Annotated in this window: 62 protein-coding genes and 1 tRNA gene (2 of these 63 cut by a window edge); 39 read left to right on the top strand and 24 right to left on the bottom strand. The window is 55.8% G+C overall.

From position 1 onward, the window contains the following. From AC2TEM_RS01980 to AC2TEM_RS01965, 4 genes are all read right to left on the bottom strand, one after another. Nucleotides 1-12, bottom strand: partial view of a branched-chain amino acid ABC transporter permease gene (locus AC2TEM_RS01980; RefSeq protein ID WP_480855969.1) — the start only. It extends 1086 nt beyond the left edge of the window; the window shows 12 of its 1098 coding nt (coding positions 1-12); its start codon is at nucleotides 10-12; its stop codon lies beyond the left edge, outside the window. A gap of 4 nt (nucleotides 13-16) precedes the next feature. Beyond that, nucleotides 17-892, bottom strand: a complete 876-nt coding sequence (locus AC2TEM_RS01975) for a branched-chain amino acid ABC transporter permease (RefSeq protein ID WP_170393104.1) — start codon at nucleotides 890-892, stop codon at nucleotides 17-19. Between the two features lie 42 nt (nucleotides 893-934). After that, a complete protein-coding gene (locus tag AC2TEM_RS01970; protein ID WP_170421569.1) occupies nucleotides 935-1963 on the bottom strand; it encodes an alcohol dehydrogenase catalytic domain-containing protein in 1029 nt (342 codons plus the stop codon). A gap of 210 nt (nucleotides 1964-2173) precedes the next feature. Further along, the gene (locus tag AC2TEM_RS01965) at nucleotides 2174-2728 is read right to left on the bottom strand and encodes a hypothetical protein (RefSeq protein WP_170421572.1); all 555 of its coding nucleotides are present in this window, start codon (nucleotides 2726-2728) and stop codon (nucleotides 2174-2176) included. Nucleotides 2729-2910: 182 nt separating this feature from the next. On the opposite strand from AC2TEM_RS01965, the gene AC2TEM_RS01960 reads away from it, so the two are divergent. The 14 genes from AC2TEM_RS01960 to AC2TEM_RS01895 all read left to right on the top strand — a co-directional run bounded on the left by AC2TEM_RS01960 (nucleotide 2911) and on the right by AC2TEM_RS01895 (nucleotide 14920). Further along, the gene (locus AC2TEM_RS01960; RefSeq protein ID WP_170608866.1) at nucleotides 2911-3069 is read left to right on the top strand and encodes a hypothetical protein; all 159 of its coding nucleotides are present in this window, start codon (nucleotides 2911-2913) and stop codon (nucleotides 3067-3069) included. A 362-nt stretch (nucleotides 3070-3431) separates the two neighbouring features. Beyond that, complete coding sequence (locus tag AC2TEM_RS01955; RefSeq protein ID WP_170608868.1) at nucleotides 3432-3611, top strand: hypothetical protein; 180 nt, start codon at nucleotides 3432-3434, stop codon at nucleotides 3609-3611. A gap of 226 nt (nucleotides 3612-3837) precedes the next feature. Next, on the top strand, nucleotides 3838-4419 hold the full coding sequence (locus AC2TEM_RS01950; protein WP_170421575.1) for a L,D-transpeptidase: 582 nt from the start codon (nucleotides 3838-3840) through the stop codon (nucleotides 4417-4419). A 69-nt stretch (nucleotides 4420-4488) separates the two neighbouring features. Then, entirely contained in the window at nucleotides 4489-4938 is a 450-nt protein-coding gene (locus AC2TEM_RS01945; RefSeq protein ID WP_170392477.1) for a c-type cytochrome, read from the top strand. Nucleotides 4939-5334: 396 nt separating this feature from the next. Continuing rightward, nucleotides 5335-5940, top strand: a complete 606-nt coding sequence (locus AC2TEM_RS01940) for a c-type cytochrome (protein ID WP_480855968.1) — start codon at nucleotides 5335-5337, stop codon at nucleotides 5938-5940. 9 nt (nucleotides 5941-5949) lie between these two features. Further along, on the top strand, nucleotides 5950-6849 hold the full coding sequence (locus AC2TEM_RS01935; protein WP_170421581.1) for a c-type cytochrome: 900 nt from the start codon (nucleotides 5950-5952) through the stop codon (nucleotides 6847-6849). Nucleotides 6850-6888: 39 nt separating this feature from the next. Next, a complete protein-coding gene (locus AC2TEM_RS01930; protein ID WP_170421583.1) occupies nucleotides 6889-8259 on the top strand; it encodes a multicopper oxidase family protein in 1371 nt (456 codons plus the stop codon). Continuing rightward, a complete protein-coding gene (locus tag AC2TEM_RS01925) occupies nucleotides 8259-8732 on the top strand; it encodes a c-type cytochrome (protein ID WP_170392473.1) in 474 nt (157 codons plus the stop codon). The genes AC2TEM_RS01930 and AC2TEM_RS01925 overlap by 1 nt, the downstream gene beginning before the upstream one ends. 1 nt (nucleotide 8733) lies before the next feature. Beyond that, nucleotides 8734-9462 carry a DsbA family protein gene (locus AC2TEM_RS01920; RefSeq protein WP_480790388.1) on the top strand — a complete coding sequence of 243 codons (729 nt, stop codon included), beginning with the start codon at nucleotides 8734-8736 and terminating at the stop codon, nucleotides 9460-9462. 325 nt (nucleotides 9463-9787) lie between these two features. Beyond that, nucleotides 9788-12298 (top strand): heavy metal translocating P-type ATPase, encoded by a 2511-nt coding sequence (locus AC2TEM_RS01915; protein ID WP_170421587.1) that lies wholly within the window; start codon nucleotides 9788-9790, stop codon nucleotides 12296-12298. A gap of 15 nt (nucleotides 12299-12313) precedes the next feature. Next, nucleotides 12314-12700 (top strand): Cu(I)-responsive transcriptional regulator, encoded by a 387-nt coding sequence (cueR, locus tag AC2TEM_RS01910; RefSeq protein ID WP_170392471.1) that lies wholly within the window; start codon nucleotides 12314-12316, stop codon nucleotides 12698-12700. A 152-nt stretch (nucleotides 12701-12852) separates the two neighbouring features. Next, nucleotides 12853-13242 carry a hypothetical protein gene (locus tag AC2TEM_RS01905; protein ID WP_170421590.1) on the top strand — a complete coding sequence of 130 codons (390 nt, stop codon included), beginning with the start codon at nucleotides 12853-12855 and terminating at the stop codon, nucleotides 13240-13242. A 283-nt stretch (nucleotides 13243-13525) separates the two neighbouring features. Next, entirely contained in the window at nucleotides 13526-14002 is a 477-nt protein-coding gene (locus AC2TEM_RS01900; protein ID WP_170421593.1) for a DUF411 domain-containing protein, read from the top strand. A gap of 297 nt (nucleotides 14003-14299) precedes the next feature. After that, the gene (locus AC2TEM_RS01895; RefSeq protein ID WP_170421596.1) at nucleotides 14300-14920 is read left to right on the top strand and encodes a class I SAM-dependent methyltransferase; all 621 of its coding nucleotides are present in this window, start codon (nucleotides 14300-14302) and stop codon (nucleotides 14918-14920) included. A gap of 363 nt (nucleotides 14921-15283) precedes the next feature. Here AC2TEM_RS01895 and AC2TEM_RS01890 read toward each other — a convergent pair. Next, nucleotides 15284-15373 (bottom strand) — tRNA-Ser (locus tag AC2TEM_RS01890). Between the two features lie 123 nt (nucleotides 15374-15496). Here AC2TEM_RS01890 and AC2TEM_RS01885 point away from each other — a divergent pair. From AC2TEM_RS01885 to AC2TEM_RS01845, 9 genes are all read left to right on the top strand, one after another. After that, nucleotides 15497-16339, top strand: coding sequence for a DUF2059 domain-containing protein (locus AC2TEM_RS01885; RefSeq protein WP_170421599.1), 843 nt, complete (start codon nucleotides 15497-15499; stop codon nucleotides 16337-16339). After that, nucleotides 16339-17145 (top strand): DUF2059 domain-containing protein, encoded by an 807-nt coding sequence (locus AC2TEM_RS01880; RefSeq protein ID WP_170608870.1) that lies wholly within the window; start codon nucleotides 16339-16341, stop codon nucleotides 17143-17145. The genes AC2TEM_RS01885 and AC2TEM_RS01880 overlap by 1 nt, the downstream gene beginning before the upstream one ends. Before the next feature lie 210 nt (nucleotides 17146-17355). Then, a complete protein-coding gene (locus AC2TEM_RS01875; RefSeq protein WP_170421606.1) occupies nucleotides 17356-17973 on the top strand; it encodes a 50S ribosomal protein L21 in 618 nt (205 codons plus the stop codon). Nucleotides 17974-17984: 11 nt separating this feature from the next. After that, on the top strand, nucleotides 17985-18254 hold the full coding sequence (gene rpmA, locus AC2TEM_RS01870) for a 50S ribosomal protein L27 (protein ID WP_010440093.1): 270 nt from the start codon (nucleotides 17985-17987) through the stop codon (nucleotides 18252-18254). Nucleotides 18255-18349: 95 nt separating this feature from the next. Beyond that, a complete protein-coding gene (locus tag AC2TEM_RS01865; RefSeq protein ID WP_170803245.1) occupies nucleotides 18350-18958 on the top strand; it encodes a LysE family translocator in 609 nt (202 codons plus the stop codon). Then, entirely contained in the window at nucleotides 18955-19491 is a 537-nt protein-coding gene (locus tag AC2TEM_RS01860; protein WP_170393085.1) for a GNAT family N-acetyltransferase, read from the top strand. Before AC2TEM_RS01865 ends, AC2TEM_RS01860 begins: the two co-directional genes overlap by 4 nt. A 37-nt stretch (nucleotides 19492-19528) precedes the next feature. Beyond that, complete coding sequence (gene obgE, locus AC2TEM_RS01855) at nucleotides 19529-20563, top strand: GTPase ObgE (protein ID WP_170393084.1); 1035 nt, start codon at nucleotides 19529-19531, stop codon at nucleotides 20561-20563. Next, nucleotides 20551-21657, top strand: a complete 1107-nt coding sequence (gene proB / locus AC2TEM_RS01850) for a glutamate 5-kinase (protein ID WP_170393083.1) — start codon at nucleotides 20551-20553, stop codon at nucleotides 21655-21657. Before obgE ends, proB begins: the two co-directional genes overlap by 13 nt. A 39-nt stretch (nucleotides 21658-21696) precedes the next feature. Continuing rightward, a complete protein-coding gene (locus tag AC2TEM_RS01845) occupies nucleotides 21697-22959 on the top strand; it encodes a glutamate-5-semialdehyde dehydrogenase (RefSeq protein ID WP_170421613.1) in 1263 nt (420 codons plus the stop codon). Here the strand turns inward: AC2TEM_RS01845 and AC2TEM_RS01840 are convergent. Beyond that, nucleotides 22956-23552, bottom strand: coding sequence for a histidine phosphotransferase family protein (locus AC2TEM_RS01840; RefSeq protein ID WP_170421616.1), 597 nt, complete (start codon nucleotides 23550-23552; stop codon nucleotides 22956-22958). The genes AC2TEM_RS01845 and AC2TEM_RS01840 overlap by 4 nt on opposite strands. Nucleotides 23553-23594: 42 nt before the next feature. Between AC2TEM_RS01840 and AC2TEM_RS01835 the strand changes: the two genes are divergently transcribed. The 5 genes from AC2TEM_RS01835 (at nucleotide 23595) to tsf (ending at nucleotide 27400) form a co-directional block, all read left to right on the top strand. Further along, nucleotides 23595-23777, top strand: coding sequence for a DUF3553 domain-containing protein (locus AC2TEM_RS01835; protein ID WP_170393080.1), 183 nt, complete (start codon nucleotides 23595-23597; stop codon nucleotides 23775-23777). Between the two features lie 105 nt (nucleotides 23778-23882). After that, the gene (gene olsB / locus AC2TEM_RS01830) at nucleotides 23883-24638 is read left to right on the top strand and encodes an L-ornithine N(alpha)-acyltransferase (protein WP_170421619.1); all 756 of its coding nucleotides are present in this window, start codon (nucleotides 23883-23885) and stop codon (nucleotides 24636-24638) included. Next, the gene (gene olsA, locus AC2TEM_RS01825; protein ID WP_170422440.1) at nucleotides 24625-25479 is read left to right on the top strand and encodes a lyso-ornithine lipid O-acyltransferase; all 855 of its coding nucleotides are present in this window, start codon (nucleotides 24625-24627) and stop codon (nucleotides 25477-25479) included. The genes olsB and olsA overlap by 14 nt, the downstream gene beginning before the upstream one ends. Before the next feature lie 168 nt (nucleotides 25480-25647). Then, nucleotides 25648-26448 carry a 30S ribosomal protein S2 gene (gene rpsB / locus AC2TEM_RS01820; protein ID WP_170393078.1) on the top strand — a complete coding sequence of 267 codons (801 nt, stop codon included), beginning with the start codon at nucleotides 25648-25650 and terminating at the stop codon, nucleotides 26446-26448. Between the two features lie 76 nt (nucleotides 26449-26524). Next, entirely contained in the window at nucleotides 26525-27400 is an 876-nt protein-coding gene (gene tsf / locus AC2TEM_RS01815) for a translation elongation factor Ts (RefSeq protein ID WP_170393077.1), read from the top strand. Nucleotides 27401-27763: 363 nt separating this feature from the next. On the opposite strand, the gene AC2TEM_RS01810 is transcribed toward tsf, so the two are convergent. From AC2TEM_RS01810 to AC2TEM_RS01800, 3 genes are all read right to left on the bottom strand, one after another. Then, nucleotides 27764-28516: an autoinducer binding domain-containing protein gene (locus AC2TEM_RS01810; RefSeq protein WP_170393076.1), complete on the bottom strand. Its 753-nt coding sequence runs from the start codon at nucleotides 28514-28516 to the stop codon at nucleotides 27764-27766. Beyond that, entirely contained in the window at nucleotides 28513-28962 is a 450-nt protein-coding gene (aroQ, locus tag AC2TEM_RS01805; RefSeq protein ID WP_170405767.1) for a type II 3-dehydroquinate dehydratase, read from the bottom strand. Before aroQ ends, AC2TEM_RS01810 begins: the two co-directional genes overlap by 4 nt. A 129-nt stretch (nucleotides 28963-29091) precedes the next feature. After that, nucleotides 29092-30093 (bottom strand): NADPH:quinone oxidoreductase family protein, encoded by a 1002-nt coding sequence (locus AC2TEM_RS01800; RefSeq protein ID WP_170406443.1) that lies wholly within the window; start codon nucleotides 30091-30093, stop codon nucleotides 29092-29094. Nucleotides 30094-30201: 108 nt separating this feature from the next. Between AC2TEM_RS01800 and AC2TEM_RS01795 the strand changes: the two genes are divergently transcribed. The 4 genes from AC2TEM_RS01795 to AC2TEM_RS01780 all read left to right on the top strand — a co-directional run bounded on the left by AC2TEM_RS01795 (nucleotide 30202) and on the right by AC2TEM_RS01780 (nucleotide 34320). Further along, complete coding sequence (locus tag AC2TEM_RS01795; RefSeq protein ID WP_170421622.1) at nucleotides 30202-31020, top strand: SDR family NAD(P)-dependent oxidoreductase; 819 nt, start codon at nucleotides 30202-30204, stop codon at nucleotides 31018-31020. A gap of 27 nt (nucleotides 31021-31047) precedes the next feature. Beyond that, nucleotides 31048-32079: a phosphotransferase family protein gene (locus tag AC2TEM_RS01790; RefSeq protein ID WP_170421625.1), complete on the top strand. Its 1032-nt coding sequence runs from the start codon at nucleotides 31048-31050 to the stop codon at nucleotides 32077-32079. A 107-nt stretch (nucleotides 32080-32186) separates the two neighbouring features. Further along, complete coding sequence (locus tag AC2TEM_RS01785; protein ID WP_480855967.1) at nucleotides 32187-33404, top strand: serine hydrolase domain-containing protein; 1218 nt, start codon at nucleotides 32187-32189, stop codon at nucleotides 33402-33404. Nucleotides 33405-33453: 49 nt separating this feature from the next. Next, nucleotides 33454-34320 (top strand): acyl-CoA thioesterase, encoded by an 867-nt coding sequence (locus AC2TEM_RS01780; protein ID WP_480855966.1) that lies wholly within the window; start codon nucleotides 33454-33456, stop codon nucleotides 34318-34320. Here AC2TEM_RS01780 and AC2TEM_RS01775 read toward each other — a convergent pair. Together AC2TEM_RS01775 and AC2TEM_RS01770 are read right to left on the bottom strand one after the other, a co-directional pair. Beyond that, nucleotides 34317-35084: an SDR family oxidoreductase gene (locus AC2TEM_RS01775; protein ID WP_480855965.1), complete on the bottom strand. Its 768-nt coding sequence runs from the start codon at nucleotides 35082-35084 to the stop codon at nucleotides 34317-34319. The genes AC2TEM_RS01780 and AC2TEM_RS01775 overlap by 4 nt on opposite strands. A gap of 133 nt (nucleotides 35085-35217) precedes the next feature. Further along, nucleotides 35218-36447, bottom strand: coding sequence for an acyl-CoA dehydrogenase (locus tag AC2TEM_RS01770; protein ID WP_170421637.1), 1230 nt, complete (start codon nucleotides 36445-36447; stop codon nucleotides 35218-35220). A gap of 98 nt (nucleotides 36448-36545) precedes the next feature. Between AC2TEM_RS01770 and AC2TEM_RS01765 the strand changes: the two genes are divergently transcribed. Continuing rightward, nucleotides 36546-37457, top strand: coding sequence for a LysR family transcriptional regulator (locus AC2TEM_RS01765; protein WP_170421640.1), 912 nt, complete (start codon nucleotides 36546-36548; stop codon nucleotides 37455-37457). Here AC2TEM_RS01765 and phoB read toward each other — a convergent pair. The 10 genes from phoB to AC2TEM_RS01715 form a co-directional block, all read right to left on the bottom strand. Beyond that, entirely contained in the window at nucleotides 37454-38143 is a 690-nt protein-coding gene (phoB, locus tag AC2TEM_RS01760; RefSeq protein WP_039535547.1) for a phosphate regulon transcriptional regulator PhoB, read from the bottom strand. The genes AC2TEM_RS01765 and phoB overlap by 4 nt on opposite strands. 12 nt (nucleotides 38144-38155) lie before the next feature. Further along, nucleotides 38156-38857 carry a phosphate signaling complex protein PhoU gene (phoU, locus tag AC2TEM_RS01755; protein ID WP_170393065.1) on the bottom strand — a complete coding sequence of 234 codons (702 nt, stop codon included), beginning with the start codon at nucleotides 38855-38857 and terminating at the stop codon, nucleotides 38156-38158. Nucleotides 38858-38873: 16 nt separating this feature from the next. Further along, nucleotides 38874-39671, bottom strand: a complete 798-nt coding sequence (pstB, locus tag AC2TEM_RS01750; protein WP_170393064.1) for a phosphate ABC transporter ATP-binding protein PstB — start codon at nucleotides 39669-39671, stop codon at nucleotides 38874-38876. Between the two features lie 12 nt (nucleotides 39672-39683). Then, nucleotides 39684-41000 (bottom strand): phosphate ABC transporter permease PstA, encoded by a 1317-nt coding sequence (gene pstA / locus AC2TEM_RS01745; protein ID WP_170393063.1) that lies wholly within the window; start codon nucleotides 40998-41000, stop codon nucleotides 39684-39686. Next, nucleotides 40997-42469, bottom strand: coding sequence for a phosphate ABC transporter permease subunit PstC (gene pstC / locus AC2TEM_RS01740; RefSeq protein ID WP_170421643.1), 1473 nt, complete (start codon nucleotides 42467-42469; stop codon nucleotides 40997-40999). Before pstC ends, pstA begins: the two co-directional genes overlap by 4 nt. Nucleotides 42470-42557: 88 nt before the next feature. Then, complete coding sequence (locus tag AC2TEM_RS01735; protein ID WP_170393061.1) at nucleotides 42558-43598, bottom strand: substrate-binding domain-containing protein; 1041 nt, start codon at nucleotides 43596-43598, stop codon at nucleotides 42558-42560. A gap of 181 nt (nucleotides 43599-43779) precedes the next feature. Then, complete coding sequence (locus AC2TEM_RS01730; protein WP_170421648.1) at nucleotides 43780-44811, bottom strand: ATP-binding protein; 1032 nt, start codon at nucleotides 44809-44811, stop codon at nucleotides 43780-43782. A 6-nt stretch (nucleotides 44812-44817) separates the two neighbouring features. Continuing rightward, nucleotides 44818-45339: a gamma carbonic anhydrase family protein gene (locus AC2TEM_RS01725; protein ID WP_170421651.1), complete on the bottom strand. Its 522-nt coding sequence runs from the start codon at nucleotides 45337-45339 to the stop codon at nucleotides 44818-44820. Beyond that, nucleotides 45336-45977, bottom strand: a complete 642-nt coding sequence (gene gmk, locus AC2TEM_RS01720; protein ID WP_170421654.1) for a guanylate kinase — start codon at nucleotides 45975-45977, stop codon at nucleotides 45336-45338. The genes AC2TEM_RS01725 and gmk overlap by 4 nt, the downstream gene beginning before the upstream one ends. Before the next feature lie 15 nt (nucleotides 45978-45992). Beyond that, a complete protein-coding gene (locus tag AC2TEM_RS01715) occupies nucleotides 45993-46883 on the bottom strand; it encodes a YicC/YloC family endoribonuclease (protein WP_170393692.1) in 891 nt (296 codons plus the stop codon). 232 nt (nucleotides 46884-47115) lie between these two features. Between AC2TEM_RS01715 and AC2TEM_RS01710 the strand changes: the two genes are divergently transcribed. Further along, entirely contained in the window at nucleotides 47116-47787 is a 672-nt protein-coding gene (locus AC2TEM_RS01710; RefSeq protein WP_170421657.1) for a PAS domain-containing protein, read from the top strand. Nucleotides 47788-47842: 55 nt separating this feature from the next. On the opposite strand, the gene AC2TEM_RS01705 is transcribed toward AC2TEM_RS01710, so the two are convergent. Next, nucleotides 47843-49213, bottom strand: coding sequence for a class II 3-deoxy-7-phosphoheptulonate synthase (locus AC2TEM_RS01705; RefSeq protein ID WP_170421660.1), 1371 nt, complete (start codon nucleotides 49211-49213; stop codon nucleotides 47843-47845). 169 nt (nucleotides 49214-49382) lie between these two features. Here AC2TEM_RS01705 and AC2TEM_RS01700 point away from each other — a divergent pair, with 169 nt between their 5' ends. After that, complete coding sequence (locus tag AC2TEM_RS01700; RefSeq protein ID WP_170421663.1) at nucleotides 49383-50387, top strand: GlxA family transcriptional regulator; 1005 nt, start codon at nucleotides 49383-49385, stop codon at nucleotides 50385-50387. Nucleotides 50388-50407: 20 nt separating this feature from the next. On the opposite strand, the gene AC2TEM_RS01695 is transcribed toward AC2TEM_RS01700, so the two are convergent. Together AC2TEM_RS01695 and AC2TEM_RS01690 are read right to left on the bottom strand one after the other, a co-directional pair. Next, nucleotides 50408-50935: a GNAT family N-acetyltransferase gene (locus tag AC2TEM_RS01695; RefSeq protein ID WP_170421666.1), complete on the bottom strand. Its 528-nt coding sequence runs from the start codon at nucleotides 50933-50935 to the stop codon at nucleotides 50408-50410. A gap of 88 nt (nucleotides 50936-51023) precedes the next feature. Continuing rightward, on the bottom strand, nucleotides 51024-52118 hold the full coding sequence (locus AC2TEM_RS01690; protein WP_170421669.1) for a PQQ-dependent sugar dehydrogenase: 1095 nt from the start codon (nucleotides 52116-52118) through the stop codon (nucleotides 51024-51026). Between the two features lie 170 nt (nucleotides 52119-52288). Here AC2TEM_RS01690 and AC2TEM_RS01685 point away from each other — a divergent pair, with 170 nt between their 5' ends. From AC2TEM_RS01685 to AC2TEM_RS01670, 4 genes are all read left to right on the top strand, one after another. Next, complete coding sequence (locus AC2TEM_RS01685; protein ID WP_170393052.1) at nucleotides 52289-53470, top strand: ABC transporter substrate-binding protein; 1182 nt, start codon at nucleotides 52289-52291, stop codon at nucleotides 53468-53470. Nucleotides 53471-53595: 125 nt separating this feature from the next. Beyond that, the gene (locus AC2TEM_RS01680; RefSeq protein WP_170421672.1) at nucleotides 53596-54384 is read left to right on the top strand and encodes an ABC transporter ATP-binding protein; all 789 of its coding nucleotides are present in this window, start codon (nucleotides 53596-53598) and stop codon (nucleotides 54382-54384) included. Beyond that, on the top strand, nucleotides 54381-55211 hold the full coding sequence (locus AC2TEM_RS01675) for an ABC transporter ATP-binding protein (RefSeq protein ID WP_170421675.1): 831 nt from the start codon (nucleotides 54381-54383) through the stop codon (nucleotides 55209-55211). The genes AC2TEM_RS01680 and AC2TEM_RS01675 overlap by 4 nt, the downstream gene beginning before the upstream one ends. 85 nt (nucleotides 55212-55296) lie before the next feature. Beyond that, nucleotides 55297-55630: the 5' end (the start) of a branched-chain amino acid ABC transporter permease gene (locus AC2TEM_RS01670; RefSeq protein ID WP_170393049.1), read on the top strand. Its footprint extends 677 nt past the window's final position; 334 of the gene's 1011 nt are visible here — the first part of the coding sequence; its start codon is at nucleotides 55297-55299; its stop codon lies beyond the right edge, outside the window.

The following is a 55630-nucleotide window of genomic DNA, read 5'->3' as shown; positions in this document are numbered from 1 at the left end:
AACAATCCGCATGCGATCAGACCTTCTTGACCCGCACCTGGCTGAACAGCCCATGCGGTCGAAAGATCAGAACTGCCAGCAACAGCGCATAAGGCGCGATCTGACTGTACCCGGCTGCGATATAGCGGCTGGCAAAGGGCTCGATTACGCCGACGATTAGCCCGCCGGCCAAAGCGCCGGGCAGGCTGCCGAATCCGCCTATCACAGCTGCTGCAAATGCCTTGATTCCCAGAAGCCCAGTTGTGGGATCGACCGAGCCTTTGGCCGCGAACAAAATTCCGGCAATCCCAGCGACAACTCCGGCCAATGCCCAGATTAAGCCCTGAACCCGCTTGACCGGGATCCCCATGTAATAGGCCGCCAACTGGTTTTGAGACGCACCTTGCATGGCAAGCCCCAGCTTGGTCTTGCTGAAGAACACATAAAGACCCCAGGTCAGTAGGACGGTGACAACAATCACGGCCACGTCCTCCATCCCCAGCACAAGACCACCGAACCGGATTTCCTTACCAGCCAATGGGTTCTGCAGTGTTTGCGGCTCGTGCCCCCAGATCAGACCAGCTGCAAACCTGATCACAAAGCCCAAGGCGATGGTTAGGATCACGACGGCAGTCTGACTTTCGCCAAAGACGCGGCGGATGATCAGCCGATCGATCAGATACCCAAGTGCGCCCATAATCCCCAGTGAAATCGGTAGCGCCAGCCAGAAGGGCAGCCCCATATATTCCGTATTCGTAAGGCCAATAGTGACAAACGCACCCAGCATCATGAAATCGCCCTGCGCAAAATTCACTGCCTCGGTGGCTTTGTAAATCAGTACAAAGCCAAGGGCGATCAGGCCGTAGACACAACCATTCGCCAGCCCGCTAATCAGCAGCTGTGCGTTATCCAATCTCACCCTCCCTAAGCCGGTTAAGTCCGGCGCTTTGTTCTACTATGGAGTGATTATCACCTTCCCGTCACTCTTTTTCAGAGCATCCGCCAGATTTGGCAGCACTTCTCGTAGCGAAAGCCGTGCGGAAACATCTGTGCGCCAGCGCCCATCTGCAAATCGCGCCTGCACTTCGCTGACAACTCGCATTTGATCAGCCGGGGGTGTGTCCATCATCCAGCGGGTCAGCCAGAAGCCCTCGATTCGTTTGCTCATGAAGATCAACTGGCCCATCTGAGTCAACTTCGGCATTTCCGTACTGAGTTTTCCATAGCAAACCCACCGCGCGCCATTGGGCATCGCGCAGAACACCTGCTCTGACAGTTGGTCGGCAACCGCGTCGAGAAAAACATGAGGTTTCAGATCTGCACTGATCGTGGCAAACCGCGTCGGCGCATCCGTATCGCTGGTCACGACCACCTCTGCCGCACCCAGGCCTTTTAACATCTCGACCGTTTCGGCGCGCCGCACCAGAGCGATCGGTTTCAACCCAAGATCCCGTCCAAGGCTGCACATCAACTTACCAAGCTGGCTGGTTGCGGCAGAGACTACAAAAGCCTCGCCCTCAGCCCGTGCGATATCCAACATCGCCATTGCGGTTAGCGGGTTTACGATCTGCGCCGCCCCGTCTTCATCCGAGATTTCGGGGCGCAAGGGGATACACATCTGGGCCTGCGTCACAACATACTCGGCCCAGGCACCAGAGCCTGCTGCCACAAAGGCCACGCGCTGATCCAGCAGGGCGTCAGCCCCGGTACCGGTGGCAACAACATCTCCGCACCCCTCGAACCCTGCTGCGGCGCCTTTGACCCGCGGTTGACCATATTCTCCTTTGATAAAATGGATATCTGAAGGATTCACCGAGGCAGTGCGCACTTTGATCAACACTTGTCCCGCCTTTGGGACAGATACAGGCAGTTTAGCCTCCGCTAACCAGTCCGAGGCATTCTCCAGCGTCGGTCCCGTGGCTGTGCCGGAATATCCGTCCTGCGTCTGAACAACGGCAAACATGGTGTCGGGCAGGGTGGTCATCGTTCGATCCTTCTTTGATGCGAGTTCAGCACGAGGCCTTCATCGTCACAATGTAACACACTGACAAAAGGTTTTATTTTTACAAAACAATCTCAAGAAAGCAATCAAACACGGTGAGCTATGTCAATTGGGTAATGCCGTAAAGTGACGCAAATTAAGTCGCATCCCGACCGGGTGAACCAGCCCTCTTGGGGCTGGTTCTAGAATTGATCACTGCTGCGTCATCAGATTGCGCAGATCCTGTATCTTCGCGACAACCAGCTCAGGCGACGCTTTGATCTCGTCGAGGATCTTCATAACCTGTGTTTTGATGTCCTGAGACAAGGCGCTTTCCTGAACTGACGTGACGATTGCGTCATAGTCGAAATTCTGCGCGGTCAGCATGCCGTCCTGAACCCACGAGTTGAACAGTTCCTGTCCCTGACCGGCAAGCGCTGCGACCTGATCGCCAGCTGCTGAGGCTGCATCATTGGCCTGCTCGGTCAAAGATGTAGCAGCGTCGCTGGCCTGTTCCGATACCGAAGATGCAGCTTCCGAGGCCTGATCCGCAATCGAGGACGCAGCCTCGGATGCTTGTTCAGTCGCCGCCTCAACGGCATTAGCAGCGCCCTCTTGTATTGCCGAGGCTGCTTCACCAACCGCCTCTGAGGCATCTTCAGCCGCCGATTGCAACTGCTCGGCAGGGGTTGGTTCAGGTTTTGTGGCGAAATAGTAAGCGCCTCCGCCGATAACGGCGATGGCTACGATAAGTAAAAGACGCGACATTGGATGTCTCCTTCAAATGATGTGTCGCTCAGATGGGGTTAAGGTACGTTAAAGCAAAGGGGAAAACACGTGAGTTTGCAGCATATTGCGGGTTTGAGCCACACTGCGCTGATTGACACTGCAGGCAGTGGCAACATCATGCCATCCATTGCAGGAATCGCAATACAAGCAAAGAAACAGCCTTGAAGGATGAATTGATTTATGGCGGAGAGACAGAGATTCGAACCCTGGGTGGGCTTGCACCCACAACGGTTTTCGAGACCGTGTTCTACATCAAAACAGAAGTCCTTGCATTAAGAAACAAGGGCTTTGTGGCGGCAAGATGGGCAGGTTCGGCATAGAAAGCGGGCAGGGGTGTCATAAGAAAGCATTAAAGTGATTTATGGTGAGTGACCTATGTCAGCGGTTGCCGAACGCCCATTGAAGATCCTTAGTGCGGAACCGGAATTTTTTGGAACCACTCCGCGTGACTTTCTAACACCAAATCTTTTTCGCTCGAAACAGTAGGCTAGGAAAGTAAAGCATTCCAGACGGCACACGTTTCTTGTGTCATTTCAATCAAATGTTCCGCGAAGAACCTCGCGATCAACTTAATGGTGAGTACGGTAACAGTATTCCGCTCCGAGGCTAATCCAGTCAACGAGGTGGTGCCTGCCCGTGCATCCAGACAAAGCTATTATGGCGACCGTTACGCGAGAGTATAGTGTCCAGTGAATCTGGGCCGCGTGCCAACGACCATACAGGTTATTGGGAAATCGATGCCATGACACAGGTCAAAGCTCTCGCAGGTGTTGCGCTCTTTACCGTTATTGGACCGACAACGGGCAGCAATCTGAACAAAGGCGATAGAAGCTCGGGAAAACGCTCCATGCTTGCGATCTAACTGTATTGACGTTGTTTTGGTGTGAGTACACAAAAATAGTTTCTTCTTCACAATGGCTTGACGATCTGAAGCCACCTTTGAAACCGCCCCATGTGCCCACGGCGGCGGCATTCCAGATGAAATATCCCTTACGCATAACCTGTTGTTTGTTGACCTTCCAGCGCGGGAACCGGGCATACAGCCCAAATGAGTCGTAAAGCAAGAATACACGTTTGGGGTGGCAGGCATGAAACCGAACAGGGATAGAAAGGCTGTTACGCGACGCGGAGTGATTGCCGCGTTTGCTGCGACAACTCTTTTTCCAGCACCGGCCGTTTGGGCCCAATCGATGACAACCCAAGGGACGCGCCGCAATGTTTCTTCATTCCGCGTTGCTAAATGGCAGGATCACTTTGATACGCTTAAGAATGGTGTGATCCTGTCCGATACACAGTCCAAGGTCCTGCAATATTGGTCAGAAGACGAGAGCGTCTATCGGATGTATCCAACCAGCGTGCCGCTGACGGAAGACCTTACAAGGCTGGGCTACACCACAGTAACTCGCAAGGTTGAGGGGCCATCTTGGCGACCGACACCAGCAATGAAAAAGCGCAACCCCGCTTGGCCCGACTATGTGGGCCCGGGTCCGGAGAATCCTCTGGGGACACATGCACTATATTTGAGCTGGCAATACTACCGGATCCACGGCACCAACGACACACGCAAGATCGGAAGAAGATCCTCCAATGGCTGCATCGGCTTGTACAATGAGCAGATCGCGGACTTGTTCGAACTGGCCACCGTGGGCACGCAGGTAAAACTGATCTGACCATGGTCAAGTCGGCTTTTCTGGACAGGCGCTTAAGCTCGGTAACTGACAACGACGTGAAATAGTAAAATGGATAAACTTACACTCATGATAGGCGGTGTGGCGATCGCAGGTGCCGTCGCAATCGTCTACAATCTAAATCAGCAACCAGCTGGCCATTCGATGACGACACCTGATACGTCGACGCTGGCGTCAGGAGACCCAATCCAAAACGTCAATCTACCGGACCAGCTAAGCGAATTTGCGGCCGTCGGCAAAGTGGCATTCGACGCAAAATGCTCGGCGTGCCATGGCGGGAATGCAACTGGTCTGGAGGGCCTTGCACCACCATTGGTGCATAAAATCTATGAACCAAGCCACCATTCGGACGAGGCATTTTACGTGGCCGTCCAGAATGGTGTTCGGGCACACCATTGGAAGTTCGGTAACATGCCGCCGGTCGATGGTTTGACCCGCGCGGATGTGAAGGGCATCGTGGCGTACATAAGAGAGTTGCAGCAAGAAAACGGGATTTTCTGAAGGTGACGAGTCGAGTGGGCACAGCAATTCGTTACTTCATCCTGTCAATTGCGCTGGCTATTGGCGGGCTACTTGTGACGGCCGATTCTGCTCATGCACATGGCGGTGATTCACAGCATGTGATTGACCAAACCGACTCTGCGGACGTCGAACATGTCAAGCAGGGTCATCCCGGGCATTGTCATGGCGGAGCGATCTGCAACGCTGTTGGACTATTTTTGATGGGTCCAACACCGCCTGGTCCCCAAGGCACGGAACGAAGATACTCGATCCCTCGAGCTCAATACCGGGTTCTTAGTATTAACGCGTTTGACCCACCACCGCCGCGTGTCCTGATCTGACGAGTCGAATTGCGCCCAAGATGGGCGCGTCGAAGCAGACAAAAAGGACAAAGAAATGAACATTCTAAAAATGACTACAAGCGTGGCCCTGGTTTCACTATTTGCGGCGGCCGCCCTGGCGCATGGTGGCGCAACCGGCATCGTCAAAGAACGCATGGACGGCATGTCCGCGATGAAGGACAGCATGAAGGTCCTTACACCGATGATGCAGGGGAAAACGCCCTACAATGCGCAAACGGTAAGAAGCGAAGCCAAGAAAATCGGAAGCCACGCCGGTGAAAGCATGACAAAGCTGTTTCCAGAGGGATCTGATGGCAAACCCTCGGAGGCCAAATCGCAAATCTGGCAGGATTGGGGTTCCTTTACAGAAATAGCCAGACAGTTGGAAATCTACTCAGAAGGCCTTGCGCTTTCGGCAGACAACGGGCTGATGGCGTCCGGATCGGGTCATGGTTCCGGCATGATGGGCGGCAAATCCATGATGGGAGGTGGTTCCATGATGGGAGGTGGTTCCATGATGGGAGGTGGTTCCATGATGGGCAGCGGGATGATGGCTGGCAGTCCAAACTTAGCACAGCTGTCTGAAATGCCGGCAGATGGTGTGTTCATGATGCTGAGCCAGACATGCTCGGCGTGTCACACGCGATTTCGGTCGGAATAGGAATGCATCATGAAGCCGATAATACGGTTGGGTCTTGCTACCGCCGTTACGGCGTCAGCAGGGTTTGTTGCTGTGATGGCTTGGCCGATTGGCCAGCCCTTACAAGCTCTCGACATTCAAGGTGACGTTAACCGCGGGGCGTATCTGGCAAGGGCAAGCGGCTGTATCGCCTGCCACACAGACTTTGCCAAAGGAGGTGCGCCCTTGGCCGGTGGGGTGGAGTTGGATTCCCCGTTCGGCACGCTCTTTTCGCCGAACCTGACCACAGATCCCGATCACGGGATCGGTGATTGGACCATCGAGGAATTTGCCCGCGCTGTGCGTCAGGGTGTGTCGCCCGACGGACAACCCTACTACCCGGCCTTTCCTTATCCGTTCTATGCCAACTTCACGGATCAGGACATCGCCGATCTTTGGGCCGCCTGGCAAACGGTTCCGCCAGTAGCGGAACCGTCAAAAGAGCAGGAAATGGTGTTCCCCTTCAATCAGAGATGGGGCCTGAAGCTGTGGCGGGCGGCATTTTTGGAACCGCCGCGGACCGATCCCGTGCCGGGCAATGATGATGTATGGAACCGGGGCCGGTTACTCGTTGAAGGTGCCACGCATTGTGCCGCCTGTCACACCGGGAGAAACCTGGCTGGCGCAAGAAATTCTGACACGGAACACTTCAAGGGAAGTGACTCACTGCCGGGCGGTGACAAGGCACCGGCCATCGACTTTGAGACCCTGCAAATGCGTGGGTGGACAGTTGATGATCTGGCCTACGCGTTGCGCACCGGCGTCATGCCTGATGGCGATGTCTTCGGCGGCGCCATGGGAGAGGTCGTAAACTATGGCACCAGCTTTCTGACAGACGAAGACCTGAAGGCAATGGCGACCTATCTGCTGGATGTGCACGACGGGGGATAATCCAGTGCGAGATCAAGTATTCTTTGGAAGGAAGTCCTAATGAAGCTCAATCGCAGGCAATTCGTTGCAGGCACGTCGGCACTAATCGCAGTGCCGACTATTGGGAGGTCGGCTACCGCCCCCCGAATAATCGAGGCGCGTTCAGGATTGGCGCGTGTTGCCCCCAACAACTATCCGGAAACCGAGATATGGGGATATGATGGCGGTGTTCCAGGCCCTGAAATTCGTGCCCGGCAAGGCGAAACGGTTCGCCGGACACTCCTGAACTCGCTACCTCAGCCTACAGCAATCCATTGGCACGGATTGCGGGTTCCGAACAATATGGACGGGGTGCCGGGCCTTACGCAGGAGGCTGTACCAACCGGCGGCAAATTTCAGTATGACTTGCCTCTAAAGGACGCGGGGACCTTCTGGTATCACTCTCACAACCAGTCAACGGAACAAGTGGCCAGGGGCCTTTACGGCGCGTTCATCGTCGACGAAACGGACCCGCCGGACACGGACCATGACATCACGATCCTTCTGGATGATTGGCGGTTGGGTAAGGACGCTCAAATAGTAGATGATTTTGGTGCAATGCATGATTGGACCCATGCAGGTCGGATGGGAAACTACGTTCACGCGCGCATATCGCCAATGACCGAAGTTTTGACGAACCAGCGATTGCGAATTCGAATGGTCAACGTGGCAACTGATCGGATCATGTATGTGTCAGTAGTTGGCGCAAACGGGAAACTGGTCGCTTATGATGGCATGCCTGCAAGGCAGCCAGAAGATTTCGAAACACTTGTTTTCGGACCTGCACAGCGAGCAGACTTGATCGTCGACGTCACAGCGGAATCGAACGAAGCCGTTCAAATAACTCTTCACGAACGCGATGAATCATTTGTTATCGCTGAGATCCCGGTTTCGGGAAGCGGTACATCTGCCAGCCGCGGTGAGATTGAAGCTCTGCCACCCAACCCTGTTTCTTTTCTTGAAGATGTTTCTGACGCCTTAAAGGTTCCATTGGTGATGGAAGGCGGGGCGATGGGCGGACTGCGTCAAGGTACTTACAACGGCCAAGTCATGAGCGCTAATGAGTTGGTTCAGGAAGGACAGATCTGGACATTCAACGGAGTCGCAGGTTTACCCGAAAACCCGCTCGCTTCCGTTTCGCGTGGCGACATAGTCCGTATTCAGATGCAGAACGACACTGTCTTTGCGCACGCCATGCACTTGCACGGGACGCACTTTCAGGAAGTTCTGCCGAACGGGAGCCTGGGACCGCTGCGAGACACAATACTGGTTGACCGGATGGAAACGCGGGAGATTGCGTTCGTTGCGGATATCCCGGGGGACTGGCTGTTTCATTGCCACATGCTGTCGCATCAGGCCGCTGGAATGAAGACCTGGCTGAGCGTGGCGTGATGAATAAGAGCGCGGCGAAATGGGTGTCACTAGCTGCTGTGGTGATCATTGTCGCGGTCGCTGGCTGGGGCCTGAGCGGGCGCGCACAAAACGGTGCATCAGCGGATTCGGCACGTGGTGCAGTTTTGTACGCCGAAAACTGCGCGTCATGCCACGGGGCAGATTTGGAGGGTCAACCAGATTGGCAGACACCTGATCCAGATGGCGTCTTGCGAGCTCCCCCGCATGACCGAACAGGGCACACCTGGCATCACGGCGACAAGCTGTTGTTCGATTATACAAAGCTTGGCGGGTACCAAACACTAAAACAGATGGGCGTCGCTGATGTCAAAAGCGGTATGCCAGGTTTCGAGGACACTCTGTCGGATCAGGAAATCTGGGACATCCTTGCCTTCATCAAGGAGAGTTGGCCGGATCGGGAACGCAAGCTGCAAGAGCAGCGCACCGAGGCAGAACAAACGGAAGGAAACTGACGTGAAACGATTTTTTGCAGGCTTAATTGCCATCACTATGTCGATTGGTGCTGCTATGGCGAGTGCTGACGAATTGTCTGACGCCGATGTAAAACGGCTTGCTCTGGAAGCCATTATGGAAAACCCTGAAATCATCATGCAGGCGATTCAATTGCTTCAACAGCACGAAGATCAGGCAAAAGCCGAAGCCATTGGAAACGTCTTGGAAAATCAGCGTGAATTGCTGGAACAGGATCCGAATGCGCCTGTCATCGGAAACCCGGAAGGTGATGTAACCGTAGTCGAGTTTTTTGACTATAACTGCCCATATTGCAAACGCGCGGCCCCGGTCTTGAAAAACGTAATCGCAGGCGATTCCGAAGTCCGAGTTGTTTACCGAGAATGGCCCATACTCGGAGAAGGTTCCGACTTCGCGGCTCGCGCCGCGCTTGCCTCACGTAATCAGGGAAAATATGAAGAATTTCATTGGGCGCTTATGGCTCTGAACGGTCGTGCCACTGAGGCCAGTGTCCTGAAAGTTGTTCGGGAACTTGGCCTGGACGAGGATCAATTGCGCGCAGACATGGAGGCGCTGGAAGTCGACGCGCATATTCAGGTGTCCATGGAATTGGCCCGGCAGCTTGGCTTCAGTGGCACCCCTTCGTTTGTGATTGGAGATGCGCTTGCCCCGGGTCTGATCGCCGAAGATGAAATGACCCGGCTAATCGAGGCAGTCAGAGACGCAAGATAGAACCAAGGGACGACAGCATTTGCGCTCCTAAACTTCTGTTGCGAACGTGGCTTCGCATCCCTCGGACTCTGAGCTGCAAGGATATCATCAAGTTGATTGGTGCTTAAGACACGTACCCTGCGGTTTTTCATGTCAAAGTCCAACTTTGCGGAGGAACTTACTGTGTCAATGGCTTTGTCTATAACTGACTTGCGGTGCCAGCAGCTCATATCCGGGATACTTAGCGTCGTCATGGATGATGAGAAAGAAAGTCAGCCTCATCCCTTGACCTTCCACTTGCTGGAACCCTTATGTTGCCCGTCAGCAGAACATACGTGGTGACAATATGACTGAAAATTTACATGCGCGGTTCCAGGTTCAGGGTATGAGCTGTGCTTCCTGCGTTGGGCGCGTCGAGCGCGCGCTGAAAGCTGTGCCAGGGGTAGATTCCGCTTCGGTTAATCTCGCCAGCGAAAGCGTTCAGGTCGATTTCCGCGATCCAGCCGATAAAGCGGCCATTGCTGATGCGTTAAACCGCGCCGGATATCCGGCGCGGACGGCAGAGGTCACTCTGGATATTCAGAACATGTCCTGCGCATCCTGTGTAGGGCGCGTTGAACGAGCCCTGGAAGCCGATGGCGGCGTCTTGTCCGCGTCGGTCAATCTGGCCACTGAAAGTGCAACTGTGCGTTATGCTGAGGGAGTCACAACACCCGAAGCCATAGCGGCGCATGCGGCATCTGCTGGCTATCCGGCGAGCCTGCGATCTGCAACGCAGACCGAACCACACGACCGCAAAGCGGCAGAGATCAGCCATTTGGCGCGGCGAACAAGCTTCGCCGCCTTGCTCGCATTGCCGGTATTCATTCTCGAAATGGGCTCGCATGTTATTCCGGGCATGCACCACCTGATAGCGAGCACCATAGGCATCCAGAACAGCTATTACCTGCAATTCCTTCTGACCACGATCGTTCTTTTTGGGCCAGGCTTGCAGTTCTACACCAAGGGATTCCCTTCCTTGTTCAGAGGCGCGCCGGACATGAATTCTCTGGTGGCTCTGGGCACTTCAGCGGCCTATGGGTTCTCGCTTATCTCGACCTTTGCGCCGGGTGTTCTTCCGGTCGGAACCGCAAATGTCTACTACGAGGCCGCAGCGGTGATCGTGGTTCTCATATTGCTCGGGCGATTCCTCGAGGCGCGCGCCAAGGGTCGAACTGGTGAAGCGATCCGAAAACTGGTCGGTCTGCAGGCAAAAACAGCGCGAGTTGAGCGCGACGGATCGGTTGTCGAGCTACCGATTGAGCAGATTGTTGTAGGTGATATTGTGCACGTTCGACCGGGCGAAAAAATCGCGGTGGATGGTGCCGTAATGACCGGCGCGTCATATGTCGATGAAAGCATGATCACCGGAGAGCCGGTTCCCGTCGAAAAAACCGAGGGCGCAACTGTGGTTGGGGGGACCGTAAATGGCGCGGGTGCATTGACGTACCGTGCTGAAAAGATCGGCGCAGACACTATGTTGGCCCAGATCATTCAGATGGTCGAACAAGCACAGGGTGCCAAGCTTCCGATTCAAGGCCTGGTCGACCGCATCACGCTGTGGTTTGTGCCGGTAGTGATCGCAGTGGCCGTTGTGACAGTGCTGGTATGGATGTTGTTCGGACCCGATCCCGCGCTTAGCCTGGCGTTGGTGGCCGGGGTTGCGGTACTGATCATTGCTTGCCCCTGCGCCATGGGGTTGGCCACACCTACTTCCATCATGGTCGGCACTGGCCGCGCTGCCGAGATGGGCGTCCTGTTCCGAAAGGGCGATGCCTTGCAAATGCTGCAGGAAACCACCGTTGTTGCGGTGGACAAGACGGGCACCCTGACCGAAGGGCGTCCGGAGCTGACCGACCTGATTGTGGCCGAAGGAATGACCGAAGACGAGGTTCTGCACCTTGTTGCTGCCGTTGAGGTCACTTCAGAACATCCAGTCGCCACAGCCATCGTGCGCGCGGCAGAAACCCGTGGTCTGGAGCTTTCCAAGCCAGAAGACTTCACGTCGATCACCGGTTACGGGGTAAGCGCCTCAGTCGAAGGCCATAAAATCCTGATCGGGGCCGACCGCTTGATGAGTCGCGAAGGGGTAGAAATGGGCGCGTTGTCTGATCGGGGCGCTGAACTCGCAATCAACGGAAAGACTCCACTTTATGCTGCCGTAGACGGGGCTCTCGCGGCCGTAATCGCTGTGGCGGACCCAATCAAAACCACCACGCCGGACGCAATCGAAGCTCTGCACGGGCTGGGCCTGAAAGTAGCGATGATCACCGGTGACAATGCCGCTACTGCCAAATCCATTGCGGCGCAGCTTGGCATCGATCATGTCGTGGCTGAAGTTCTGCCCGAGGGTAAAGTATCCGCGTTACAGGATTTGCGTTCAAATGGCGGAAAACTGGCCTTTGTGGGTGATGGCATCAATGATGCGCCTGCTTTGGCGGCAGCTGACGTAGGAATTGCGATCGGGACAGGCACTGACATTGCCATTGAGGCGGCTGACGTCGTTCTGATGTCAGGCGACCTGACGGGCGTGGTCAATGCCTTCGATATTAGTCAGCGCACCATGCGTAACATCCGCCAAAACCTGTTCTGGGCGTTCGGCTACAACACACTGCTCATACCGGTTGCGGCAGGGGTGCTTTATCCGTTTGGCGGCCCGCTGCTGTCGCCGGTTTTGGCCGCAGGTGCCATGGCGCTGTCCAGCGTATTTGTCCTGACCAATGCGCTGCGGTTGCGCTGGGTAAAGCCGATCAAAGTTGGGCGAGAACAGATCTCGCAGAACACCGAGCAAACGCTGCGTTCAGTGCATGCTGGATAGTATAGGAGAACCGCTGTGAATATCGGAGATGTAGCAGAACGTTCGGGTCTGCCTGCCAAAACCATCCGCTATTACGAGGATATCGGGTTCATCAAACCCAAGCGGAGCCTCAATGGGTATCGCCATTTCGACGAAAAGGAACTGCACAAGCTGGCCTTCATCGGGCGGGCCCGCTCATTGGGCTTTACCATTGAGGATTGTCGTTCGCTACTGGCGCTTTACGAGGACAAAGAACGCGCAAGCGCGGACGTGAAAGAAATTGCAAAACAGAATCTGAAAGAGATCGACGATAAGATTTCCGATCTGAAGGCGATGCATGAAACACTGTCTCATCTGATCGAAGAATGCGCTGGCGACCACCGCCCAGACTGTCCAATTCTAAAAAACTTGGGCCAAGCGTAGTTAACCTTGTTGTTTGATCTGCCTCCAAGTTTGGCAATCTTTTTCTTCAGACGTGGCAATCCGCTCTTCTCTAGTGCGTGCCGCACTATCAATTGTAGTTTTGTTGGCTTCGGGTCAGCACGTTGCCACGATCACACTACGTCCGCAGTGCGGTGAATGAGTTGATCCCTGTTTTAAGAGAAACGCTTTTAGTGTGCGTCTGTCTTACTGTGACAATCATCGGCTCTGTTGCTTTTGCAAACAACGACTTTGAGATCGCAGACAGCCACAAACTGTATGGCGTTTCGATCGCGTCAAAAGCATCTGAATTCAAACACAACAATCGCCGTTCACATTCTACCACCGATCAAGATTGCGCGGACGACTGCGTGAGTTGTGGCGGGGCATGCCACACTGGAACCTGTTGCGTTGGTGAAAACCCGACCCAATTAGGACTTGCGGTTTTGGTGGAAGCTTATGGCCAGAGAAACCGTAACATGGACACGGATAACCAGAATTCTCAAGCGCCTCTGACGCCCAATCTTCCTCCACAAATATCCTAACATCCAAAGTCCCGAAAGTGCGGGTTTTCAAATTGTTTCTGTTTGAGCATGCACTGCGGTCGTAAGGAGATTATTATGCGTGGAAGAGAGGATAAACTATCAGTATTTGCCTTGGCGCTCATCTTATCCAAACGGTTGCGACATGCGTGCGCTATACACCGAAAGCGAACAGAAACAGGGCTAGTCATGATCGCGTGCTTGACACAAATCATAGCACTTGCCTGCGATTTCGGTCACAAGACCGAATATCACAGCGCAGGCGTAAACACGGAAAGGAAATGACATGACCACCACGAAACTTGACCGACGCCTTTTCCTGGCTGGCCTCAGCGCCTCCGGCATCGCCCTGGCTTCACCTACATTTGCAACGACCAAACCGCTGGTGCAGGTTCTCAAGGACCCCGCATGCGGGTGTTGTGGCGCGTGGATTGATATTATGCAACGCGAAGGATTCGAGATGGAAGTGCAGAATGCCTCCTGGGAGATTTTGTCTGAATACAAAGCTAACAAGGGTATTCCAGAAGAGATGGCGTCCTGTCACACGGGCTTGCTCGAGGGCTATGTCATAGAAGGTCATGTGCCCCCGGCGGACATCCGGCGCTTGTTGGCCGAACGCCCTGATGCGGTCGGGCTGACCGTGCCAGGTATGCCCTATGGCTCACCTGGTATGGGGCCGGAGAGTGAGCGGGAAGCCTATTCGGTTTTCCTGATCGGTAAGGATGGCACCACGGAAGTGTTCAACCATTACGAGGCAGCTTGATCGGCAACCTAAACGTATACCGCAAACGAAACCGCCGTGCGTTTGAATCTCTTTACGGTTGCTGTGAATGGCGGCGATTGAATCGTAACTCGAGATGTACAGTTGGTTGAGAATAGTTCGGTAAGTCACCAGCAAAAAAGGAAAGCCAAGCCGCTAAAATGTGTTGGTCGCCTTCTTTTTTCGTGATTTCAGCCAATACTGCCTTCCGCGGACTAAAAGGAAGGCAGATAGGCAAACCCGGCAGAGCAGTCTTTCGAAGAGTGCTTTCGCTACGTTAAGTTGGTGGAGCGTGGAGATATGACGGTCGAAAGAAAGGAACACTGGGACGTCGTCAATGGCGAGAAGTCCGAGGCCCAGTTGAGTTGGCATCAAGATGATCCACGTCTCTCTCTCGAACTGATCGAGATGTCTGGCGCAACTGCGAATTCATCAGTCATCGACATTGGCGGAGGAACATCCCGCCTTGCGAGCTCTCTACTCGCTATGGGGCTCCACGATATTACAGTCCTCGATCTATCGCAGGTCGCCCTGGATATAGCGCGGAACCGGCTTGGACAAGCCTGTGAAACAGTGAAATGGATTTCGGCAGACATCACTTCTTGTGTGCCTGATCGCCAATACGACCTGTGGCACGATAGGGCGGTGTTCCATTTCCTCGTCGATCCAGCAGAGCAGGCGGCCTATTTGAAAAGTCTCCGGCGAGAGGTGAGTGTCGGCGGACATGTGATTATTGCCACCTTTGCGCCAGATGGACCAGAGAAATGCAGCGGCCTCCAAGTCGCCCGATATAGTCCAAGCGACCTCTCCAGTCTACTGCAAGAAAGCTTCGAACTCATCGCACATCGCCATCATCTGCATCAAACTCCCTTGGGCAAAAGACAGTCATTTCAGTTCAGTCTTTTTCGCCGCTTCCGGTGAAGCCGCAGATGAAACTGGTCGTTAGCCGACCTGCCCATCACGCTTCTGAGGATTGGCTAAGAAAAAAACTTGCCTGATGTCTAATCGGCAAATCGCTTTTGTTCTATCTCCAAATTTGAATGAATGGAGGAAAAGCCGCAAAGATCCAAAGGGATCCTGCAGGCGTAGGCCCCTTTTTCGATTACCTGAACGAATTTGGAATGGCCCAAAGGTGACGTAGTGTGCACCAATAGGAGCATAGCTGGCATAATCAGAAGGCCTGAGAATGGGCATAGTATTACACTTTTGGCCTCCTAAAACGCCAATCCTAAAGCTGTTCCAAGTCCTGAGACCAGACAATTTTCACTGTTTTTTGGAGCATAGTGGCGGAGAGACAGGGATTCGAACCCTGGGTGGGCTTGCACCCACAACGGTTTTCGAGACCGCCCCGTTCGACCACTCCGGCACCTCTCCGCGGGGGTCTGTGAGGGGGGGATTTAGTGGTGAACGGGCAGGGGTGCAAGCAGAAAATTCCGGATTTTGACGATAGTGGGATTTTCCATTGCCAGAGGTAAGAAAACACCTAGGCTGATATGTATGACTTACTTTATACGCCAGTTCGCAATCAGCCTCATCCTTCCAATTTTCTCGCTTGGTGTCATGGCCTCGCCATCTCAGGCCGCCAGTCAGGATCAGATTGAGGCGTTTCTGACCACGACAGGGTTTGACGTTGCCTTGGAAAGCATAGCGCAGGCCTCTGCTTCGGCCCCGCAGATGCTGGGTATCGACCCTGACGGTTTCGGATCGGATTGGGCGCGTCTGACCGAAGAGGTGTTTGATACCGCTTTGATGCACGAAACGGCCGTCTCGATCCTTGAACAGACGCTTAGCGAAGAGGCGCTGGTCCACGCGGTCTCGTTTTACGCCTCGGAGTTGGGGCAAAGACTGGTCGTTGCTGAAAACGCCGCTCATATGGATGACGATGATGATGCCAAACAACTGGCCGGGCAAGAAATCGTCTCGAAGTTGATAAAAGAAGGCTCATCTCGTGTTGAAAGCCTGAAACGCATGAACCGTGCGGTGGACGCCAGTGGAACCTCGCTGCGCGCGCTGCAAGAGATCCAGGTGCGGTTTTTGCTGGCGGCAAGTGCGTCTGGCATTATCGACATGCAACTGAGCGGAGATGAACTGCGCGCGATGATCCAACGCAATGAAGGTGAGTTGCGTCGATCTCTGCAACTGTCAGCTTTGGCAGGGGCGGCTTACACCTACCAGGATTTCTCGGATGAGGATGTCGACGCCTATGTTGACGCTCTGGAACAGCCTCTGATGCAGGAGGTCTATGAGCTGTTGAATGCGATCCAATATGAAATCATGGCGATGCGGTTTGAAGTATTGGCCGCCCGCATGGCCGAATTGCGCCCGGCGCAGGATATCTGATGCGAGTTTTAGCTACGGCACTCTGTTTGACGATCTGGGCACTGCCTCTGGCCGCAAGCGAGCGTGCTGAAAGACTGATGCAGGCGATGCATATTTTGGATTTTATGAAAATTCTTAGTGAAGAAGGCGTGGCGCAAGGGCATGCAATCAACGAGTCGATGCTGGGCAGCTCAGGAGGAGCCTATTTTTTGGCGCAAGTTGAGGATCTGTACGATCCGACTACGATGCACCAGCAACTTTCGCTGTCTGTTGGCGAGATGATGTCCGATGCGCAGCTAGAACAAGCTTCGATCTTTTTTGAAAGCGAACTGGGGCAAAGCATCGTTTCTCTGGAAAATTCGGCGCGCCGGGCCATTGCAGATGACGCGATCGAAGAGATGGCACGCAGCGCTTACGAACAGGCTGATCGCGAGGGCATGTTTTTTCGTCTTGTAGATGAATATGTGCAGGTCAACGACCTGATCGAGAAAAATGTGCAAGGCACCATCAGCGCCGATTATAGTTTTTACCAAGGACTTGCCTCTGGGCAAAGTGCCCTGTTCGACGATGCATCCGTGTTGCAGGAACTGCTATCTCAGCATGAGAACACCAGGGCAGAGACAACTGAATGGATGTACTCGTTCCTTTTATTGGCCTATCAGCCGTTGAACGAGTCTCAGATGCGAGAGAACATCGCCTTTTCCCGCACCGATGCGGGTCGGGCCTTGAATTCCGCTTTGTTCATGGGTTTTGATGAAATGCTAAACGGCATCTCTTACCAGCTTGGTCAAACCGTCGCGCAAGCCATGAAAGCGTCGGATCTCTGAGCCGCAGATTTTTGGTTGACTTTCTTCATGAATGCTTCGATAAGCGCGCATCCCGGCCGGCTTTCCGCGCCGGGTATCGTTATTCTTTGACCTGATGGCATGTGCCAAAGGTCATTCACACAGCCCGAAAAGGGCGCGCTGTTCGAGGTGGCGAAAGCCGGAAACACCCAATCGGGGACCACAGAACGCGGTCAGACAAAGGAAAGACGCATGTTTGCGGTCCTCAAGACTGGCGGCAAGCAGTACAAGGTTCAGGCGGGCGATGTGCTCCGTGTTGAAAAGCTGGCTGCCGACGCAGGTGAAAAAGTTCAATTCAACGATGTTCTGATGCTGGGCGGCGACGCACCGGTTGTTGGTGCACCTTTCGTTGAAGGCGCAGGCGTACAGGCCGAAGTGATCGAACAGATCAAAGGTGACAAGGTCATCAAGTTCGTCAAGCGCCGTCGTAAGCACAGCTCGAAGCGTACCGTTGGTCACCGTCAGAAACTGACTCTGGTCAAAATCACCGACATCCTGTCGTCGGGCGCTGACAAGTCGGGCATCAAAGCTGCAACCGGTTCGGCACCGGCTGGCGAAGCTGCTCCGGTGGCAAAAAAGCCTGCCAAGAAAGCTGAAGCCAAAGCAGAGGCACCCGCCGCAGCTGCTGCCGCTGACGATCTGACTGCTCTTAATGGTGTCGGCCCTGCCGCTGCCAAAAAGCTGGTTGAAGCCGGTATCGAAAGCTTTGCCGCTCTGGCCGCCTTGTCGGACGAGCAGATTGCTGCTATCGACACCATCAAAGTGAAACCCGAATGGGTTGAGCAAGCCAAAGAGCTGGCTCAGGGCTAAGGAGAGAGAGAATGGCACATAAGAAAGCTGGCGGTTCCTCCCGTAACGGTCGCGACTCAGCTGGTCGTCGCCTTGGCGTGAAACTGTATGGTGGCCAGGCCGCCATCGCAGGCAACATCATCGTGCGTCAGCGCGGCACCAAGTTCTGGCCGGGCGAAGGCGTAGGCATGGGCAAAGACCATACCATCTTTGCAACTGTCGATGGCGCCGTGAAGTTCCATAAGGGACTTAAAAACCGCACCTTTATTTCGGTCCTGCCAGTGGCGGAGGCCGCAGAGTAAGCCGAAACCCAGAAGGTTTAAGAAAAATTCATGGGGGACCGGCACAAAGTGCCGGTCCCTTTTTCGTTTTAACGCAGTCGTGATCACCAGAACCGATGACAGTCGCAACCACCAGTTTCCTGATTTTTGCCGCTTCGCAGGTTGGCACGCCGGGACCGGCCAATATGGTCCTGCTGGGAACAGGTGCGCGTTTTGGCTTTCGGTCGGCACTGCCCTTTGTGGGCGGGGTCATTCTGGGCAAACAGCTGATCATCTGGCCGGTTGGGTTTGGGCTGATGCAACTGGCCGATCAGGTGCCGTTGGTGTTCGAGACACTCAAATATGCTTCTGCTGCATATATTTGCTGGCTCGCGTGGAAAATTGCCAATCTGCGGCTTTCCCGAGATCAATCGGATAAGCAAGTGCCCGGTTTTCTGGCGGGGTTAATAGTGCATCCTCTTAACCCTAAAGCTTGGGCAATGATTATCGCAGGTTTCACCGGGTTTGTGGCAACAGGAACACCCAGTTTTGAGGCGACCCTCACGATCGCTCTCTGTTTGTTAATCTGCCAGATCGTATTGCACCCGATCTGGACATTTGCAGGAGATCGGATCGCCCATGCGGTTGAAGGTCGGCCTGCAGAAAAATATCTGATGTGGACGTTAGCCAGTTTGACAGTTGCGTCCGTACTTTTTGTGTTGTTCGGAGGAGGAACGCACTCATGAAGATTGAGGCAATAATAAATCAGCCGGTCATTGAAACCGAGCGGTTCGACCTTCGCCCTCTGCGTCGGTCGGATTTGGGTCTCATTGAGCATTACGCAGGCGATGAGCGTGTGGCGCGCATGACGACATCGATCCCGCATCCATTGCCACCTGGCTCGATTGAGGCGTTTGTGATGCGCGCGATGGCCGAAGACCGGGACGAGGATGTCTGGGCAATGGATGCCACAAAGGATGGTGGCCCGGAGCTGATCGGACTGATTTCATTGACCCGGCTGGATCGCAACCAGTCCGAGGTCGGCTATTGGGTCGCCCCGGTGTATTGGAACACCGGCATTGCATCGCTGGCCGTTGAAACGCTGGTCAACGCCAATCCGCTGGAAAACGCGACCATGTTCGCGAGCGTGTTCCAGGACAACCCGGCCTCGGCCCGGGTTCTGACCCATTGCGGGTTCCAGTATCTTGGCGATGCGGAAACCTATTCGGTGGCGCGCGATGCGAATGTGCCTACCTGGACCTATACAAAGAAACTCTGACTTGTGGCCGATGGGGCCTTTGCAGTAGGGGACAGCTATGAAATTTCTCGATCTTGCAAAGGTCTACATCCGGTCCGGGGCCGGAGGTGGCGGCTGCGTCAGCTTTAGACGTGAAAAGTACATCGAATACGGCGGACCCGATGGCGGGGACGGCGGTAAGGGTGGGTCTGTTTGGGCCGAGGTTGTGGACGGGCTGAACACCCTGATCGACTTTCGCTATCAACAGCATTTCTTCGCCAAGAACGGCCAACCCGGTCGCGGTCAGCAACGCACCGGTAAGGATGGTGACGACATCATCCTGCGCGTTCCCGTCGGAACCGAGATTCTGGACGAAGACGAAGAGACCGTGATTTGTGACCTGACCGAGGTTGGTCAGAGGTTTTTGCTGGCAAAAGGCGGCAACGGCGGCTTTGGCAACCTGCATTTCAAATCCGCGACCAATCAGGCCCCGCGCCGCGCCAATCCGGGGCAGGCGGGGATCGACCGCACCATCTGGCTGCGGCTGAAGCTGATTGCGGATGTGGGTCTTTTGGGCATGCCCAACGCCGGGAAATCAACTTTCTTGGCTGCCACATCCAATGCACGGCCCAAAATCGCCGACTATCCATTTACTACGCTGCACCCCAATCTGGGCGTTGTCGGTGTCGATAACGTGGAGTTCGTCGTTGCTGACATTCCAGGTCTGATCGAAGGCGCGCATGAGGGGCGTGGAATCGGTGACCGGTTTCTTGGCCACGTAGAACGCTGCGCGGTACTGTTGCATCTGGTCGACGGCACCTCGGAAACTGTGGTCGAAGACTATCGCACAATCATCACCGAGCTTGAGGCCTATGGCGGAGAGCTGGCGGATAAGCCGCGTATCACCGTATTGAACAAGATCGACGCTCTGGACGATGAGGAACGCGAACTGATCAAGGCCGAACTGGAAGAAGCCGTTCGCGGCCCGGTCATGACCATGTCAGGCGTTGCGCATTTGGGCGTGACCGAGGTGCTGCGGTCCTTGCGGGCTCAGATCGATGAAAACCGCCTGCGCCAGAAACCCGCCGAGGAGGCCACGCCTTGGCAACCCTGACCCATGCCCGCCGCCTGGTGGTCAAGATCGGATCGGCCTTGTTGGTCGACCGGGATACGGGATTGCTCAGGTCGGATTGGCTGAAATCGCTGGCGCAGGACGTGGCTTGGCTGAAAGGGCAGGGGACAGATGTTGTTCTGGTCTCGTCCGGGTCAATCGCGTTGGGTCGAGGTGTACTTGGCCTGCCGATGCAGAATCTGCCGCTGGAACAGTCACAGGCCGCTGCGGCGGTTGGACAAATCCGGCTGGCCCGTGCGTATGAAGAAGCGTTGACGCCGCATGAGATCAAAACCGCTCAGGTGCTGGTCACGTTGGAAGACAGCGCAGATCGGCGGCGTTATCTGAATTCCCGTGCAACGCTGGAAACGCTGCTGAGCCTGGGTGTTGTTCCGATTGTCAACGAAAACGATACAGTCGCCACGGATGAGATCCGGTATGGCGACAATGACCGGCTGGCAGCGCAAATCGCCGTGACCATCGGCGCGGATCAGTTGATCCTGCTTTCAGATGTCGACGGGTTCTATTCGGGCAATCCCAACGAGGACACGACAGCCACCCGGTATGACGTGATCAAACAGATCACGCCCGAAATCGAGGCCATGGCAGGTGACGCGGGATCGGGGCTGTCAAAGGGCGGCATGAAGACCAAGCTGTTGGCTGCCAAGATGGCAACCGCAGCTGGCTGCGATATGGCGATAACTGAAGGATCACCCCTGAACCCGCTGAAAACGCTTGAAAATGGCGCGAGCTGCACTTGGTTCACGGCCACACTCGATCCGCATGCAGCCCGGAAACGCTGGATTTCGGCGATGAAACCGCGCGGAGAGATCGTGATCGATGACGGCGCGGCAAGGGCGCTTTCCAATGGCAAAAGCCTGTTGCCCGCTGGCATTGTCGAGGTCACGGGTGATTTCGGTCGCGGCGATCCCGTCGCTGTTCTGGATGCGCAGGCGCGGAGGCTGGCACAGGGGCTAAGTCGCTATACCGCGCAAGAGGCGGATGCGATCAAAGGACGTAAATCGTCTGAAATCGAGGCGACGCTAGGCTATCCAGGCCGCGCGGCCCTGATCCACCGGGACGATCTGGCGCTGTAAGGGCGTGATTTGATAAACTGAGACCGAAAGGCGCATGAGATGAAGGATTTCGACAACATTCCCGCAATGATGGCCGACCTTGGTGCGCGCGCCAAAGCAGCCTCGCAAGAGCTTGCCTTTGCCACCGCCGAACGCAAGCACGCCGCGCTGATCGCAGCCGCAGACGCCGTTTGGCACAAACGTGCCGGCATTATCGAAGCGAACAAGAAGGATTTGGAGTTCGGGCGAGAAAAGGGTTTGAGCCCCGCGATGATGGACCGCCTGATGCTGGATGAAGCACGCGTTCAGGGCATGGTTGACGGGCTGCGCACCGTTGCCGATCAGACTGATCCTGTGGGTGAGGTGTTGGCCGAATGGGACATGGCCTCGGGCCTCAACATTCAGCGTGTGCGCACGCCTTTGGGTGTAATCGGCGTGATTTATGAAAGCCGCCCCAACGTGACGGCGGATGCGGGTGCATTGTGCCTGAAATCCGGGAACGCCGTGATCTTGCGCGGCGGGTCTGAGAGCTTTCATTCGTCAACCGCGATCAATGCCTGTCTGGTTGAGGGGCTAGCAGCTGCTAGCTTGCCCGAAGACGCCATTCAACTGGTGCCGACTCGCGACCGGGCTGCGGTGCAAGAGCTTTTGACCATGACTGATTATGTCGACGTCATCGTTCCCCGAGGTGGCAAAGGATTGGTGGGTCTTGTGCAACGCGAGGCGCGCGTGCCCGTCTTTGCGCATCTCGAAGGCATCGTTCATATTTATGTTGATAAAGCCGCCGATCCCCAGAAGACGCTGGATGTTGTGTTGAACGCCAAAACCCGGCGCACCGGTATCTGTGGCGCGGCAGAATGCTTGCTGATCCATCAAGACGTTGCAGAAATACTGGGCCGTGATCTAATCGCTGCTCTTCAAGCTGCGGGTGTTGAAGTGCATGCCGAAGGCGTTTTGGCCAATGAAAACACCATTCCTGCGTCGGATGATGACTGGGGCAAAGAGTACCTAGATAGTATCATCGCTGCACGGACCGTAGCAGATATCGACGCCGCGATTGCGCATATCCGGCAGTTTGGCTCAAGCCACACCGATTGCATCATGACCGAGGATTCCGCGGCCGCCGAGCACTTCTTCGAACGGCTCGACAGCGCTATCCTGATGCATAACGCCTCGACCCAATTCGCGGATGGCGGTGAGTTTGGCATGGGTGCTGAGATTGGTATCGCCACCGGCAAGATGCACGCGCGCGGTCCTGTCGGTGCCGCTCAGTTGACCAGTTTTAAGTATCTGGTGCGCGGAAACGGGACCACTCGGCACTAAAACCGCAGTGTCACCCGGGTTGCGGTCGTTTCTACCGTGATCCTGCGCCCCATCGTCGAGGCTGTGTCCGGCAGCAGGGCAAATTGAACCTGCGCCGGGCTTAGTTTTTCGGTAAATCGCCCCGAGCCAATCCCTTTCCACAGTCCCGTATTGAGGTTCAGCTTGTCAGCAACGCCAGTCACCGTCCATGCGTCGCCCTGAGTTTCGATTTCCACTTCGCCGCCGAAGGGCATCGCATTTTCACAGCACATCACAGCCAGAAACGCGAGTTTAACCTGATTGCGCGGGACAGGTTCGGTCAGGTTCCAACTGATCCGCAGACGCCCGGCCTTTTCCACATCTTTAAGAAGCTCGACCACTTCGGTGCGACCCAATGGCTGATCGCTTGCTGATCCAAAGGCAACGCGGAAAAACCGGATGCGGGCGCCTGCACTGCCAACGCTGCCCGAAATCAGCTCCATTTCAGGGCCTTGGACTGCGCCAACCATCTCCAACAGCTCAAGCCCGTTGGTAATTGCCCCAATGGGGCTGATCAGATCATGACAGATCCGAGAGCCGATCAATTCGGCCAGGTTGACGTCTGACGCGCCCATGCGTACCTCCTGCTGCATCTGCCTTGGACCCGGAGGCCCGATATGACAGATCTGAATGCCATTCTTGCACCGGGCATGTTTGTCCGCCACCCCGATTTCCCCGATTGGGGCGTTGGACAGGTGCAGTCCAATATCGGAGGCAAGATCACCGTTAACTTTCGCGAGCAGGGGAAAGTGGTGATCGACGGGACACGCATAGCCCTGATGCCGGTCTTTGATCCGTGAAACTGGTTTAGGAAAGGTTAACAACTCGGGCAAAACGCGGGCGAGTTGCCTTTGGCCGAGCAATCGCGTTATCAGCGCGCAACCGCGATCGATGGAATTTTCTTGATGCCAGACGAAGGCCCCTCATTCACTGTCAAATTGGCCAATACCGAGGTTGAACTGCGGGCGGCCCAACGTCTGCGCTATGACGTGTTTGTTCAGGAATTGGGCGGTGGCGGCGAGATGGTGGATCATGAGGCGGGGCTCGAGAAGGATCGGTTCGATCCATACTTCGATCATATGCTCGCCATCGACGATTCATCTGGAGAGGTGATCGGCGTCTATCGACTGCTTCCTGGTGAGCGAGCTGCCGAACTGGGGCAATTCTACTCCGAGGATGAATACGATCTCACCGTCCTGAAACAAAGCGGGCGCAAGCTGTTGGAGCTTGGACGCTCGTGCGTGCATCCGGATTATCGTGGTGGCACGGCGATGTTTCATCTGTGGAATGGTCTGGCTGCATACGTCACTGAGCGTGATATTGAGATCTTGTTCGGGGTCGCGAGTTTCCACGGAACCGACGTGAGCAAATTGGCGCAGCCGCTGTCGATGCTGCATCACAACCACCTTGCCCCGCTGGATTTGCGGGTTCGGGCCCAGCCAGAGTTATTTCAATCAATGGACCTTTTGGCACCCGACGCGCTGGATCGGCGCGCGGCGATGGTTCAAGTGCCGTCTCTCATCAAGGCCTACCTTCGCCTCGGTGGATTCGTGGGCGAGGGGGCATTTATCGATCATGCCTTCAACACAACCGATGTGTGTCTGATCCTTGACACAGCCCGCATGAATGAGCGTCAGCGGCGTATTTATGGTGGAGCATAACCCTGTGAGCGACCCATCGTGGCAAAGTGAAGACGCTCCTGATCCAATTGAGCTTGGTTTCTTAGGTTGGGTCCTGGTGATACTTCGCGGTCTGCCGCTGGCCCTTTTGGTTTTTGGGGGGCTGTTCGTCTTATTGGCCATACGTCTCATCGAACGACCGCTTTATGGCGTTCAACGGCCGGTGACACCGTTCATTTCTCAGTTCGTTTGTCGCAATGCATTTCGAATTCTCGGGATCAGATTTCGCACCTCTGGCGCGCTCATGCAGGAACGCGGCGCTGTGGTTGCAAACCATACGTCGTGGCTGGATATCTTTGCGCTGAATGCCCGTAAGCGCGTGTATTTCGTATCGAAAGCCGAAGTTGCAAAATGGCCCGGCATCGGCTGGCTGGCACGCGCGACGGGTACGGTCTTTATCGAACGTGATCGCAAGAAAGCCCGCGAGCAGACCCGGATTTTCGAGGAACGTCTGAAAGCCGGGCACAAGCTGTTGTTCTTTCCAGAAGGCACTTCGACCGACGGACAGCGAATTTTACCCTTTAAAACAACACTCTTTGCCGCGTTCTTCACTGAAGAGCTGCGGGAATTCATGTATGTTCAACCGGTTTCGGTCATCTTTCACGCTCCCCAAGGTCAGCCCGATAGGTTTTATGGCTGGTGGGGCGACATGGATTTCGGACCGCATTTGCTTAAGACTTTGGGGGCACGTCGACAAGGCACCGTGGAATTGATCTACCACGCGCCAGCTAAGGTTAGCGACTTTGAAAACCGCAAAGCTCTGGCAGCCCATTGCGAAGACGCGGTACGTCATGCGCATTCACTGGCGCGGCTTGAAAAATAGGGGCATTTGGCCCTTGCGCTGATGCTAAACCTGCCGTATACGCGCGCCATTCAAACCCGCAGGCGGGGTTTGGGCTTTTTGAGGGAGACATCCTTATCTGGCCCGCCGGTTGGAGCATCCGCTTCTTTCACCCCCGCCGAGGCGTAAACCGGAAAAGGAAAGTAAAGCATGGCTCTTCCCGAGTTCACCATGCGTCAGCTGCTAGAAGCTGGCGTTCACTTTGGTCACCAGACACAGCGTTGGAATCCCCGCATGGGCCCGTTCATCTACGGCTCGCGCAATGGCATCCACATCATGGACCTGACTCAGACCGTTCCGATGCTGGATCAGGCTCTGCAGGCTGTTCGTGACACCGTCGCAAAAGGTGGCCGCGTTCTGTTCGTAGGCACCAAGCGTCAGGCAGCTCAGCCGATCGCAGATGCCGCTGAAAAGTCGGCTCAGTACTACATGAACCACCGCTGGCTGGGCGGCACGCTGACCAACTGGAAAACCGTTTCCCAGTCGATCAACCGTCTGAACCAGATCGACGAAGCCATGGAGTCGGGTGCCGAAGGCCTGACCAAGAAAGAGCGTCTGGGCATGGAACGTGACCAGGCCAAGCTGCAGGCTTCACTGGGCGGTATCCGCGAGATGGGTGGCGTTCCTGATCTGCTGTTCGTCATCGACGTCAAGAAAGAAGCACTGGCTATCGCCGAAGCCAACAAGCTGGGTATCCCGGTTGTGGCTGTTGTCGACACCAACTGCTCGCCCGATGGTGTTGACTACATCATCCCCGGCAACGACGACGCAGCGCGCGCAATCGCTCTGTATTGCGATCTGGCCGCACGTGCCGCTCTGGACGGCATGACCGCTCAGATGGGTGCTGCTGGCGTTGACCTGGGTGCATTCGAAGAAGCTCCGGTTGAAGAAGTCGTAGCCGAAGAAGCACCCGCTGAAGAAGCCGCGCCGGAAGCCAAAGCCGAAGCGTAAGCTGCCCGTCACGTAAATGACATATGGGGCAGGGTAGACCTGCCCCAATTCCGTTTGAATTGAGGAGAGCCAAAAGATGGCAATCACAGCAGCAATGGTAAAAGAACTGCGCGACTCGACCGGCGCAGGCATGATGGACGCAAAAAAAGCGCTGACCGAAACCGGCGGCAACATGGACGAAGCCGTTGACTGGCTGCGCACCAAAGGCCTGGCCAAGGCGGCCAAGAAATCGGGCCGTACCGCAGCCGAAGGTCTGGTTGCTGTTCACGTCAACGGCGGCAACGGTGTTGCTGTCGAAGTGAACTCGGAAACCGACTTCGTTGCGAAAAACAGTGAATTCCAGGAGATGGTCGGCAAGATCACCTACGCAGCCGAAGGTGTTGATGACGTCGACGCGCTGCTGGCTGCCGATCTGGGCGGCAAGTCTGTTGCAGATACCCTGACCGACAAGATCGCCACCATTGGTGAAAACATGTCGGTCCGCCGTATGTCGAAACTGTCGGGCGATACCGTCGTGTCCTACGTTCACAACGCGGCGACAACCGGCATGGGCAAAATCGGCGTTCTGGTTGCTCTGTCCGGCGGCGATGAAGCCTTCGGCAAGCAGGTTGCAATGCACATTGCAGCGGTGAACCCGGCGGCCCTGTCCGAGGCGGACATGGATCCGGAAGTTGTCGAGAAAGAGAAGCAGGTCCAGATGGACATCGCTCGCGAATCCGGCAAGCCGGAGCAGGTGATCGAAAAGATGATCGTCGGTCGCATGAAGAAATTCGTCGCCGAAGCGACCCTGCTGAACCAGGACTTCGTTGTGAATCCTGATCTGACCGTCGAAGCGGCTGCCAAAGAAGCAGGTGCTACCATCACCGGTTTTGTCCGCATGGAAGTAGGCGAGGGCATCGTGGTCGAAAAAGAAGACTTCGCTGCCGAAGTTGCCAAGGCAGCCCAAGGCTAAAATCTTTTGCAGCTTCGGTTAGAGGCTGCAACAAATACCGAGCCCGGTTGCATAGCGCAGCCGGGTTTTTTTCATGTCAAAAGCCTGTGAACCAATGCTTGCGAAGATTAGTGAATTGAGGGGCCCTGCATGATGGGGATGGAAGGGCCCCTCAATAATCCCGACAAAGAGACGTGGACGAATAGACGCCTCGGTGTCAGAGCGATCAGAGAGCTTTGGTATTACAAAGATCCGATCAAAACGTTCCCTGGCTAAAGCCACCACTCACGGAACAATATCAATTTGCAATTTTATCGGGAGATTCGGAAAGTCATGTATTCCTTACCCTAGGTCAATTTGATGCTAATTAGCATCAAAATAGGGTCATGCTTCCATCACAAACATCTGATTCTGCAACGCGGCCTTCAACACGGCCTGTGCCGTTGTTTCAACCGAAAGCGCCTCGCGCGCGAGTCTCAGATGTTTTTCCACCGTTGCCGAAGTCAAACCCATCAATAGCGCGATGTCTTGCGTGGTCTTTCCGTCGCCGACCCATTGCAAAGCTTCGCGCTGGCGTTTGGTCAGCGCGCGGTTCGGGGCATGATATGGCAAGGTCAGGATTTTGAGATGGGCAACATTGTTCATCAGAAGGATGTCGTCGCCGTGCTCGTTCCAGACCTCGTCCATCTCCTCCTGGCTGTGATTACGCGCCGCAAGCGAAATCGCCCCTTTGGAACGCATCGATACTGAGTTGAAGCTGACCGTATAACCTACTGTAATATCACGCGACTTATTGAACTCAAAAACCCGAAGCTCTTCGTTCGACATAACCCCGCTGGACATCATGTCCTGTATCATGCTCCAACTTGCAGCGCCTTCGTTGTTCAGCGCCCATTTCAGCATGGGGGCGTGAAAATACAGGCCGGATTGAAGGAACCCTTCCAAGTAATCCGAGCAGTGATTGGTCAGGATTACAAAGTCTTCTGGATCGCCGAGCGAAGTCGCCGTTCGGTATTGCGTATACCCATACAACAACCGGTCGAAGCCATACTTTTCCATCTGGCGGCAATGTGCATCCCAAAGCTCTTCCAGAGTTTTCGTGTAGCTCAGAAAATTCAGATACTCTTTGAGGGTCATCCTGTGTCCCTCTCAGCCAGATGCGCGGCAATCGCGTTCAGTGCAAGAACATAGCTTTGCGCGCCAAAACCACAGATCTGTCCAATCGCGACTGGTGCGATATGTGATTTGTGACGAAACGCCTCGCGCGCGTGGATGTTAGATAAATGAACTTCGACCACGGGTACTTCGGCCGAAGATATCGCATCCATCAGCGCAATCGATGTATGCGTGAATGCGCCTGCATTCAGCACGATACCATCCTGAGCGCCGCGTGCCGCGTGGATCGCATCAATTAGCGCGCCTTCGTGATTGGATTGGAGATGGGTTATGTTTTGACCCAGCGTTTCACCATGCGCAACGCACAGGTCCTCGATCATCTGCAACGTCGTTGCGCCGTAGACCTCGGGTTGCCGTGTACCAAGCAAATTCAGGTTCGGACCATTCAGAACCAGGATATTGTGCATATTCAAACTGTCCCCATCTTCCCTTTTTCATAAACATGAATTTAAAGGTCGTCCAGCGACCTTCGCTCTTATGGGTAGAGCTTCATTGACGCATGCAGGTTGCTGGATCGGCTCAATCCCATCCCCTATTCAATTATCTTCCATCGTGACCACAACTTTACCGAGAGCCTCGCGCCGTTCGAGCATGCCAATTGCCTCTGCCGCCTGGGTTAGCGGAAATCGTGCACTGATACGGGGTGAAATCACTCCCGAACCATATAGGCGGAACAACTCGGCCAGGTTCTGTGCGTGCCCTTTCGGGTCGCGAAATACGGACGCGCCCCAGAACACCCCGACGATCTGACAGCCCTTGAGCAAAGTCAGGTTCAGCGGAATGCTGGGGATGCCGGCAGGAAAGCCAACAACCAGATAACGCCCACCCCATGCCATACTTCGCAAGGCGGGCTCAGCGTAGTCTCCGCCGACCGCGTCGTAGACCACATCCACACCTTCGCCCCGGGCCAGTGCCTTTATCTCGGCGGACAGGGCCTTTTGCGCTTCGCGGTCCAGATCGCGTGGATAGATCAGCGTCTGGTCTGCGCCAATATCTCTGCAAAACAATGCTTTACCTTCAGACGAGACCGCCGCGATCACATGTGCCCCCATCGCTTTAGCTAGCTCGATCGCCGCAGACCCAACGCCACCGGCGGCCCCCAGAACAAGTACTTTTTCGCCGGACTTAAGTAGCGCACGGTCCTTGAGGGCGTGGTATGAAGTGCCGTAGGTGAAGACAAAGCTGGCCGCATCTTCAAACGGCATCACGTCGGGTATCTTGACGGCAGTCGCTGGTTTGAGCTTCAGATGCGTAGCGAACCCTCCGTGCCCTGTGAGCGCCAGAACCCGATCACCAGGCGCGAAGTCTGTGACGCCTTCTCCGACCGAGACAACTTCTCCGGCGATTTCACCACCTGGCGCAAAGGGGCGGGGTGGTTTTATCTGATAGAGGTCCCGGATCATCAGCGTATCAGGGAAGTTCACCCCGGCGGCGCGGATACGCAATACAATTTCATCTGACTCAGGGGTTGGATCGGGCAGGGTGGTCAGTTCCAAACTCTCGGGGCCGCCTGGTGTGACGCTGAGTAATGCCTGCATGTTTTTCATTTGCCTCTTGCTTCACCTGTTTTGAAATCGTTGGATTGTCAGCACGTATTGTCAAGAAGACCTCACGCCAGAATCCCAGATCGCCTGAATGGAGTGCACATGACGCCCGAGACTTTGTTTTCGCTCAGTGGAAAGACGGCACTGGTAACGGGGGGTGCCACCGGTATCGGTCGAATGGCGGCCGAGGCGTTGGTACGTGCCGGGGCGCATGTACTGATCGCTTCTCGCAAAGGCGAGGCATGCGAGGAGGTTGCAACAGAGTTGAACGCTCTGGACGCGCCAGGCTCGGCCGAAGGGTTTGCTGGCGACATCAGCAGTGAGGCGGGTATAGATGCGCTGGCAGATGAAGTCAAAAGTCGCACTCAAGCGATTGATATACTGATGAATAATGCAGGTGTGTCTTGGGGCGCGCCGATGGGGCAGTTCCCTCATTTCGCTTGGGACAAAGTCATGTCGGTTAATGTCGCAGGCGTATTTGATCTGACCCAAAAATTGCTGCCACTTCTGATGAAATCCGCAACCGACGAGGATCCTGCGCGGGTCATCAATGTAGGTTCGGTCATGGGTGAAGTTCCGATGGGTGACGGGGCCTACAGCTATTCCGCGTCCAAAGCGGCGGTTATTCACCTGTCCAAAATCATGGCTAAAGAATTGGCACCCTACAGAGTCACGGTGAATGCGCTGGCCCCGGGACCATTCGTATCGCGCATGACGGCCTTTGCTACCGAGGACGAAACCAAGCGCGCGCGGGTCGGCAAAGGTGTTCCACTGGGCCGGGTTGGCCAGGCCGAGGATATCGCTGGTTGCATGTTGTTTCTATGCGGTCGCGGAGGCAGCTATGTCACTGGCGCGGTCATCCCTGTCTCCGGCGGGATAAATGTGCAGACCGGTGGCAATATCTTTGCCGATGCCCTTTAGCCGTGGGCTCATACGCAGGCTGAATATATGACACACACTGAAAACACTTTGGATATCAAGTCCGTCGACGCTTATCTAAACACGCATCTTGTTGGGTATCATGGCCCTCTTGAAGCTACAAAATTCACCGTGGGTCAGTCGAACCCAACCTATCTGCTGCGTACGCCGGCCAAATTCTATGTTCTGAGACGCAAGCCGCCGGGCATATTGCTGAAATCCGCACATGCAGTGGATCGGGAATTTCGCGTACAAGCGGCGCTGGCTGGTAGCAAAGTGCCCGTCCCGCAAGTACATCTGCTTTGTGAAGATGACAGCGTCATAGGCTCGGCCTTTTACGTGATGGAGCATTTGAAAGGGCGCACATTTGTCGACCCTGTCATGAAAGGCGAAAACAATGCGACGCGCACGGGTGTGCTGAAAGAGATGAATCGCGTACTGGCCGAACTGCACATGGTCGATATCGATGCGGTCGGTCTTTCGGATTTCGGACCTCCAGGCAACTATTTCGAGCGGCAAATTGCTCGCTGGACCAAACAATATCGCGCCTCTGAGACCGAAAAAATCGCCGAGATGGATCAGCTGATCGCCGGGCTTGAGCGCCAGATCCCCGAGGATGATAATCAAAGAACACTGGTTCATGGGGATTACCGAATCGACAATCTGATGTTCGAGACGCATGGCACCGCCTGCATCGGAGTGCTGGATTGGGAGCTATCGACCATCGGTCACCCATATGCGGACCTGGCGGCCGTCATCATGCAATGGCAGCTGCCTCCGGGCAAGGAGGGTCGGGGATTGGCTGGCGTAGATCGGTTAAGCCTTGGGCTACCGTCAGATCAGGACTTCATCGCCGAGTATTGCGCGCGCCGCGGCCTAACGGGGATTGAGAATTTTGGCTTCTACCTTGCTTTCAACTTCTTTCGGATGGCCGGCATTCTGCAAGGTGTCTACAAGCGGGCCTTGGATGGAAACGCATCAGACCCGGCACGCGCTAAGGCTTTCGGTGCCTATGTGCCGGTCTTCGCCCAACACGGATTATCTGCGCTGCAAAAAACGTAGGCAGTATTCTCGGCGCCCTTCAACAAATCCAGCAAAAATCGGCAGAATTCGCTGTTGCCTAGGGTCTTGCGAAGGCAAGATCGGCCTGATCAAGATGGAGTTGCCTCATGGGATTTGATCCGACCGCGCAGACCCACATCCGCCAATGGATGCACAGATATGTTGAGCAGAAGAAATACGCAGGCAGCGCCCTTCTGATCCACCAGAACGGGCAAGAGGCATTCTTTCACGCATGTGGCCGCCGCTGCATTGAAACCGACCTCGCGTTTCAGCGGGACAGCCTGATTCGGATTTATTCGATGACCAAGCCTGTGACGTCCGTTGCCTTGATGATGCTGGTGGAACAGGGGTTGTTTCATCTAGATGCCCCGGTTTCCGATTTCCTGCCAGAGTTTGCAACGATGCAAGCCTTGGTCCCGGGTGCAACGCAGTTGGACCAGACCGAGGACGCGCCGATACCCAGCCTGCATCAGTTGCTGACGCACACCAGCGGGCTGAGCTACCCGTTCAATCCCGGCCTTTTGCCAATGGCCATGGATGAGCTCGATCTGATCTTTTCCCCGAAACAAGGCCCGCTGTCAGACCGGGTTAAAGTGCTGGCAGGGTTGCCGCTGGCTTTTCAGCCAGGCAGTCGCTGGGAGTACTCGGTCGGGATCGACGTGATTGGCCGCGTGATAGAAGTTGTATCAGGCAAACCGCTGGACGTGTTTCTGACAGAACACATCTTTCGACCACTTGGGATGAGTGAAACCGCGTTTTCAGTGCCTGAAGGGGCAGGGGACCGATTTGCCTCGCTCTACACCCCGCTCGAAGGCGATGCCATGGCGCTGAATGCCGCAAAATCGGGTGGCGAAACGTTGCGGTTGGTGGATCGGGCCGGAGAGTCCCCGTTTGAGGCGGCGACGACCTTTTCTGGCGGTGGCGGATTGATCAGTACCATCGACGATTACAGCAAGTTCGCCGAGATGTTGCGAAACAAAGGAACCGCAAATGGCGCGCGATTGCTCGGGCCGAAGACTGTAGAATTCATGTTTCGCAACCATTTACCGGACGATATTGCATCCATGGGTCCACACACCTTTGCAGAGCAACCCATGGAAGGCACAGGCTTTGGCATCGGAGGCGCGGTGGTACTGAACCCGGCGAGCACCCGAGCCCCAAGCTCGGTTGGCGACTATGGCTGGGGCGGGATGGCCTCCACCTATTTCTGGATCGATCCGGTCAACGCGCTTTCAACAGTGTTTTTTACACAGCTCTCACCATCCAGCTCTTATCCATCCCGAGCGGAACTGAAGGCGCTTGTTCACGCGGCGCTCGTTGAATGATCGGTGTTTGAGTGATACCGGAAAAGGCCAAGACGCCGGAGAGCCCTGAATGACCGAAGCCGAACGCATATTGCTTGATCTGCTGAATATCGAACCGCTTGAGGTCGATTTGTTTCGCGGAACCGGTTCTGGTGGCGAGACACCAACGCGTATCTTTGGCGGGCAGGTGATCGCGCAAGCGCTTGCCGCAGCGTACAGGACGGTCGAGGATCGTTTATGCCATTCCTTGCACGCCTATTTCATAAGGCCCGGAGATCCGTCAATTCCGGTTATATATCAAGTGGATCGCGCGCGCGATGGAGGTTCTTTTACAACCCGCCGCGTGGTTGCGATCCAGCATGGCAAGCAAATTTTGAACATGTCGGCCTCGTTTCACAAGCAGGATGACGGATGGGAACATCAGCATCCGATTCCGGACGTTCAAGCGCCCGAGCACCATCCATCGCGTGACGAATTGCGCGAAAAATACCTGGATCGCGTTCCCGAAAAGCTGAAAGCTGAATTGCTGCGCGAGCGCCCGATCGAAGTGCGTGAAATCGATCCGCTGGACCTGTTTGCACCCGCCAAGGCAGATGACAAGAACCACGTCTGGTTTCGCATGGGCGCAGCGAACCACGCGGACACCGTCACACAACATCTTCTATTGGCCTATGCCTCGGATATGAGCTTGCTCAGTTCCGGAATGCGGCCCCATGGGCTGAGCTGGTTCACTGGTGAAATTGATGGGGCCAGTCTGGACCATGCCATCTGGTTTCATGCACCCGTGCAGTTTCAAAACTGGCATCTGTATTCGATGGAGTCGCCGTGGACAGGGCAGGGGCGCAGCTTCAATCGGGGTTCGATCTTCTCGCAGGATGGCAAACTGGTTGCGTCCGTCGCGCAAGAAGGCCTGCTCAGAAGACGGGAATCGCGCTAAGAACTGCCAGCAAACCTTTGATTAAGCTTCATCATTCCACCTAACCATCGGTCGTAGTCTTCTGTTTTTAAACGCATATAGTCAAGCACTTGTGGATGCGGAAGAATCAAAAAACGTTCATCCGCCAGCGCCTCGACACAGGCTTGGGCGACCTCATCAGGTTCAATTATTCCGTCAATCGCGGCGACCGAATTCTCATGTCCACGTATCATCTCGGACCGAACGGCCTGCGGACACAGAACCGAAACCCTGAGACCTTTATCGCCATAGGTCATCGCGATCCATTCAGCAAAACCCACAGCCGCATGTTTGGTTACGCCATAAGGGGCTGCGCCGGGTTGATTGAGCAATCCAGCCGCTGAAGCTGTGATCATCAAATAACCACCACCACGCGCAACCATCCTTGGGATCAGGTGCCGCGCGGTCCAGACATGGGACATAACGTTGATCTGCCAGATGCGGTCCCACTCAGCATCCGGCACTTCAAATGCACCTAGGGTGAGTATTCCCGCATTGGCACAGAATAAATCAATCGGAGCGATCGTATCCTCGACAGTCTCAATCAGATTTCGAATATCACTTTCCTTGGACACATCACAGCTGAGAGCATCACCGCCAATTTCCGCCGCCACGGCCTGCGCGCCGGCAAGGTCGATATCGGCGCAGACTACATGCGCACCTTCTTCTGAGAACCGCTTGGCAAGACCTTTACCTATGCCATTTGCAGCGCCAGTGATGACGACGGTCTTCCCAATCAGAACCATTGCATAGCTCGTGTCTTACTTCTCAAACACAGCGTAACATATTGGCAAGCCATGACCAATGCGTGTTCTACAGTCGTGGCTCGCTTGCTACGTATTTTACATAATACCGATTATGCGAGTTACAGATGCAGCCTCAGTAAAATGCCTGTAGTCCGGTTTGCGCCCGCCCCAGGATCAATGCATGAACGTCGTGCGTGCCCTCATAGGTGTTGACTGTCTCAAGATTGATCATGTGACGCACCACCTGGAACTCAAGTGAGATACCGTTGCCGCCGTGCATGTCACGCGACATCCGCGCAATGTCCAATGCCTTGCCGCAATTGTTACGTTTGATGATCGAGATCATCTCGGGCGCAGCTTCAGCCAGATCCATCAGACGGCCGACGCGCAAGCTTGCTTGCAGTCCCAAAGAGATTTCGGTCTGCATCTCTGCCAGTTTGCGTTGAAACAACTGGGTCTGCGCAAGTGGTCGATTGAACTGTTTACGATCCAAGCCGTATTGACGCGCTGCGTGCCAGCAGCATTCCGCGGCCCCCATCGCACCCCAGCTGATACCATAGCGTGCGCGGTTCAGGCAGCCGAACGGTCCCTTGAGACCCTGAACATGTGGAAGCAAAGCGCCCTCGTCCACCTCAACGCCATCCATGACAATTTCACCTGTGATCGAAGTACGCAGGCTCAGCTTGTTCTCGATCTTCGGTGCGCTAAGGCCCTTGGTGCCTTTATCCAGCACGAACCCACGAATCTTGCCGTCATGCGCATCTGACTTGGCCCAGACCACATAGACATCTGCGATCGGTGCGTTTGAAATCCACATCTTGCTGCCGGTCAGACGATACCCGCCATCAATCTTCTCGGCGCGGGTCTTCATCGCCGCCGGGTCCGAACCCGCATCCGGCTCTGTCAGGCCAAAACACCCAATCCATTCGCCACTTGCCAGTTTCGGCAGATATTTGCGACGCTGTTCTTCGCTGCCATAGGCGAAAATCGGGTACATCACCAACGAGCTTTGCACCGACATCATCGAGCGATAGCCGGAATCCACCCGTTCAACTTCCCGCGCCACAAGTCCATAAGATACGTAGCTTGCACCGATCCCACCATATTCTTCGGGGACTGTCGTGCCCAACAGGCCCATTTCACCCATTTCACGAAAGATCTCGGGATCGGTTTCTTCGTTTGCAAAAGCCTTGGTGACACGCGGCTGCAATTTCTCCTGGGCGTAAGCGCGCGCGCTGTCGGCAATCAGGCGTTCATCCTCTTCCAACTGGTCCGACAAGCGAAATGGGTCGTCCCAGTTGAAACGTCCAAGGTCAGGCGCATCTTTTGCGCGCAGGACAGGCTTTGTATCTGGAGCGTTCATTTTGCTTCTCCGAATTGAATAGGTTCGCGCAACTATAATCTGAGTAATATTCAAAAAACAGCGAGACATTTGCATTGTTTCATGATCAAAACGCATAGATGGACACCAAGCGCCCTATCCTGCCGCCTATATCCGCGCTGCGCGCGCTTGAGGCTTTGGATCGCCTTGGATCAGCCTCGGCAGTTGCGCATGAAATGGCACTGACGCAGAGCGCGGTCAGTCGGCAACTGCAGACGCTTGAAGCGCATTTGGACGCAGAATTGGTCAGCCGTGATCGCAAGCGATTGTCACTGACAAAGGCTGGACAAGACTATGTACAAGAAATTCGGCCAGCCTTGTCTCAGATCGCGCAGGCGGCGCTGAAACTGCACATTTCCCCTGTCGGTGGGACATTGAATCTGGCGATTCTGCCGACATTCGGAATGCGCTGGCTGGTACCGCGTCTGCCGGATTTCGCCCGCCGCCATCCGGATATCACAATCAACATGACCACGCGGTTGCGACCGTTTAGTTTTGCTTCGGAACCCTTTGATGCGGCTTTACATTTTGGGGAACCTGATTGGCCTGGAACTGATCGCTTACTATTAAGTGTCGAGCGGGTTTTGCCCGTCTGCGCGCCCGAGCTTTTACCCAAAGGCACTCCGACCTCACCCCGCGATCTGCTAAAACTGCCGCTGCTGCATATCCAGACAAGACCGCGCGCCTGGCAGGACTGGTTTCAACAGATGGGTGTCACGCACCCGTATCCCCTGCCCGGCACCGTCCACGACCAGTTCAACACCATCAACCAAGCCGCGCTGCACGGCCTGGGTGTTGCCTTGTTGCCAAACTATCTGGTGGAACAAGACCTTGCGACAGGTAGGCTGGTTGCAGCCTTCCCTGACGCGATAGAGACGATGGGGGCATATTATCTGGTTTGGCCGCGCGAAAAATCGGGTGATGGATCATTGCGAGAGTTCCGACACTGGCTTGCTTCTCAGGCCCAGACCGAAGAGTCATTGCCGCGTTAGCCGAGCGCGTACCCTGCCCCGCGTACAGTGCGCACCGGGTCTTCGCCGCCATGTTGGGTCAACGCTTTGCGAAGGCGTCCGATATGAACATCAACGGTACGCGTATCAACGTAGATGTCACGGCCCCAGACGCGGTCGAGCAATTGCTCGCGGCTCCAGACCCGGCCGGGCTTTTCCATGAAAGTGCTTAGTAGCCGGAACTCGGTCGGGCCCAGTTTCAATAGCTTGTTGTCGCGACTGACCTTATGGGTCTCAGAGTCCAGTATGATATCGTCAAACTCCAACCGGATTCCCACGGTTGCCGGGCGCACTCGGCGCAGTTGCGTTCGCACGCGCGCCATCAATTCGACAACCGAGTAAGGCTTGACCACATAGTCATCCGCGCCTGTTTCCAGGCCGCGCACTTTGTCGACCTCTTCGGAACGTGCCGACAGCATGATGATTGGGATCGATCGGGTGTCGGGCCGCGTTTTCAGGCGGCGGCAGACCTCGATACCGCTCAGATTGGGCATCATCCAGTCCAGAACGATGATATCCGGGCGATCTTCTTCGACTAACAACAAAGCCTCGTCGCCATTAGCGGCGCGCGTAACGCGGAACCCTTCGGCGTCCAGATTGTAGGCCAGCACCTCTCTTTGGGCCAACTCATCCTCAACAACCAGCACAGTCGGTTGATCAGCGGACATGACTGAGATCTCCTAGATCGTTTGCGACGTGTTGTCGGCTTTGGGGCGCGCTTCGCTGGGTCTCTCGCCGGTGACGAGATAGACGACCTGCTCGGCAATGGCGGTGACGTGATCGCCCATGCGTTCGATATTTTTTGCGATGAAATGCAGGTGCATACACGATGAGATGTTGCGCGGATCCTCCGCCATGAAGGTCAGGAACTCGCGAAACAGGCCGTTATACATCTGGTCCACTTCCAGATCCCGTTCGATCACGTCCTGCGCCAGCTCAGCATCACGCTGGATATAGGCATCCAGCGCGTCGCGCAGCATCCGCTCGACCTCGCGCGCCATTCGGCGCAGAGCGGCGGCACTGCCGTTGATTTCGCCGGCATTCACCAGAACGGTCGTTCGCTTGGCGATGTTCTTGGAGTAATCTCCAATCCGTTCAAGGTTGGTCGCGACCTTCAGAACGGACAGAACCAGCCGCAAATCGCTGGCCGTCGGTGCACGCAAGGCAATCAGGCGCGCGGTCTCTTCGTCAATCAGTTCTTCCAGTGCGTCGATGGCCTTGTCGCCTTGACGCACTTCATTTGCCAGTTCTTCGTCGCGGGTCTCCAGCGACCGGGCCGCGCCCATAATGGCGGCTTCGACCAGTCCACCCATCTTCATGATGTGTGCTTGGATGGCCTCAAGGTCGCGGTCGAACGCGGATGCAATATGTTGTTCGCTCATTGCAGTTATCCTGTGCTCAGCCAATCCGGCCGGTGATGTAACTTTCGGTTCGGGGATCTTCGGGGTTGGTGAAGATCTGCCCGGTTTCGCCAAACTCAACCAAGTTGCCCAAATGGAAAAACGCCGTCTTCTGGCTGACCCGCGCAGCCTGCTGCATCGAGTGGGTCACGATCACCACTGAATAGCGTGAACGCAGTTCGTCAATCAGTTCCTCGACCTGCGCGGTTGCAATTGGGTCCAGGGCCGAACACGGCTCGTCCATCAATAGCACCTCAGGCTCGGTGGCTACGGCGCGCGCGATGCAAAGACGCTGTTGCTGACCACCAGAAAGGCCGGTACCGGGGGCATCCAGACGGTCCTTGACCTCATCCCAGATCGCACCACGGCGCAGAGATTTCTCTACGATTTCATCCAGTTCTGCCTTATTCTTGGCAAGGCCGTGGATACGCGGACCGTAAGCCACGTTGTCATAGATCGATTTGGGGAACGGGTTCGGTTTTTGAAAAACCATGCCGACCTTGGCACGCAACTGTACCGGATCGACGCGCTTGTCGTAAATGTCTTCACCGTCCAGCAGGATATCACCCTGCACCCGGCAAATGTCGATTGTGTCGTTCATCCGGTTCAGACAGCGCAAGAAGGTGGATTTACCGCAGCCAGAGGGACCGATGAAAGCCGTCACAGTCTTGTCTTCGATATCGACGCTCACGTCCTTGATGGCGTGGGTCTCACCGTAGTAGACCTGAACCTGCTTGGCGTTGATCTTGATGTCTTTGGAGTCCACGGTTCTCTCCACTCGTGTCATATCGTTCATTTTAAACCCCTCCTACCAGCGGCGTTCAAAGCGGCGGCGCAGGATGATAGCGATGATATTCATGGTCAGCAGGAACATCAAAAGGATGATGATGCCGCCCCAGGCTTTCTCGTAAAAACCCACATCGGCACGCGCGGCCCAGGTGTAGATCTGTGCCGGCATGGCCGAGTTCGGCTCGGTGAAGCCCGCCAAAAAGCCATCGGGATAGCCTCGGGCGACAAAGCCCACCATGCCGATCAACAGCAACGGAGCAGTTTCACCCAGCGCCTGCGCCAGACCAATGATGGTACCAGTCAGGATACCGGGCGCGGCCAACGGCAGCACGTGGTGGAAGACGGCCTGCATCTTCGAGGCCCCTACCCCCAACGCCGCGTCGCGGATAGACGGGGGAACCGCCTTTAGCGAGGCGCGGGTCGAGATGATGATCGTTGGCAGGGTCATCAGCGTCAGCACCAGACCACCCACCAGCGGTGCCGACTGCGGCAGGTGCATGAATTGAATGAACACTGCCAGCCCCAGGATACCGAAGACGATGGACGGAACGGCGGCCAGGTTCGAAATATTCACCTCGATCAGATCGGTGAATTTATTCTGCGGCGCAAACTCTTCCAGATAGATCGAGGCGGCGACCCCAATGGGCAGCGACAGGCACAGCACCACCAACATCATGAAGAACGAACCGACGACCGAGGCACCAATACCCGCACCACCGGGGTTATCCACGCCCGAGTCCGCACCAGTGATGAACGGCCAGTTGAAAGCCTGCTTGATGATCCCCGCTTCTTTCAGCGCGTCCACCAGATCCAGATCGCTTAGTTGCAGGAAGCGGCTGTCCTGCAGGGTGTCACGAGACACCCGACCCTTGAAGTAGCCATCCACACGGCTTGAAGCCGCCAGATCGAACATGATCGGCTCACCCAGCTTGCTAGGATTATCGGCATAGAAGGTTCGGATCGTACCGCCGATTTTGCCCAACAGACGCTCGATGGCATCCTGATCGAAATCCACGGTGATGCCACTTTCGGCCAGTTGTTCATTCAGTTCCGCAATGAACAGATTGGAGTAGGCTTTTGTCTTGAACATCGTGCCTTCGGCTTCATCGCGCTGCGCTTCGCTCAGCGTGAATTCTAAACTGATAACTGTGCGCTGGAAGGCCGGGATGCCTTGCGACAGGATTGAGGCAAACAGCACAATCAGAAAGAACAGTCCGGTCGCGATAGCGACGATCCCGTAGGCGCGAAAACGCTTTTCGGCAGCCGCGCGTTTTTTGGTCCGGGCATCGGATGCAGTCAGCGAGGTCGAGGTATTTTGCATGCTGGCGTCGGTCATTCGTACTGCTCCCGATACTTGCGCACGATATAAAGGGCGAAAACGTTCAGCCCCAGCGTGAGGATGAACAGCGTCATGCCAAGCGCGAAGGCGACGAGGGCCTCGGGCGAGGCGAAATCGGCGTCGCCTGTCAGCTGGCTGACGATCTTGGCGGTGACGGTGGTCATGGCCTCGAACGGGTTCAGGTCCAGACGCGCGGCGGCCCCTGCCCCCAGAACCACGATCATGGTCTCACCGATGGCGCGCGATGCCGCCAGCAGGATCGCTCCCACGATCCCGGGCAAAGCTGCGGGCAAAACGACCTGCCGGATGGTCTCGGATTGTGTGGCCCCCAGCCCGTAAGAGCCATCACGCATGGCCTGAGGCACCGCGTTGATGATGTCGTCGGAAAGCGACGAAACGAACGGGATCAGCATGATGCCCATGACAAGACCGGCGGTCATCACCGCCGTACCGGCTTTCATCCAGCCCAAACCATCATCCCCGAACACGCTCAGCAACAGCGGGCCAACGGTCAGCAGAGCGAAAAGGCCGTAAACGATGGTCGGGATACCGGCCAGCACTTCCAGCATTGGTTTGGCGATCGAGCGCACGCGTGAAGATGCGTACTCACTGAGATAAATCGCAGCGAAAAGACCGATTGGCACGGCCACCAACAACGCCACCAACGAGATATAGAACGTGCCCCACAGCAAAGGGATGATACCCAGATCTGATGCCCCACCACGGCCCGAGAAACTGGGCGCCCAGGTAGTACCGAAAAAGAATTCTGATGCCGGGTAAAGCTTGAAGAACTCCCACGTATTGAAAACCAGCGAAAGGACGATGCCGACCGTTGTCAGGATCGCAATCGACGCAGCCGCCAGCAGCATCACACGAATTCCCTGCTCAACCACATTGCGGGCACGATATTCAGAATGCGTCTGGAACCAACTGAACGCAGCACCGGCCAAGGCGACCAGTATCACAGCGACGGACATGATCGCGTAACCGGTTGAATTTATCGCCCGATAGGCTTGAGCTGCATGCAAAACCGTCTGCGTGATGTCCGAGGTTACGACTTGACCCGCGTCCTTCAATTTTTGGGTCATCTCGGAAATATCTGCCCGCGCATCCTGTGCGAGCGTTTCGGTGAGATGTCCCTGCGCAACGGCACTGTCCAGACCATTTGCGGTCCGACGCACCTCGGCCATAACAAGACTGCGCGACGATCCTTCCTTGATCGCCGTTTCGGGAACCATCTCCGAGACCTGAGAGTTAACGTAGAGCGGCTGAACCAGCAGCCAGACGATCAACAATCCTAAGGCGGGAACTATGACTTTCAGTGCGACGTTAGCGCCATAAAACGAGGGAAGAGAATGCAGATTGCGGCTGTCCCCTCCGGCACTTTGCAAGGCGCGCATTCGCCCCAAAACATATCCGACTGCCGCGATCGCAAGCACGATCAGAATGAGCCAAAGAATTGGCATGACGCCCCCATAGGTCTTGATCGGGATTAGGGAAAAATTGGGGGCGACAGAAAACGCCGCCCCCAGTCAATTCAATCGGGGTGAGGGATTAGCTGCCCGAACCCAAGGTTACTTCGTTGGCAATCGCGTCCTGCGTTTTTGCCAGTTCAGGATCGGCAACCAGACCGTAGTTGGCCAGCGGGCCCGAGGGACCAGCAATTTCTTCATGAGTGAAGAACTGGGCGTATTCTTTCAGACCGGGGATCACGCCGATATGCGCTTTCTTGACGTAGAAAAACAGCGGGCGCGAGACGGGGTATTCACCCGACGCGATGCTCTCGGTCGACGGTGCGATACCACCCATCGTAGCCACTTTCAGCTTGTCGGTGTTGTTCTCGTAGAACGCCAGACCAAACACGCCGATACCATTGGTGTTTGTGTCGATGCGGGCCAGAGTTTCGGTGTAGTCACCGTCGATATCGACCGATTTGCCGTCGGTGCGCACGTCCAGGCATGCATCTTCGGCGTCATCTTCGCTTAGGCCGCCCGCGACCATGGCTTCCATCGCGCCCGTCGCTTCGCAACCTGCCAGCAGAACCTTGTCTTCGAACACTTCGCGGGTACCGTGCTTGGTGCCCGGGATGAACATTGCGATTTCCACATCCGGCAGGTCAGCGTTGAACTCGGCCCAGCTGTTGAAGCTGTTGTCGACCAGCGCGCCATCTTTCATCACTTTCGATCCGATGGCATTGTAAATATCCGCAGGCTCAAACGCCGTGAACGCAGGACCCGACTGCTGGCTTGCAAATACGATGCCGTCATAACCGATGCGGACTTCCATGATGTCGGTCACACCGTTTTCGGCGCATGCTTTAATCTCTTTTTCACGGATGGCACGCGATGCGTTTGCAACGTCGATCGTGTTTTCACCGACGCCTTCGCAGAAGCGTTTCAGACCGGCGGACGAGCCGCCTGATTCAACAACCGGTGTGGGGAAGTCGGTATTTTCACCGAACAGTTCTGCAACGATTGACGCATAAGGCAGAACGGTGGAAGAGCCAGCAACTTGAACGTTGTCACGCGCAGCAGCAGTGGTTGCCGAGACGGCAGCGATAGCCAGCGCAGAAGCCGACAGTTTTACAAAGGACATTTCAGTCTCCTTGAAAAGGATGGGTACTGATCATCCCCATGATGATCTGAGCGCAGCACTATGACGCCTGCGTAAGCCTTTTGTGACAGGTATGTAACGGTTTCATGACAACTCATGAATTTCTCAGAAATTCTTAACTTGACGAAGCGTCACCCCAGTAAAGCCTGCGTTTGGCACGACCTCAGCGTGGTAGAATGACCGTAAACGTCGCGCCCTGCCCCGGCTCACTTTCCACCCGCAACCTGCCCCGATGGCGATTGACGATATGCTTCACGATTGCAAGCCCCAGTCCGGTTCCGCCCAACTCGCGCGAGCGGTGACTGTCTGCGCGATAGAACCGTTCGGTCAACCTGGGCAGGTGTTTGGCATCAATACCGGGCCCTTGATCAATGATCTTGATCCGTACCGCAGGACCGCGCATCGCCGTATCCCGCTCAGACAGGGTTGCGACCACATCGACCTTGCCACCGCTGCCACCGTATTTGATCGCGTTTTCAACGAGATTGGTTATCACCTGACGAAGCTGATCGCTGTCTCCGACCATCTCGATCGACTCGTTTGGGGCATCCAACGAAACAATAACACTGGCATCATCCGCCAGCGGTCGCAGAGTGTTTAAGGTCGATTGAATCAGGCCTGTCAGTTCCAATGGCTCTTTAGGTCTGACCCGTTCTTCACTTTCTACCCGATTGAGCGACAGCAAATCCCCCACAAGCCGGTTCATCCGATTGGCCTCATCCGCCATGATCTGAAGAAAGCGGTCGCGGGCGGCGGTGTCGTCGCGGGCGGGGCCTCGCAATGTTTCGATAAACCCCATCAAGGCAGTTAGCGGCGTGCGCAATTCATGGCTGACATTGGCCACAAAATCGCGCCGCATCTGACCGGCCTGTTCCAAATGCGTGATATCCTGAAATACCGCCAATACCGCCTCGGTCCCGCCGACGAATCTGCACTGCACCTCAAACGTCGTATCCTGAGCACCATCATTGGACAGATGCCGCGCTTTGCCGGGCTGCTTCGAGCGCAGGCATTGTTCGACGGCATCGATGACCTGAGGCTGGCGCAGGATCGTGGCAAAATGCCTGCCTTCGATTGCGTGCCCCAAAAGCGTCCGCGCCTCGCTATTTGCGGCGACAATACGCTCGGTCCGACCGACCAGCACGGCGGGCATCGGAATGGCTGAAACCAATTCGGCAAGCAGGGTATCCGTCATGCGCGTTTAGACCGGACGCAATGTTTGGCGAAACTTACGCATGTTGTCCTGATAGTGCAGCGCACTCAGCGTTAGTTTCTGGGCCGCCGCCTCATCAAGCTGCCGCACAACTTTGCCCGGCGAGCCCATGACCAACGAATTATCGGGAACCTCTTTGCCTTCGGTGATCAGCGCCCCCGCCCCGATCAGACAGTTCTTTCCGATCTTCGCCCCGTTTAGAACGATAGCCCCCATACCGATCAGCGTATTGTCTCCGATCGTGCAACCATGCAGCATGACCTTGTGACCAATTGTGCAGTTCTTCCCAATGATCAGCGGATAGCCCGCATCGATGTGCATCACGCAGTTTTCCTGCACATTGCTGCCTGCGCCAACACGGATTTCTTCGTGATCGGCCCGGATGGTGCACCCGAACCAGACCGAAGCGCCTTGTTCCAGGACTACTTTGCCGATCAAGTTGGCGTCGGGGGCTACCCAGGTGTCTTCGTGAATTTGCGGCGAGTCATCGCCCAAAGCATAGATGGTCACGACAAGCCCTCGAACTCGGTCTGCAACGAGCGGATGTGGTTCTGCAGGCTGGGCTGTTGGATGCGACGCATGCGTTCTGCGCTGACGATGGTCTTCAGTTTTTCCTCGGTGGTATCCAAATCATCGTTGATCAGGACATAGTCGTAGTAGCCCCAATGGCTGATCTCATCCCAGCTTTTTAACATGCGCTTGGCGATTACATCCTCACTGTCCTGCCCACGCCCTTCCAGCCTGCGGCGTAGTTCACGGATCGAGGGCGGGAGGATGAAAATCGACAACGCATGCTTGCCCAGATCCGAATTGCGGATCTGCACTTCACCCTGCCAGTCGACATCGAACAACACATCACGCCCTTGCGTAATGGACTCGCGGACCGGTCCAGCAGGAGAGCCGTAGAAGTTGCCAAACACATGCGCGTGTTCCAGCATCTGCCCATCCGCCACCTGCTGTTTGAACTCGTCCTCGGATAGGAAGTAATACTCCCGGCCATGCTCCTCACCCGGGCGCGGAGCGCGGGTGGTGGCCGAGATCGAGAATTCCAAACCGACATCCCACCGCATCAAACGGCGGGCCAGAGTGGATTTACCTGCACCCGAAGGCGAGGACAGTATGATTAATAGACCGCGGCGATCCGCCATGTGATGTTCCCGTCCTTATTCCACGTTCTGCACTTGCTCGCGCATCTGATCGATGACCGCCTTTAGCTCCAAACCAACCGCCGTCAGTTCAGCATTCTGCGATTTCGAGCAGAGCGTGTTGGCCTCACGGTTGAACTCCTGCATCAGGAAATCCAGCTTACGCCCAACCGGGCCGTCTTGCGTTAAAAGGGAACGCGCCGCAGTGACATGGGCCTTCAACCGGTCAATTTCTTCGGTAATATCGGCCTTGACCGCGATCAGGGCCAGTTCTTGTGCAACACGATCAGGGTCCGCACCTTGCGTATTGTCGAGAACGCGCGTCAGATTTTCGCGCATGTTTTGCGCCATTTCCTCGCGGCGACGCTCGGCCAGATCAGCGGCCTGATCCGTCAACTTTGCGACTTGGTCGAGTTGTCCCGCAAGAATGCCTGACAGAGCTTCACCTTCGGAACCGCGCATCTCAATAAATGAAGCAAGCAAGCCACCGAACTCAGATTTCAGGTGCTCGACAAGTTGGGCTGGATCATCCGCGTCAGCTCCGGCTTCCAACATGCCTTTCAAGGCAAGAAGATCGCTGGCTTTGGAGGGAGCCAACAATACACCCCGCGCGCCTGCAAGCGCTTCGGTCTGGGCCAGTGCATCCAGCGCAGCTTCCATCGCTGGGGTATTCAACCGGACATCCGCGGCGGATTCTTCCCGTCCCATCCGAAGGGACAGCGTGATGTTCCCTCGGTTGACCTGCTTCGACAGATCGCCTCTCAGCGCGGCCTCTAGCCCTGTCAACCAATCGGGGAGCCGCAGTCGCAAATCCAGCCCCTTGCCATTGACGCTGCGCAATTCCCAAGTCCAGCTATGGGGACCAAACGCCCCCTTGCCCGAGGCGAAACCGGTCATGGATTTGATCATGCCTGCCCTTTCCGTCAAATTCACTGGTCGCACCTAATGCCATTGACCAGCAAGGGGCAAGACCTTGCTCATTCCCCAATCAATGCCAAGAGGTTAACCATTCGTTAAAGAATTGCTCCAAAATTGTATTAACCCGTGTCAATCTGACAGTCAGAAAAGCTGGCGGATCGCAGCTTTGCCCATTAGATGGCATTTTAGGAAAATCGCGAGTGATTGACGGTAGGGTGATGAAATGAAAACCTTTTTCGGGACTGGTTCCGGCTCAGAACTTGGAAAGATCATCGCAATGGACCGATTTGACAACGGGCGAAGCCTTTCTCCCATCCGTCAGGCCGAAGCCTATTGGACCGCCTTGCTGACAGGTGAAGGCGTTCCGATGCGCTCGCAGATCGATCCGCGCGGCCTGGAGAATATTCTCGAATACACATTCATACTGGAACGCATCGCGCCGGGTTTGGCCCGGTTTCGGCTGGCGGGAAGTCACCTGAACGATCTGGCGGGCATGGAAGTTCGCGGTATGCCTCTAACGGCTTTTTTCGAACCGAGCGCCCGCGATGATGTCAAATCCATTCTGGACCAAGTCCTCACCGGCCCCGCAGTTGCTGAACTGGGCTTGCTTTCGAAAGGCAAGCTCGGACGAACCAGCCTTCAGGCCCGCATGATCCTGCTGCCGCTTAAAAGCGATCTGGGCGACGTCAGCCGCATTCTTGGGGTCATGGTCAGCGACGGAACCATCGGGTCGACACCGCGTCGCTTCATCGTCTCGGATCGCCGCGTCAACACGATCTCTGATTTGCAACAGCCTCCGAGGCCTGTCCAACAGCAAGCAGAGGGGTTCGCTGAAGACCAGACCACGTTCAAAGGGGCACCGCACTTAAGGTTGGTATCATCACGTGACGACTAAATGAAAACGGCGGGCATGAGGCCCGCCGTCTTACTAATTCAGGATGTATTCGAAGTCAGCTTGCAGCGCGCTTGCTGCGGTCACGACGTAGGTTGGTCAGTTCTTCCGCGACAAGGAATGCAAGTTCCAGCGACTGCGAGGCGTTCAGGCGCGGGTCACAAGCTGTGTGATAGCGATCCGAAAGATCCTCTTCGGTCACCGCGCGCACACCTCCGGTGCATTCGGTGACATCCAGCCCTGTCATCTCGAAATGAACACCACCGGGGATCGTGCCTTCAGCCTGATGTACGCCAAAGAAATCGCGTACTTCGCGCAGCACGGAATCAAACGGCCGGGTCTTGTAGCCGGTCGCGGATTTGATCGTGTTGCCATGCATCGGATCGCAGACCCAAGTAACCTGTGCGCCCTCTTCCTTTACGGCTTTGACCAGACGCGGCAGATGCTCACCCGCTTTACCTGCACCAAAGCGCGCGATCAGGGTCAAGCGCCCTTCTTCGTTTTCGGGGTTCAGCTTGGACATCAGGACCTTGAGGTCTTCGGCACTGGTTGTCGGACCACATTTCAGACCGATCGGGTTCAGTACGCCCCGGCAGAACTCGACATGCGCACCGTCGGGCTGACGGGTGCGGTCGCCGATCCAGATCATGTGCCCGGAACCAGCCAACCAATTGCCCGAGGTCGAATCCAGACGGGTCAGCGCCTCTTCATACTCAAGCAACAGGCCTTCGTGGCTGGTGTAGAACTCCACCGATGAGAATTCGTGGGTGGTGTCGGCGGTGATGCCCGCAGCCCCCATGAAATCGATCGAATCCTGAATGCGGTCAGCGATCTCAGAGTATTTCTGAACATCTTGCCCATCGGCAAAACCCAGCGTCCACGAGTGCACGTGGCTCATATCCGCAAAGCCACCAGTCGAGAACGCCCGCAGCAGGTTCAGTGTTGCTGCTGCCTGAGTGTAGGCCTGAAGCATCTTGTCGGGATTCGGGATGCGTGCCTCGGGCGTGAAGGCCAGCTCATTGATGATATCACCGCGGTAGCTGGGCAGTTCCACGCCCTCCACAACTTCGGTCGGTGCGCTGCGCGGTTTTGCGAACTGGCCCGCCATGCGGCCAACTTTCACCACGGGTACCTTGGCGCCATAGGTCAGCACCATTGCCATCTGCAGCATCACCTTGAACGTGTCGCGGATCGCATCGGCGCTGAATTGTTCAAAGCTTTCAGCACAATCCCCGCCTTGCAGCAGGAACGCCTCGCCCCGGCCAGCGGCCCCCAGATGCTGCTTCAGCCGTCGCGCTTCACCCGCAAAAACCAGCGGGGGATACTGCGAAAGCTGCGCCTCGACTTTGGCCAGCGCGGCCGCGTCGGTATAGTCTGGCATCTGAACCCGGGGCTTGTTGCGCCAGTTCGTTTTTTGCCATTCAGTCATAGCTTATATCTCCGCTGAAGTATTTCAGGTGGCCTCTATACAAAATGCATGAATGAGAGGCCATATCCCTTTTGCGCCTCTTGACGCCATAATCAAGCTTTGAGCATGGTGACTGGCATATCCGCCACCGTGGAAATCCCGGTGCGCGCCGAATCAAGGACAGTTCGCCATGCAAGAGCAACGCCAAGTTGTCACTGTGGATCATAGCACAGGCAAGCCGCATAACTTTGTATTTGTGCTCTTGGACAAGTTTTCCCTTTTGTCATTCGCTTCGGCTTTGGACAGTCTGCGGATCGCCAATCGAATGGCCAACCGAGAGCTTTATACCTGGACCTTGACGGGCGAACGCGGTGAAACAGTGACTTGTTCAGCCGGAACTTCTTTCAATCTTGATTCTGATCTGACCGAATTGCAGCGTGACGACGTCGTCCTGATCTGCGGGGGGGTCGATGTACAAGCGGCAACCACCAAACGCATCCTGAACTGGGTACGCCGCGAAGCGCGTAAAGGGTTGAAAATCGGCGGTCTTTGCACCGCGGCCTATACGCTGGCCAAAGCCGGTTTGCTGGAAGGCAAGCGCGCAACGATCCATTGGGAAAACTCAGACAGTTTTGCCGAAGAATTCGACACAGTAGAGCTGACCAAGTCGGTGTTTTTGGTTGATGGCAACCGAATGACAACTGCAGGCGGCACATCCTCGATTGACCTGATGCTCAAGCTGATTGCCGAAGATTACGGAGAAGATCTGGCCAACGCGGTCGCTGATCAGATGATCTATTCTTCGATACGTACGGATCAGGACACGCAACGTCTGTCGACACCTACACGGATCGGCGTGCGCCACCCCAAGCTCAGTCAGGTTATCCTGATGATGGAAAAGAACATAGAAGAGCCAATCTCGCCTTCTATTCTAGCCAAGGACGTAGGCATGTCGACGCGCCAGCTAGAACGTCTGTTCCGCCGCTATCTCAGCCGCTCGCCCAAGCGCTACTACATGGAACTGCGCCTGCATAAAGCGCGGAACTTGCTGATGCAGACCGATATGAGCGTCATCAATGTGGCGCTGGCTTGCGGCTTTGCCAGCCCGTCGCATTTCTCCAAATGCTACCGGGCGCATTACAACACCACGCCTTATCGCGAACGCGGTGCACAGAGCGGTCGGTTGTCTGTTTGATTCACGGCCGCAGGGAAACCTTACAAATCTTTCGCAAAGTAGTGCAGGTGCGGCCGTAACATCGGTTGATCCAGATGGGTCGTGGTTTCGATTGGTGAGTCCAGTTCAACAAAACCAAGTTTGGGGTACAGGTCGCGCATTTCGACATTCGGTGTAAGCGTATCGGCGATGAGGCGTTTCAAACCCATATCACGCGCGGCCTGTTCCCGGGCTTCGATCAAAGCACGCCCGGCACCGGTCCCCCGTGCCTCCTCGGTTACAAAAACCCGCTTAAGTTCTCCGGTTTGGTGATCAAATCGTTTCAGCATCCCACATCCAATGATGTCTCCGGCATCGTTTCGCGCCACCACAAGACATCCATTCGGGGGTAGGTAATCCTCTGTATGCGCCCAAAACTCCGCCAATGCGCTTTCGGGGGCTGCTGGATCAATCTCAAAGCCCATATCCTGCATTCGTTGCACGATAAGCGCGTAATATTGTGCCAGGATCGTATTCAGTTCGCGCTTTGGCGGCATTGTTTCACAAAGCTCGATTACAAAATCACTCATTCAAATCTCCTGATCACCCTGAAGCCCGAAACAGATACACCGTGACCGAATGGCATAGAAGCAAACGCCCTAACCCCGTTTTATACCGTCAGAGGGGCGTCATTCGGTAAACCGCGCCTTGCCCGACGGAAATGAACCAGATCGACCCATCTGGTGCTTCGGCGATGTCGCGAACACGTTCGGTCTCGGGGCCTTCGATCTGCTCAGCCTCACGCAGAGGATCGCCCGCCAAACGTGCAATGTAGTCGAATTTCAAAGAGCCAACGAACAGATTCCCCTTCCATTCCGGCCAAAGTTTTCCGGAATAGACCATCAAGCCAGAGGGTGCGATGGAAGGATCCCAATAATGCTCGGGCTGTTCCATTCCTTGCTTCGACGTGCCTTCACCGATCTTCTGACCCGAATAATGAACGCCATACGAAATCACTGGCCAGCCATAATTGGCACCGGGTCTGATCAGATTAACCTCATCCCCGCCTTTTGCCCCGTGTTCCGAAACCCAAAGCCGGCCCTGCTGATCCAAATTGGCACCCTGAGGGTTTCTGTGACCAAACGACCAGATCTCGGGGCGGACACCGGGATTGCCCACAAACGGGTTATCACTGGGAACTGAACCATCACGGTTGATCCGAATGACCGTACCCATGTGGTTCGTTCGATCCTGCGCAGCCGGGCGATCACCTCGGTCACCGATAGTGACGAACAACGTGCCATCATTCGCTTCAACGACACGAGAACCAAAGTGGCGCCCGCCGGAGCCACCGGGAGAGGCCTCGAATATCACACGCAGATTGGTCAGACGTTCTCCGTTCTCCGATAAACGAGCGACAGCGACAGCGGTGCCTGCACCGCCTCGTTGCGATTTGGAGAAAGTCAGAAAAAGCTCGCGGGTCCGATTGAAGTCACGCGCGATGGTGACATCTAGCAAACCGCCCTGCCCGTTCGCGACCACTTTTGGCAGACCCTTGATGCGCTTCGCCTCACCTCCGGCAACGTACAAAAGCTCGCCATCTCGCTCAGTGACAACAAAGCTGCCATCCGGAAGAATGCCAATCGCCCAAGGTGTATCAAGGCCTCTGACCACCTGAGTAACCTGAACCGGCCCGCCGGTTGTGTTGATGACATCGGACCAGCCTGCAATCGACCAGCACGACAGAATGAGAATCGCAAAAGTTCTGATCATATCGACCCAATCCCTAGTGGTGCACCGCAACAAACTGACCTAGCCTAACAAAACAGATAGGATTGCTGCTTTCAAAAGCACTTTTTTGTTAGGACTTTTCTTTTTCGGACAGCTTGCCTAGGGTCATGCCCAGAACGACGACGTTCAAACGATAAATAGGGAGTAACCTAATGAAAAAGCTGCTTACCGCTACTGCAGCAACCGCTCTGCTGGCGGGTACCGCTATGGCCGAGGACGTGAAGCTGGGCGTGCTGTTCGGCTTTACAGGCCCGATTGAATCGCTGGCCCCGGCCATGGGTTCGGGCGCTGAAATGGCGATGGCCGAGGTCACCGAATCCGGCAAACTGCTGGACGGCGCAAGCGTGACCGGAACCCGCGCCGATACCGGCTGTATCGACAATGGTCTGGCCACCTCGAACGGCGAACGTATGATTGCCGATGGCGTTGCCGGTATCATCGGCGGCGACTGCTCGGGCGTCACTGGCGCGATCCTGCAAAACGTCGCAATCCCGAACGGCATGGTCATGATCTCGCCGTCGGCCACGTCTCCGGGTCTGTCGACCATGGAAGACAACGGCCTGTTCTTCCGCACCGCGCCGTCGGATGCGCGTGAAGGTCAGGTAATGGCAGACATCCTGAATGACCGTGGCATCAGCTCGATTGCTCTGACATACACCAACAACGACTATGGCAAGGGTCTGGCGGATGCGATCCAGTCCTCGTTCGAGGCATCGGGTGGCGAGGTGACCATCGTTGCCGCGCACGAAGACGGCAAAGCCGACTACTCGGCTGAAGTGGGCGCGCTGGCCTCGGCCGGTGGCGATATTCTGGTCGTTGCCGGCTATCTGGATCAGGGTGGTCTGGGCATCATCCAGTCGGCGCTGGACAGTGGAGCGTTTGACACGTTCGGTCTGCCGGGCGGCATGATCGGTGACTCGCTGCCGGCAAACGTTGGTCCCGACCTGAACGGCTCGTTCGGTCAGATCGCTGGCTCGGGCGGTGAAGGTGCCGAGAAGTACTTTGCCATGGCCGAAGCTGCAGGCTTCGACGGTTCGTCGCCCTACTCGCCGGAAAGCTATGACGCCGCCGCGCTGTTCATGCTGGCGATGCAGGCCGCAGGTTCGACCAACCCCGCTGAATACGGCGCGAAAATCATGGATGTCGCCAATGCTCCGGGTGAGCAAATCTTTCCCGGAGAACTGGCTAAAGGTCTGGAGCTGTTGGCTGCCGGTCAGGACATCGATTATGTCGGCGCATCGGGCGTTGAGCTGATCGGCCCTGGTGAAAGCGCAGGTTCCTATCGCGAGATCGAGGTGACCGACGGCGAAAACAAGACCGTCAACTTCCGTTGATCCAAGGTTAAAAGTCATAAAAACAAGCAGCCCGGCCCTTGTGTCCGGGCTGTTTCAATGAAAAAAGGCCGCACTCCGGTTAACGGGGATGGTAAAAACGCCGAAAACGGCGGCTAGGGGAAAAGATGATCGTCGTCGATGACGTGCACAAGCATTTCGGCGGGTTTCATGCGGTGGACGGGGCATCGCTGGAAATCCAAAAGGGCTCGATCACCGGTCTGATCGGACCGAACGGGGCCGGAAAAACCACGCTATTCAACGTGATCGCGGGCGTACTTCCACCGACTAGCGGTAAGGTACACATGGACGGTGAGGATATCACTGGCCTGCCCCCGCATGAGCTGTTTCATAAAGGCCTGCTGCGCACCTTCCAGATCGCGCATGAGTTTTCGTCGATGAGCTGCCGTGAAAACCTGATGATGGTGCCCGGCGCACAATCCGGGGAATCGCTGTGGAACACATGGTTCGGGCGTAAGCGTATCGCGGAAGAGGAACGCGCACTTAGGGCGAAAGCCGATGAGGTGCTGGAGTTCCTGACAATCGAACATCTCGCCGATCACAAGGCCGGTCAGGTCTCGGGCGGTCAGAAGAAGCTGCTGGAACTTGGCCGAACCATGATGGTCGATGCCAAGATCGTGTTTTTGGACGAGGTCGGCGCTGGTGTGAACCGCACCCTGCTGATGACCATCGCCGACACGATCCTGCGCCTGAACAAGGAACGCGGCTATACCTTCGTGGTCATCGAGCACGACATGGATTTCATCGGCAAGATTTGCGACCCGGTCATTTGCATGGCCGAGGGCAAGGTGTTGGCCGAAGGCACTCTGGACGAGATCAAGGCCAATGAGCACGTGATCGAAGCTTACCTAGGCACCGGCCTGAAGAACAAAGACAAGCTGGAGGCGGGCGCATGAGCGACAACCCCTACCAGGACGACAAGGGCAACAAGGACGCCTCGATCACCAATACGCATGGTGTCGGCACCATGACACCAGCGCATCGCAAAAGCGGTGAAACGCAACGGGTCGAGGGCGGTCCTTTCCTGATTGGCGACACCATGACCGGTGGCTATGGCAAAGGGCCGGACATCCTGCATGACTGCACCATCGCCGTTGATAAGGGCGAGATCGCGGTGATCGTCGGCCCCAACGGCGCGGGCAAATCCACCGCAATGAAGGCTGTGTTTGGCATGCTGGACGTACGCCAAGGGTCTGTGCGGCTGGATGGCGAAGATATCACCAATCTCAGCCCGCAAGACCGCGTGGTACGCGGCATGGGCTTTGTCCCGCAGACCTCGAACATTTTTACGTCGATGACAGTGGAAGAGAACCTAGAGATGGGTGCTTTCATCCGGCGCGACGACATCAGCCAGACGATGGAACAGGTCTATGACCTCTTCCCCATTCTCCGCGACAAACGCAATCAGGCCGCCGGAGAGCTGTCAGGTGGTCAACGTCAACAGGTCGCCGTGGGCCGTGCGCTAATGACCCAGCCCAAGGTGTTGATGCTGGACGAACCCACCGCCGGTGTCTCACCAATCGTGATGGATGAGCTGTTCGACCGGATCATCGAGGTCTCGCGCACCGGGTTACCGATCCTGATGGTCGAACAGAATGCCCGTCAGGCGCTGGAGATTGCGGACAAGGGATATGTACTGGTCCAGGGTCGCAATGCCTATACCGGGACAGGCAAGGAGCTGTTGGCCGATCCAGAAGTTCGCAAGAGTTTCTTGGGGGGATGACGCCAGTGACAGCTACTCTCGTGTTTGATCACTCTGAAATCAGGTCGAAAAGACGTACGAACTTGGAAAATGAGGTAACGAACTAATGGACTTCCTCAACGCCCTTGTGGCGCTCTCCAACTTCGTTCTTGTTCCCGCAATCGCCTATGGCAGCCAGTTGGCGCTGGGCGCTTTGGGGGTGACGCTGATCTACGGCATCCTGCGGTTTTCTAACTTTGCCCATGGCGATACGATGGCCTTTGGCGCGATGATCGCCGTGCTGGTCACATGGGGTCTGCAGGCCGCCGGGGTCAGCTTCGGGCCGTTACCGACCGCTCTGCTCGCCCTGCCCTTTGCCATTCTGGGCTGTATCGTTCTGGTGCTGATCACCGACCGGTTGGTCTATCGCTTCTATCGGGAACAGAAGGCCAAACCGGTCA

The sequence above is a fragment of the Ruegeria sp. HKCCD3925 genome (genome assembly GCF_057221175.1).
This window is presented reverse-complemented; position numbering and strand designations above follow the sequence as displayed.

Excerpts from the sequence above, each read along its gene's own strand:
- AC2TEM_RS01970 (WP_170421569.1), bottom strand. The coding sequence starts at position 1,963 with ATGACCACCCTGCCCGACACCATGTTTGCCGTTGTTCAGACGCAGGAC.
- AC2TEM_RS01965 (WP_170421572.1), bottom strand. The coding sequence starts at position 2,728 with ATGTCGCGTCTTTTACTTATCGTAGCCATCGCCGTTATCGGCGGAGGC.
- AC2TEM_RS01950 (WP_170421575.1), top strand. The coding sequence starts at position 3,838 with ATGAAACCGAACAGGGATAGAAAGGCTGTTACGCGACGCGGAGTGATT.
- AC2TEM_RS01945 (WP_170392477.1), top strand. The coding sequence starts at position 4,489 with ATGGATAAACTTACACTCATGATAGGCGGTGTGGCGATCGCAGGTGCC.
- AC2TEM_RS01940 (WP_480855968.1), top strand. The coding sequence starts at position 5,335 with ATGAACATTCTAAAAATGACTACAAGCGTGGCCCTGGTTTCACTATTT.
- AC2TEM_RS01935 (WP_170421581.1), top strand. The coding sequence starts at position 5,950 with ATGAAGCCGATAATACGGTTGGGTCTTGCTACCGCCGTTACGGCGTCA.
- AC2TEM_RS01930 (WP_170421583.1), top strand. The coding sequence starts at position 6,889 with ATGAAGCTCAATCGCAGGCAATTCGTTGCAGGCACGTCGGCACTAATC.
- AC2TEM_RS01925 (WP_170392473.1), top strand. The coding sequence starts at position 8,259 with ATGAATAAGAGCGCGGCGAAATGGGTGTCACTAGCTGCTGTGGTGATC.
- AC2TEM_RS01915 (WP_170421587.1), top strand. The coding sequence starts at position 9,788 with ATGACTGAAAATTTACATGCGCGGTTCCAGGTTCAGGGTATGAGCTGT.
- AC2TEM_RS01900 (WP_170421593.1), top strand. The coding sequence starts at position 13,526 with ATGACCACCACGAAACTTGACCGACGCCTTTTCCTGGCTGGCCTCAGC.
- AC2TEM_RS01895 (WP_170421596.1), top strand. The coding sequence starts at position 14,300 with ATGACGGTCGAAAGAAAGGAACACTGGGACGTCGTCAATGGCGAGAAG.
- AC2TEM_RS01885 (WP_170421599.1), top strand. The coding sequence starts at position 15,497 with ATGACTTACTTTATACGCCAGTTCGCAATCAGCCTCATCCTTCCAATT.
- AC2TEM_RS01880 (WP_170608870.1), top strand. The coding sequence starts at position 16,339 with ATGCGAGTTTTAGCTACGGCACTCTGTTTGACGATCTGGGCACTGCCT.
- AC2TEM_RS01875 (WP_170421606.1), top strand. The coding sequence starts at position 17,356 with ATGTTTGCGGTCCTCAAGACTGGCGGCAAGCAGTACAAGGTTCAGGCG.
- rpmA (WP_010440093.1), top strand. The coding sequence starts at position 17,985 with ATGGCACATAAGAAAGCTGGCGGTTCCTCCCGTAACGGTCGCGACTCA.
- AC2TEM_RS01865 (WP_170803245.1), top strand. The coding sequence starts at position 18,350 with ATGACAGTCGCAACCACCAGTTTCCTGATTTTTGCCGCTTCGCAGGTT.
- AC2TEM_RS01860 (WP_170393085.1), top strand. The coding sequence starts at position 18,955 with ATGAAGATTGAGGCAATAATAAATCAGCCGGTCATTGAAACCGAGCGG.
- obgE (WP_170393084.1), top strand. The coding sequence starts at position 19,529 with ATGAAATTTCTCGATCTTGCAAAGGTCTACATCCGGTCCGGGGCCGGA.
- AC2TEM_RS01845 (WP_170421613.1), top strand. The coding sequence starts at position 21,697 with ATGAAGGATTTCGACAACATTCCCGCAATGATGGCCGACCTTGGTGCG.
- AC2TEM_RS01840 (WP_170421616.1), bottom strand. The coding sequence starts at position 23,552 with ATGGGCGCGTCAGACGTCAACCTGGCCGAATTGATCGGCTCTCGGATC.
- AC2TEM_RS01835 (WP_170393080.1), top strand. The coding sequence starts at position 23,595 with ATGACAGATCTGAATGCCATTCTTGCACCGGGCATGTTTGTCCGCCAC.
- olsB (WP_170421619.1), top strand. The coding sequence starts at position 23,883 with ATGCCAGACGAAGGCCCCTCATTCACTGTCAAATTGGCCAATACCGAG.
- olsA (WP_170422440.1), top strand. The coding sequence starts at position 24,625 with ATGGTGGAGCATAACCCTGTGAGCGACCCATCGTGGCAAAGTGAAGAC.
- rpsB (WP_170393078.1), top strand. The coding sequence starts at position 25,648 with ATGGCTCTTCCCGAGTTCACCATGCGTCAGCTGCTAGAAGCTGGCGTT.
- tsf (WP_170393077.1), top strand. The coding sequence starts at position 26,525 with ATGGCAATCACAGCAGCAATGGTAAAAGAACTGCGCGACTCGACCGGC.
- AC2TEM_RS01810 (WP_170393076.1), bottom strand. The coding sequence starts at position 28,516 with ATGACCCTCAAAGAGTATCTGAATTTTCTGAGCTACACGAAAACTCTG.
- aroQ (WP_170405767.1), bottom strand. The coding sequence starts at position 28,962 with ATGCACAATATCCTGGTTCTGAATGGTCCGAACCTGAATTTGCTTGGT.
- AC2TEM_RS01800 (WP_170406443.1), bottom strand. The coding sequence starts at position 30,093 with ATGCAGGCATTACTCAGCGTCACACCAGGCGGCCCCGAGAGTTTGGAA.
- AC2TEM_RS01795 (WP_170421622.1), top strand. The coding sequence starts at position 30,202 with ATGACGCCCGAGACTTTGTTTTCGCTCAGTGGAAAGACGGCACTGGTA.
- AC2TEM_RS01790 (WP_170421625.1), top strand. The coding sequence starts at position 31,048 with ATGACACACACTGAAAACACTTTGGATATCAAGTCCGTCGACGCTTAT.
- AC2TEM_RS01785 (WP_480855967.1), top strand. The coding sequence starts at position 32,187 with ATGGGATTTGATCCGACCGCGCAGACCCACATCCGCCAATGGATGCAC.
- AC2TEM_RS01780 (WP_480855966.1), top strand. The coding sequence starts at position 33,454 with ATGACCGAAGCCGAACGCATATTGCTTGATCTGCTGAATATCGAACCG.
- AC2TEM_RS01775 (WP_480855965.1), bottom strand. The coding sequence starts at position 35,084 with ATGGTTCTGATTGGGAAGACCGTCGTCATCACTGGCGCTGCAAATGGC.
- AC2TEM_RS01770 (WP_170421637.1), bottom strand. The coding sequence starts at position 36,447 with ATGAACGCTCCAGATACAAAGCCTGTCCTGCGCGCAAAAGATGCGCCT.
- AC2TEM_RS01765 (WP_170421640.1), top strand. The coding sequence starts at position 36,546 with ATGGACACCAAGCGCCCTATCCTGCCGCCTATATCCGCGCTGCGCGCG.
- phoB (WP_039535547.1), bottom strand. The coding sequence starts at position 38,143 with ATGTCCGCTGATCAACCGACTGTGCTGGTTGTTGAGGATGAGTTGGCC.
- phoU (WP_170393065.1), bottom strand. The coding sequence starts at position 38,857 with ATGAGCGAACAACATATTGCATCCGCGTTCGACCGCGACCTTGAGGCC.
- pstB (WP_170393064.1), bottom strand. The coding sequence starts at position 39,671 with ATGAACGATATGACACGAGTGGAGAGAACCGTGGACTCCAAAGACATC.
- pstA (WP_170393063.1), bottom strand. The coding sequence starts at position 41,000 with ATGACCGACGCCAGCATGCAAAATACCTCGACCTCGCTGACTGCATCC.
- pstC (WP_170421643.1), bottom strand. The coding sequence starts at position 42,469 with ATGCCAATTCTTTGGCTCATTCTGATCGTGCTTGCGATCGCGGCAGTC.
- AC2TEM_RS01735 (WP_170393061.1), bottom strand. The coding sequence starts at position 43,598 with ATGTCCTTTGTAAAACTGTCGGCTTCTGCGCTGGCTATCGCTGCCGTC.
- AC2TEM_RS01730 (WP_170421648.1), bottom strand. The coding sequence starts at position 44,811 with ATGACGGATACCCTGCTTGCCGAATTGGTTTCAGCCATTCCGATGCCC.
- gmk (WP_170421654.1), bottom strand. The coding sequence starts at position 45,977 with ATGGCGGATCGCCGCGGTCTATTAATCATACTGTCCTCGCCTTCGGGT.
- AC2TEM_RS01715 (WP_170393692.1), bottom strand. The coding sequence starts at position 46,883 with ATGATCAAATCCATGACCGGTTTCGCCTCGGGCAAGGGGGCGTTTGGT.
- AC2TEM_RS01710 (WP_170421657.1), top strand. The coding sequence starts at position 47,116 with ATGAAAACCTTTTTCGGGACTGGTTCCGGCTCAGAACTTGGAAAGATC.
- AC2TEM_RS01705 (WP_170421660.1), bottom strand. The coding sequence starts at position 49,213 with ATGACTGAATGGCAAAAAACGAACTGGCGCAACAAGCCCCGGGTTCAG.
- AC2TEM_RS01700 (WP_170421663.1), top strand. The coding sequence starts at position 49,383 with ATGCAAGAGCAACGCCAAGTTGTCACTGTGGATCATAGCACAGGCAAG.
- AC2TEM_RS01695 (WP_170421666.1), bottom strand. The coding sequence starts at position 50,935 with ATGAGTGATTTTGTAATCGAGCTTTGTGAAACAATGCCGCCAAAGCGC.
- AC2TEM_RS01690 (WP_170421669.1), bottom strand. The coding sequence starts at position 52,118 with ATGATCAGAACTTTTGCGATTCTCATTCTGTCGTGCTGGTCGATTGCA.
- AC2TEM_RS01685 (WP_170393052.1), top strand. The coding sequence starts at position 52,289 with ATGAAAAAGCTGCTTACCGCTACTGCAGCAACCGCTCTGCTGGCGGGT.
- AC2TEM_RS01680 (WP_170421672.1), top strand. The coding sequence starts at position 53,596 with ATGATCGTCGTCGATGACGTGCACAAGCATTTCGGCGGGTTTCATGCG.
- AC2TEM_RS01675 (WP_170421675.1), top strand. The coding sequence starts at position 54,381 with ATGAGCGACAACCCCTACCAGGACGACAAGGGCAACAAGGACGCCTCG.